We start from the raw sequence: 52,070 nt of genomic DNA on the forward strand, positions 1-52,070 counted from the left end.
GTGCGGTGAAGATTCGACACCTCCACCACACACGGGGGCCTTCGCCATGATCAAGCCCGGCCAGTGTTAACAACGCTCGTGATCAATACACCTAGGCGCGAATCGCTTCGGCGCGGACCGAACTGCAGCCGACCGGAGGCCGCCTCGGCGCCCCACCCCTCTCAGGCCGAGAGCGGCGCCACCTCCACCCCCGAACCGTCCAGCAGCACCCGCGCCCCGTCCCCGTCGCTCCAGCGGACCTCGACCGACCCTGTCCCGTCCACGCGCACGGAGACCAGCTCCGCCAGCGGGACCGGGTCCGGCTCCCCCGTCAGCCGTGCCAGGGCGACGAACAGCGTGGCGCCCTCGCCGGTGGCGCCGGTGAGGGCTTCGTCGAGGCCGGCCGCGGGCAGGAGTTCGGCCCGCAGGCCCTCTGCCGCCGGCCAGCCGGTCACCCGCACCGGCGTTCCCGGTTCCGCCCCGGACACCAGATGCGCCCGCACCTCCGCCGCCCCGTGCGCCAGCACCACGCTCGTCACCCGGGCTCCGCCGCCCGCCGTGTGCCGCGAGGCCGCCCAGCCCTCGCCGACGCCCAGCGGTTCGATGCCGGTGCGGCTCGGGTCGTCGCCGAGGAGCACGCTGTTGTCGTAGGAGGGGGACGGGGCCGTCACGGTCGAGTAGGCCAGGCGCGTGTAGTACGGGTCGTAGCGGACGTCCTCGCTGCCGTGGTTGTGGAGGCGTACCACGCCGTCGGAACGGGTGGACTGGAGCAGCCAGTTGGGAGGGCCGAGGGGGGTGACGGAGTCCGCGCGCTCGGCCGGGGCGGGTTCCTCCGTCGCCGTCCACACCTCGTGGTCGGGCGGCAGGAGCAGGCCGAGGAAGCCCTTGCTCGCCCAGTACGGGGAGGCCGGGCCCGAGTAGCCCTGGAGGACCGACTCGTCGGGGCCGTGCCAGCCCAGGGACAGCAGGCCCCGGTCGTCGACCGCGCCCCGGTCCAGGAAGTAGCGCAGTGCTCCCGAGGCCAGGCGCCGGGTCTGCCCCGGCGGCAAAGGCGTACGGCCGGTCAGGGCGCCCAGCCACAGCGGTGCCGTCGTCGCGAAGCGGTAGGTGAGGGAACGGCCCTGGTGCATGGGGGCACCGTCGCCGCCGAACAGGCGGGCGTAGTCGGAGAGGTGGCGTTCGAGACGCGCCCCGTACAGGTCCAGGAGGCGCTCGTCGCGCTCCAGCCAGGCGTGCAGCACCGGGTAGAGGTGCATGGCCCAGCCGTTGTAGTAGTCGAATTTGCGGCCATCGCCGTCGGTGTACCAGCCATCGCCCACGTACCACTGCTCGATGCGCTCCAGGCCGCGGTCGATCGCCGCGCGGGACGCGTCCGGCTCGTGGCCGATCTCGGCCAGGAAGCCGCCCACCGTGACCGGGAACAGCTCCCAGTTGCAGGGCCAGGCCTCGGCGGTGAGCGCGTCGCCGAGCCAGGCCGCCGCCCGTTGCCGTACGCCGTCGTCCAGCCGGTCCCACAAGAGGTCCCGCGTCAGCCGCAGGGCGAGTGCGATCGACGCCGCCTCCACCAGGGGCTGGCTGCGGTCCTCGATGCGGGGCCAGACGCCCGAGACTCCGGCGGCCAGGCCGTCGGCGTAGCGCTCCAGGGCCTTCTCGTCGCGGCGGAAGGCGGCCAGCAGCAATGTGCGGGCGTAGCCCTCCAAGCCGTCGGAGAGGCGGCCCGACCAGCTGGTCCGGTCGCCGGGCAGGTGATACAGCGCGTGGTCCTCGGTCGCGTACGGCTCGACGGCGGTGAGCAGGGTGTCGGCCGCCGCCTCCCAGTGGGCGCGGGTGTAGCCGGTGTACGCGGAGGTGGTGCGGTCGGCGGGAGGCAGCTGCATCGCGTCTCTTTCGTGCTGGGACAGGTCGGAAACGGTGGACCTGGAGCGCCCCGGTTCCGGTCGGGGCGCCCCAGGGGTTCATCCCACCCGCACCTTGCCCTTCGGCACCAGATGCCGGGTGACGAGTTCGTCGCGGACCAGGCCCGCGTAAGCCATGGCACCGCGCACGGAGGTGTGCGTGTTGTCCCGCGCCTCGTTGGTGAGGTACAGGGCCTTGGAACCCTCCACGCCCAGGGACTCGACGAGCGCCTTCGTCTTCGCGGTGAGGTCGATCAGCGGGACGTCCTGCGCCGCCGCGACGGAGCGTGTGACCGCCGGGTGGTCGACGCCCAGGCCGTTGACCAGGAGCGCGGTTGAGTTGTTCAGCGTGCCGTCGGGGTTGAACCAGCGCCGCACGATGGGAGTGACAAGGACCGGCTGTCCGCCCCGCTCCCGGACTCCCGCCACCAGGGTCTCCAGGTTGGCCCGGTAGGTGGCCTCGTCCGTGGTCTTGTCGTTGTGGGCGAGCTGGACGAGGACCAGGTCGCCGGGGCGGATCAGGGGCCGTACGGTGGCCCACAACCGCGGGTTCCCCAGAAACGTGACCGTACTCTCGCCGGAATCGGCGTAGTTGGCGACGGACACGCCCTCGCGGAGGTACTGGGGCAACTGCTGGCCCCAGCCGGAGTACGGGTCGCCGGGCTGGTCGCAGACGGTGGAGTCGCCGACCAGGAAGATCTGGCGGGTGTGCCGGGCGGGGGTGACCTTGATGCCGGCCAGGGCGGGGGCGGAACCGCCGATCCGCAGGTCGAGGCCGGGGGTTCCGTCGGGGCCGGTGGGTTCGCCCTCGGGGGTGCGGACGTTCACGGTGAAGCTGCGGGTGACGCGCTCGCCCGCCGGCGCGGCCGTCTCCGGCAGCAGGGACCGGCGGGTCTCGCCGCTGATGCTCGTGGCGGACGCGGTCTTCCCGCCGAGGACGACCCGCACGTCGTACGTGCCGGGCGGGACGTCGAAGTGGCAGGCGCCGGCGGTGCAGTGGGCGAGGCCCGGACTTCCGCCTGCCTCGCCCGCATGGGCGGGTACGGCGGACAGGGCGGTGCTCAGCGTCACGGCCGCCAGCACGGCCATGTTGAAACGTCTCACTCGCAGCTCCTCCGTCACGGCGACAAGCCCTGGCGGCTGAACGTATCGCTTGCGGCAAGCGCTTTCTAGACTTCGGCTCGATTTCCCGAAGATGCACCACCAAGCGCGTGAAAGCCCTTTCGCCAAATCGATTCAACTGTCGCTGTCGCTCACACCCAAGACAGCGGGATCCTGGTGTGCTTCCGGCTGACGGCGGCCCAGGCGGCGGCCGCGCGCACCCTGCGGATGCCTGGACGTCCGCCATCCCCTCCCCGCCCACCCAGCCGAACACCCGGTCGCTGACCAACGGTTCGTACCGTGGCAACAACCACACGCTCACGTACAGCGTCCCGCGTCCGCCTGGAAGACGGACCCGAGTCAGTGCAACGTGCTCAGGATCGACGTGGTGAGCGGGTCGGGGGCGACCGGCTTCCTCAGTGCGGGGCCGGCGATCGACGCGATCGATTTGCCGGCCCAGGGACAGCCGGGGTCGTCATGTCCCGCGCGTCCACTGCTGGTTGGTTCCGCCGTTGCACGTGTACGTGATGAGCGCGGCGCCGTTGGCGGTGGACGCGCCGTTCACGTCGAGGCACTCGCCGGTCGCACGCGACTTGACGTTCACGTACGAGCCGGTGGTGGTCAGCGACCACTGCTGGCTCGCCGCGGAGGCGTTGCAGTTCTCCTGCGTGAGCGTGCTCGTGTTCTCCTGCACGCACAGGGAGCTGTTCCTGACCATCAGCTGGTAGGAGCCGCTGCCGACGGACTTGAACCAGTACTTCTGGTTGGTGCCGCCGTTGCAGTCGTACTGCTTGAGCTGGGCGCCCGCCCACAGCGACTGGCTGGTCACGTCCGCGCACTTGGACGAGTGGCGGGCGACGAGGGTGTGGTACGTGGCGCTCGCGCCGGAGACGGTCCCGGCGGCCGTGTCGATGGTGACCTCCGGCGACCAGGACATGGACATCGTGGTCGAGTTGGAGAAGGTCAGCGGCAGCCAGACGTACCGCGAGTCGTTGACGGTCCCGCCGAAGGAGTTGCCCCAGCGGTCACCCATGTAGAGGTACGAGGTGCCCGAACCGCCCTGCACCGGAAGGACGTAGGCGGTCTGTGAACCGTACGTCGTCGAGTCGCCGATGTTCTTCATGGCCGACCAGGGTCCGGCGATGTTCGTGGCCGTGGCGTACTGCTGCTGGTTGGGGTTCCAGCCCGTGGCGCCCGAGGTCAGCATGAAGTACACGCCGTTGCGCTTGAACAGCGCCGGAGCCTCGCGGTGGCCGCCCGGCCAGGGGTTGGCGACCAGGCTCGCGATGCCGGTGTAGTCGGCGGTGAGGCGGTAGATCTGCAGGTCGTAGTTCTCGCGGGCGGCGGAGATCATGTACCCGGCGCCGTCGGTGTCGACGAACACCGTGATGTCGCGGGACATGTGCTGGCCGAGCGGGCGGAAGCTGCCCTTCCAGGTGTAGTTGCCGTCGACGGTGTCGGAGACGGCGACGGCGGCGCGGGCCTCGCTGTAGTCGGTGCCGTTCTCCTTGTGCATCCACATCACGAACTTGCCGGTGGACGCGTTGTACATGACCTTCGGCCGCTCGATGTTGGCCGTCGCAAGCTCCGGGTCGCTGGCCTCGGTCAGGACGTGGTTGCGGAACTCCCAGTTCTTCAGGTCGGTCGAGCGGTAGGCGTCGACGTACCGGAAGGTGTTGTCGGCGTTGCGGTGCTCGCCGAACCAGTAGTAGTAGGAGCCGACCTTGATGACCCCGCCGCCGTGCGCGTGGACGGGGTTGCCCGAGGTGTCCTTGAACTGGGTGCCGTTGGTGATGGTCTGGGGCGCGGCCTGTGCGGTCCCGGCGGTGGCGAGGGCGCCGGCCAGTGCCAGGCACAGGGCGAGGAGGACCGCGTACGCGCGCCTCATCTCAGTCCCCCGCCTTGACGGTGTCGGCGACCGGGATGCCGAAGTCCGGGGTGCCGTCCGGCTTCCAGCCGAGCTTCTGGATGCGGGTGTGGCGGTTGGGGTCGTTCAGCGGGTCGCCGTTGATCTCCTTGTACTGGCGGGCGTGGTAGACGAGGACATCGGTGCGGCCGTCCTCGGCGACGGTGAAGCAGTTGTGGCCGGGGCCGTACTGCTTGGTGGTGTCGTTGCTGGTGAAGACCGGCGTCGGCGACTTGGTCCAGCTCATGGGGTCCAGGAGGTGGCTGTCGGCGTCCGCGGTCAGCAGGCCCATGCAGTAGTTGAAGTCGGTGGCGCTGGCCGAGTACGTCATGAAGAGGCGGCCGTTGCGCTTGATGACGTACGGGCCCTCGTTGACCTTGAAGCCGATGCGCTCCCAGTCGTACTCGGGGGTGGAGAGCCGGACCTGCGGGCCCTTCAGGGTCCACGGGTTCGCCATCTCGGACAGGAAGATGCCGGTGTTGTTGTCCATTCCGGGCTCGTGCTGCGCCCAGGCGAGGTAGCGCTTGCCCCGGTGGGTGAAGGTGGTGGCGTCGAGGGAGAACGTCTCCCAGGCCGTCTTCACCTGCCCCCTCTCCACCCAGGTGCCCTTGAAGGGGTTGGGGTTGGAGTTCTCCAGCACCCATATGCGGATCGCCCACACGTCCTCTGCGGGCGCCGAGGCGAAGTAGATGTACCACTTGCCGCCGATGCGGTGCAGTTCGGGCGCCCAGATGTGCGCGCCCATGTTCCCCGTGGGGTGGGCGCGCCAGATCACGGACTCGTCCGCCGTGCCCAGGCCGTTCAGGGTCCGGGAGCGGCGCAGGATGATGCGGTCGTACTCGGGGGCGGTGGCGGTGAAGTAGTAGAAGCCGTCCTTGTGCCGGTTGATGTGCGGGTCGGCCCGGTTGCGGACGAGCGGGTTCACGAAGGGGGCCGGTTTCGGGGGTCTGGCCGGGGTGGCGGCCTGGGCCATGCCCGGTACGGCGGGGACGGCGGCCAGGGCACCGGCGGCTGCGGCGCCCTTCAGCAGCAGTCTGCGGCTGGGGGGTTCGGGCAGAGCGTGGTCGCGGTCGCGGCTCATGCGGTGGGGCCTGCCTCTCACTGGGGGGACACACGGCGTCGTCTGATGCGTCCGTCTGGCATTTCGAACGCCATCTGTCATTACGAACGCCGAAAAGGTAAGGGTGCGTCACGTGGAGGTCAACGGGTCTGACGGGACGAAGGCGGCCGGGTCCTGGAAGGACCCCGCCGCACGCGCGGCAACCTTTCCCGCCCCGGCGACCACTGGTGAGGCGAAAGCGCGCATTCTCCTGAACCACGTAAGGACTTCATCCGTGGCATCCCATTCCCGCCGCCGTCCTCTCCGCAAGCGACGCACGGCCCTCGTCCTCGCCGTCGCCGTGGCAGCGGTGGGAGTTCTGCTGTCCCTGGTGATGGCGCTCCGCCTCGACAGCGAGCCGAACGCCGTGCGAGCCGCTGCCGAGCCCGCCGCCGGCAACCAGTCGAGTGCCCCGGCCGCGACACCGGAACAGAAGGCCAAACCGAGCCCGAAGCCGAAACCGAAACCGAAACCGAAACCGAAACCGTCCAAGGCATCCCCGACGCCGACCGCGACCACCCCGTCGGAGCGGCCCTCGCCCACCAGCGCCCCGCGGTCCTCACCGCGACCGGTGTCCGGCACGGCACCGCTGGCGGGACGTATCCGGCCCCAGGTCACCTACAAGGGAGTCGCCACCCACTACGACGCCGCGGACGGCGACGGCGCCTGCCTGTACGGCCCGAGCCCCGACCTCATGGTCGCCGCGATGAACCACACCGACTACGAGACGTCCAAGGCGTGCGGCGCGCACATCCTCGTCCGCGCGGCGAACGGCGCCTCCGTCACGGTCCGGATCACCAACGAATGCCCGCTGCCCTGCGCCCCCGGGCAACTCGACCTCAGCAAAGAGGCCTTCGCCAAGCTCGCGGGCCTGTCCGCCGGCCGGATCCCGATCACCTGGAGCCTGCTGAGCCCCAGCACGTCCGACACCGTCTCGATCCGCTACAAGACCGGCTCCAGCCGCCACTGGTGCGGCATCCAGGCGCTCGGCCACCGCAACCCGCTGGCCCGGCTGGAGGTCAGGACCGGCAGCGGATGGACCCGGCTGACCCGTACCGAGTACAACTACTTCCTCTCCCCCGACGGCACCGGCTGCGGCGGCCCCCTCAGGCTCACCGACATCTACGGCGAACAACTCACCGTCGACGGCATCGCGATCCGCCCGGACGCCGTACAGCCGACCCGTGTGCAGTTCGCCCGGCACTGAGTGACGATCAAGCTCAGCGGCTTACAGCGGTCTCCTGCGCCACACGTGACAGCTTCTCGGGGTTGCGGACATGGTAGGCCCCGGTGACGTAGCCGTTCTCGACCCGCACAGCCACCACGCCGTCGACCTCCCCGTCGACCCGGACGAGCAGCCCCGGGGCACCATTGATCTGAACCGGCTCGACCGACCGTTCGGCGTCGCGCTTCCACCAGCCACCCGCCAGCAGGCGGGCCACCGTGTCCGCGCCCACGATGGGCCGCAGCAGGGCATGCTTGATTCCGCCGCCGTCGCTCAGGGCGACGACGTCCGGCGCGAGGATGTCGAGCAGGCCCTGCAACTCGCCGGTTTCGACCGCTCGCTGGAAGGCGTGGAGCGCGGCTCGGGTCTGGGCCGGGGAGACGGTGCCGCGTGGTCGGCGCGCGGCGACGTGTGCCCGTGCCCGATAGGTCAGCTGGCGGACCGCGGCCGGGCTCTTGCCGACGGCTTGGGCGATCTCGTCGTACTCGAGATCGAACACCTCGCGCAGCACGAACACCGCCCGTTCGACCGGCGCGAGCGTCTCCAGCACCAGCAGCATCGCCATCGAGATGCTGTCGGCCAGTTCGACGTCCTCGGCCACGTCCGGCGCGGTCAGCAACGGCTCGGGCAGCCACGGCCCGACGTAGGACTCCTTGCGCCGGCCGAGCGCACGCATCCGGTCCAGTGCCTGCCGGGTGACGATCCGCACCAGGTAGGCACGATTCTCCCGCACGGTTGCCGGATCGACGCCCGCCCATCGCAGCCAGGTCTCCTGCAGGACGTCTTCGGCGTCGGCGGCCGAGCCGAGCATCTCGTAGGCAACGGTGAACAGCAGATTGCGGTGGGCGACGAACACCTCGGTGGCGGAGTCCACCGACTCCGTCCGGTCGGCACGATCAAGCGGCTCGGCTGTGCCCGTGGTTCGTTCGCTGCGCTCGCTCACACCCGGCTCCCGCCTGTTCGTTCCCGGTTCTGCTCCACGCACTAGACGCCGGTCCCCGGCGTTCTGTAACGCCCCCGATCGGTGGCCTGCGTCACACGACTGCGACTGTTACAGGCGCCGGGGCGCCGGCGTCTCGTGTACGTCAGGTCCGACCCGGCGAGAAGGGCATGGAACATGAGCACCAGTAAGTTCGCAGTGGCAGGAGCAACCGGGCGGCTGGGACGCCACGTCGTGGACGTCCTGGCGGAACAGGGGCACCAGGTCGTGCCGATGTCCCGCGCCACCGGCGTGGACATCATCACCGGTAAGGGCCTGGCCGAGGCGCTCACCGGAGTCGACGTCATCATCGACGTCGCGTCATGGCACGCCTCCGACCAGGAGGCCGCCACGGAGTTCTTCCGCACCGCCACCCGCAACCTGCACGAGGCCGGCCGGCATGCAGGAGTCGGCCTGGTCGTCGCCGTCTCCATCATCGGCACCGACAAGGCCACCGCCGGTTTCGTCGCCGCCCAGCAGGTGCATGAGGAGGCCCACCTGTCCGGCCCGCTGCCCGCTCGCATTCTGCGGGCTGCGCAGTTCCATGAATTCGTCGGTCAGCTCCTGGACTGGCAGCAGGGCGACGTCGCCTACGTCCCGGCCCTGCCCACCCAGCTCGTGGCCTGCCGCACCGTGGCCGAAACGCTGGTCGATCTGGCCACCGACCCCGACGCGCCCGCCCAGCCGGGTCCCGGAACACCGATCCCCGAGATCGCCGGGCCCCGCAGGGAGACCATGTCCGAGGCGGCCAAGCTCCTCGGCGCCCGCCGAGGCATCAAGGTCGTCGAGGTCGACGGCTCCGGCATGCCCGATGCCGAGACCGCGGCGGCCGGCGGGTTCCTGCCCAGCCCACACGCCAAGCTCGCCGGCCCCACCTTCCAGGAATGGCTCAACACCCAACTCTGACAAGGACGGGCGGACCCGGCCAACGCCACCCCGTCCCGTCCCGTCCAGCACGAGGCAGTAACCGTCGCATCGCCGGAACGGCAACCGCCGATTTTCTGTTATCGGCCGCCCGCCACCCGCGTCTCCCCTCCCGTGCGCAGTCTCACTCACCTCACAGCAGCGGCCGCCGGTGTCCTCGCGGCGGTCGCCTCCCTGCTCGCCGCTCCCCCGGCGGCGGCCGCCGGTCCCCGGGACGTCACCGCCGACGTGCTGGCCGACCGGGACGTGACGCTCACCGGCGACACGGTCGTCACCGTGCCGCCCGGGACGACGACGTATGACGGCGTGTTCCGTGGCGAGGGCACGCTCACCGTGCGCGGCGGCGGGACGCTGGTGCTGACCAAGGACAGCGACTTCACGCTGCCGAAGGCCCGGCAGCGGCAGAAAGTGAGCACGCGGGGCGGCAACCACCCCTACGTCACCGTTACCAGCCCGGACCCGCCCGCGATCACGGTCGAGCGCGGCGCGACCCTGCAGTACGGCAACGGCGGTACGACCGGGCTGATCGGCCACTTCCCCTACAACACCCCGGCGTTCCGCCTCAACCAGGACAACATCCGGGTCGACGGCACCCTGCGGCTGTCGCTGAGGAGCGCGTACAACCTGGGCACCATCAGCGGCTCCGGGCTCATCACCCAGCCGAGGTTCCTGTGGGGCACCTGGGACCTGTCGGGCACGCACCCCTTCTCCGGGGTGATCGACAACGGCACGCAGCTGAACGCCGGACGCCCGGAGTACGCGACCTCGCTCCCGAACGTCCGCAAGGTCCTCAACCAGGGCACCTGGACCGCCGACACGCCCCTGGACCGGACGGTCACGATGGGCATGGACTTCTACCAGCGCGAGTACGGCAGCGACATCAACGTCCAGTCGCGGCCCGGCGGCAAGGTCGTCCTGACCGGCCAGTACAGCTGGTCGGACCAGGGCGGCGACACAGACCCGTCGCTCAGCGACCCGGCCCTCAACTGGACGCCCGCCCGCAAGAACGTCAACAAGCGCGGCACCAACATCAAGGGCGCGAACGTCCAGTGGGGCGACGGCACCACGAACAGGATCTTCATGCCGGGCACCGCCGAGACGGTCTACATCAACCTCCTGGCCGCCCGCTCCCGTTCCCGCCTCACCTTCGACTACAACGGCCCGGTGACGCTCGGCGCCCCCATCGGCGGCGGCATATTCCACGACACCCTCTCGTCCCCCGGCGCGGGCGACATCGTCATCGCCGGAACCCCCGGCAACGACGTGACCTTCGCGGCCGTCCAGTACTACGACGGCTCGACGACGGTGGAGAAGGGGGCGGTGCTGCGCCTGGGCAGCGGGAAGCGCGGCGGGGACGGCGGGCTGTACACGGCAGGCGCCCACTACAAGGTCGTCAACGACGGCTCACTCGTCCTGCGCAACACGAACCGGCCTCTCACCCTCTCCCGCATCGGCGGCAGCGGCTCGCTCACCCAGTCGGGAGCCGCCACGACGACACTGACGGGTCCCGCCGTCACGTACACCGGGACGACCACCGTCTCCAAGGGCACGCTGGCCCTGCGAAAAGGCGCCACCCTCACTCGCAGCAAGGCGATACGGCTTACGGCGGCCGGGGCACGGCTGGACGCCGGCCCGGCGGGCCTGCGCGTGGCGACCACGCTCACCGGCCAGGGCACGGTCGCGGGAGCGGTGACGAACGAAGGTGCCGTGACGACCGGCCTCACCGTGACCGGCGGCTACACGCAGAGCTCCAAGGGCACCCTGGTCCTGCGCGGCAAGCCGCTGAAAGTGACGGGGACGGTACGGCTGGCCGGGGACCTCGACGTCGCGGCCGTCGGAGGGCGGGGCCGGTCCGCTCGTGAGATCACCGTCCTCGACCACAAGGGCGACGGCAGGATCTCGGGAACGTTCAAGGGGCTGCGGCAAGGCGCCCGCGTGAAGCTCGGCGACACCACCTACCGCATCGACTACCGGGCGGGAGACGGGAACGACGTCGCCCTGACCGCCGAAACCACCCCGAGCGCCTCGCCCACGGCGCCCGAGGCGTCCGCGTCCGGTGCTGTGGCGCCCCGGAGCGCCGGCGCGTCGGAGGACATCGGCTTCGGCTGGTGGCCGTACGCACTCGGACTGGCGCTCGTCGTCAGCCTCGCCGTACCGATGGCGACGCGACGCGGCCGGGGCCGGCGTCGCGGCGGCCGGCATGGGGGCCGCGCGCGGCAGTGAGGCTCACAGCTCGGACTCGCCCCACGACGTGACGACCGCGTCGTCGCCGACGGACACGGTGCCGGGCCGCAGCACGGCGAACTTGGCACCGAAGGCGACGCCGCCCTCGGACGCCCGCCGGTAGCCGGCGAGGGTGCGCAGCGGTTCCGGGCCCGCCTTGGCCCCGGATTCCTGCTCGACCAGGGTGACGGCACAGCGGATGGCGAGCTTGGCATAGCCCAGTTCGGTGTCGCCGATGCGGATGCGGCGGGCGCGGTCCTCGGCGTGCGGTTCGGTCCAGCCGTCGCGTTCGTCCGAGCCGTCGAGTTCCTCCCAGCCGTCGAGCACGATGTTGGGGCGGAAGCGATTCATGGGCAGCGGGCCTGTGCCGCGTTCGCTCAGTTTCCGGTTGAGGAGGTCGAGGGTGGCGCGTGAGACGACGTGCAGGGCGCAGCTGTCGGCGTAGCCGGAGGTGCCGGGTGTCAGACCGTCGGTCACCCGGTCGTGTTCCGGCGGTACGCGCACGAGCCGGCTCCGGGCGCGCAGCACCTCCGAGAGCCAGTCGGCTGCCGTGTCGCCCTGGTCGATGCCCTGGTAGGCGGTCCCGAACAGGTCCACCTTCTGCCGGGTGCCGGAGGTGTCCACGCGCAGGTGCAGGGCTTCGGTCCGTGGCGCGCTGAGCGTGAGGTGTTCGCCGTCGGCGGTGATGGCCGGCCGGATGACGGCCAGCCGGGGATCCCGGCGCTGGGTCCGGTACACGCCCTCCTCGCTGACGACCATGAAGCTGCGGTCGTGCGCCAGTCCGGCGGGTGTCAGCAGCGCCTCGGTCGCCGATGTCCCGGCGCATCCCTTGACCGGGTAGTACGACAACTCGACGACGCGGGCCATGCTCTTCCCTTCTCCCGGCAGTGAGCTTCGAGCGTCCGGTGTCATCGGCCGCTCGGCGCCTCGGGGAAGCCGAGCTGGGGAGCAAGCAGCCGGGCCTCGGCCGCCCAGTCGGCGAGGAAGGCGAGGGTCAGGCCGCGTTCTCGGTAGCGGAGTCCGGCGGGGACGGCGCCCTGGCCGCCGTAGGCCGGCTGCTCGTCGTCCGCCCGGGCGAGCATCAGTGCGGTGAGCCAGTCGTACTTCACGGCGGAGGCGCACACGCCGAGCCGTACGAGGCGTTCGTCGCCGCGCCAGCCGCTCTCGCGCAGGCCGTGCAGGTAGGCGTCGTACGCCGCCTTGGCCAGGCCGGGGAGGTCGGCGGCGGGGACGAACAGGTCGAAGACGGAGTCGGGGAGGTAGTTGCCGAGGTCCTCGCCGAGCGCGCCGTCCCCGGCGAACGCCCAGTCGAACACGACACTGTCGCGGCCGTCGGAGCGGACGTTGGCCGGCCACTGGTCGAGGTGGCAGAGGGCTCGCGGCAGGGACTCCATGACCGTGAGGAACCACTCGCGGTCGTGGTGGAGGCGGACCATGTCCTCGCGCAGGCCGACCGGGAAGTGCTCCCGAACCAAGGGGTGTTGCCAGGCCTCGTCGTCATCGATCAGGTCCTGGCCCGTCGTCTTGGAGGCCGTGTAGTCGCGCAGGAAGCGCTGCGACAGCCACGGCCGGTCCTCCCCGGTGCCCACCGCGCCCTGCGCGGCCCCGAGCCGGTGTGCGTGCTCGACGTGCCGGGCGAGCGGCCAGGCCGTCGCCGGTTCGCCCGGCACGTCCTCCAGCCACAACGCCAGGTCACCGTCGGGGCGTTCGACGCAGGCCAGCAGCCGGGGCGCGCGGATGCCGTGCCGCTGCCAGACCTGGGCGAGCCCCGACTGGTAGACGTACGCCTCCCGGCGCCAGAAGTTCCAGTGCCGGGGGTCGTTGGAGGCGGCCCACGTGACGCTGGTCTCCTTGGTCCGCGTCAGCACCTTCAGTACGGCCGACCGGCCGCCGCCCGTGACGCGCCACACGCCCGCGGTGACGCCGTTCAACGGGTTGTGCGTGAGAGGTACGAGGGTCGTACTTCCGGGGGCTGCGAAATCGTAAATCTCGCGAAACTCGGCTTCCGCCACGGCGACTTCAGGCATCCCGTCAGCCTACGGTGAGGTCCTTCCGAGACCACCAGGAGGACACATGGAGCCCGCTCCGCTCGGCGAGTCGTGGCAGCGCGTGGAGCGCTGGCTTGAGGAACGCGGGCGTGCCCGGGAACTGGCTCCCCCAGCCACCCCGGCGGACATCGCCCGCACCGAGGACCAGCTCGGCACGGGCCTCCACCCCGACCACGCCCTCCTGTTGCACCTGGACGCCTCCCGGCCGCAGGAGCGCATCCACGAGCACGACAAGCTGGGCGCCTCCCACCTGTCCTCCCACCCCATGTGGGCCTCCCTGCCCGCACTGCTGCACCACACAGCCGACGCGCTGGAAACCGGTCGCTCCGTGGACGGTTACCGGCGCCCCGGCGACGACAGCTCGTTCCTGTTATGGGAGTACTAGGCGGACGCCTCCCGCCGCCCCCGCAGCCACACGTACACCGGAATCCCGGCGAACAGGAACAGCACGCCCTGGTAGACGGCCGCGTATCCGGCGCCCGCGATCAGCCAGAACGAGAAGCCGAAGGAGAGGACGGCGACGGTCAGGTCGCGGGCCAGGCCCGCGGGGCGGACGCGGGCGCGGGTGCCGCGGGCCAGCCAGTAGAGCTGGGCCGCCGCCGACAGGAGGTAGGGCACGCAGCCGGTGAACGTGGTGATCAGGACGAGGACGCGGAACGTGGTGTCCGGGCCCGCCGTGTAGTTGAGGGCGATGAGGAGCGTGCCGAGGATCGCGCAGGCCCAGACGCCGAAGCCGGGGACGCCGCCCTTGCCGACCCGGGCGAAGGGCGCGGGGAAGAGACCGTCGCGGGCGGCGGCGTACGGCATCTGCGCGGCCATGAGGATCCAGCCGTTGAGGCAGCCGGTGATCGAGACGACGGCGACCAGGGCGATGGCGGTGCCGCCCCAGGAGCTGCCGGTGAGGGCGTTCACCGCGTCGGCGAACGGGGCGCCGGAGTCGACGAGTTCGGCGTGCGGGACGAGGCCGAAGACGGCGACCGTGCCGAGGATGTAGACCAGGGCCGAGGCAAGGGTGCCGAGCACGCTCGCCCGGGCGACCGTACGCCCGGGGTCGCGGACCTCGCCCGCGCTGACCGCGGCCGACTCCACCCCGAGGAAGCTGTACAGCAGCAGCGCGGCGGAGGCGGCCAGCGCGCCGGAGACGCTCTGGCCGGAGGCGTTGAACGGGCCGAAGTTGTCCACGTCGACGAAGAACAGGCCGATGGTGGCCAGCAGGAGCAGCGGTACGAACTTCAAGACCGTGGAGACGACCTGCACCGTGCCGACCCAGCGGGTGCCCGCGAAGTTGGCGGCGGCGGGCAGCCAGAGGGCGGCCATGGCGACGGCGGCCTGGAGGGCGTGGTTGCCGTGCAGGGGTATCAGGACGTCGACGTAGCCGACGACCGCGACGGCCAGGGCGGCGATGCTGACCCAGCACATCGTCCAGTACGACCAGGCCGACAGGAACCCGGCGAACTCGCCGAAGGCGTCCCGCGGGTAGACGTACAGCCCGCCGGTGACCGGGCTGCGCCGCGCCAGCCTGCCGAAGAGCAGGGCGAGGGCGACCGCGCCGACCGAGAGCACGACGAAGGCGAGCAGGCTGATCGTGCCGTAGGGGGCGACGGTGGCGGGCAGGGCGAAGATGCCACCGCCGATGATGTTGCCCATGACCAGGGCCGTGGCGGCGGCGAGGCCGAAGGTGCGGCGGGGCGCGGGTGCCGGGGCCGGCTCGACGGGTTCGGCGGCCTCGGCGGGGCTGGGGACGGTCATGGGCGTTCCTGACGAGCGGAGGGGGGAGAACCGTGATCGTAACCCGTCGTCCCACATGTTGGGCGACCTGTTCATGCACTGGACACAATCGGCTGGGGCCCACGGCCGGGTCTGGACTACGGTCGTTCGTATGACCAGCACCCTCACCCTCGCCGAAGCTCTCGCCGCCGGGACGGTCGTCCTCGACGGCGGCATGTCCAACCAGCTCGAGTCGGCCGGGCACGACCTGAGCGACGAGCTGTGGTCGGCGCGGCTGCTCGCGCAGCAGCCGGAGGCGATCACCGAGGCGCACCTCGCCTACTTCCGGGCGGGCGCGGACGTGGCGATCACGGCCAGCTACCAGGCCACGTTCGAGGGCTTCGCCAAGCGCGGGATCGACCACGACCGGGCGGCCGAACTCATGGCGCTCAGCGTCGAGTCGGCACGGGACGCGGCCCGGCTCGCACGCGTCTCGCGCCCGCTGTGGGTGGCGGCCTCGGCCGGCCCCTACGGGGCGATGCTCGCGGACGGCTCCGAGTACCGGGGGCGCTACGGCCTCACGGTCGACGAACTGGAGCGCTTCCACCGCCCCCGCCTGGAGGTGCTGGCCGCCGCCCGCCCCGACGTCCTCGCCCTGGAGACGGTCCCCGACGCCGACGAGGCCACCGCGCTGCTGCGGGCGGTGCGCGGGCTCGGGATGCCAGTCTGGCTGACGTACTCCGTCGCCGGTGGCCGCACGCGCGCCGGGCAGCCCCTGGAGGAGGCCTTCGCCCTGGCCGCCGACGCGGACGAGGTGATCGCGGTCGGCGTGAACTGCTGCGCACCCGAGGACGCGGACACCGCCGCCGCGACCGCGGCCCGGGTCACCGGCAAGCCGGTCGTCGTCTACCCCAACAGCGGCGAGACCTGGGACGCCGACGCCCGCGCCTGGACCGGCCGCGCCACCTTCACCGCCGACCAGGTGAAGGGCTGGCAGCAGTCCGGCGCCCGCCTGATCGGCGGCTGCTGCCGGGTGGGCCCGGAGGCCATCTCGGGCATCGCGGGGACGCTGGGGGCGGCATAGCAGCGGCACAGCAGCGTACGTGCTCACCACCGGCTCACCAGTCCGCCTCATCACCGGTTCATCAGTGCGCGCACAACCCTCCTCCCCTCCCCTCCCCACTGCTAGCCTCCGTCCTGGGAACCGGTTGCCATGGCGTTGCCGCAGTTCCCGAGGGGCGGGTGCGGACCGGCGCCCGGGAGAGACGAGGCAGTCATGACGAGGAAGAGCGGGGACGCGAGCCGCAGCACCATCCGGGACGTGGCGGCCCGCGCGGGGGTCTCGGCGTCGACGGTGTCACGGGTGCTCGGCGGCGTGTACCCGGTGAGCGCGGCGACGCGCGGGCGCGTCATGCGGGCGGTCCGCGAGCTGGACTACGTCGCGGACGCGCGGGCGAAGGCCATCGCGGGCGTCGGCACGCCCACGCTGGCGTTCCTGCTGGAGGACATCACCGGCCCGTCGTTCGCGCACATGGCCCACGGCGTCGAACGGGAGGCGACCCGCCTCGGCCACCTCTGCCTGGTGTGCAGCACGGAGGGCGACGTCCGGCACGAGATGGAGTTCATCGAGATGATGCGCGCCCAGCGCGCCGCCGCCGTGATCCTGGTCGGCGGCACCGCCGACACCCCCGAGTACCGCGAACGCACCCACCGCATGGCCGACTCCCTCGCCTCGGCCGGCTCCCGCCTGGTCCTGTGCGGCAGACCACCACTGGATCCCGGCGCCCCGGTGACGGTCATCGAGTACGACAACGAGGGCGGCGCCTACACCCTGGTCGCCCACGTCCTCGCCCAGGGCCACCGCCGGGTGCTGTTCCTCGGCGGCCGGACGGACCACACCACGGCCCTGGGACGCGAACGCGGCTACCTCGCGGCCCACCGGGCCCGGGGCCTGACCCCCGACCCGGCCCTCCTCCTGCACGGCGACTTCACCCGGGACGCGGGCCACCGCCTCATGCGGCAAGCACTCAAGGACGACCTCGACTTCACGGCCGTCGTGGCCGCCACCGACATGGTCGCGGCGGGCGCCCTCACCGCCCTGCACGAGGCGGGCCTGAGCGTCCCCGGCGACATCTCCCTCGCCGGCTACGACGACATCCCCTTCGCCCGCGACCTGCACCCCGCCCTGACGACGGTCCACGTCCCCTACGAGGAACTCGGCCGCCTCGCCGTCCGCACGGCCCTCGAACACACGCCGGGCGCCCCGGACGAACACCTGCTGCTGGGCACGCACGTCGTCGTACGCGACTCGGTGGGGCCGCCACCGCCCCACTGAAGTCGGTAGCGTCACAGGCCGGAAGGGGCCGGTGGCTCGGCATCCTCAGGGACGGCGCTCCGCAGCCAGTGCCCCGTCTCGCGGCAGGGACCGCCATCGGCTGCTTCGGCCTCACCGAGCCCGACTCCGGCTCCGACCCGGGCAGCATGCGCACCGCGGCCCGCCGCGACGGTGGGGGCACCTCCCGCTCGAGCGGAGCCGAGAGTGGGGGAGACTGGGTCCTCGACGGGCGCAAGATGTGGATCACCAACGGCTCGGTGGCCGATGTGGCCGTCGTCTGGGCCCGTACGGACGACGGCTGCGAGGCTTCGTCGTCCCGACCGACACCCCGGGCTTCTCGGCCCCCGCGATCAAGCACAAGATGTCCCTGAGGGCCTCGGTGACCAGCGAACTCGTGCTGGATTCGGTACGGCTTCCCGGAACGGCCGTGCTGCCGGAGGTGCGGGGTCTTCGCGGGCCGCTGTCCTGCCTCAACGAGGCGCGGTACGGCATCGCGTGGGGCGCGATGGGAGCCGCACGGTCGTCTTTCCGGGCGACTACTCCGAGGCTGACGTGGGAGCGGGCGTCCAGGTCTTCGGCGCCCGGGACTGACGGAAGCCGTTCCGGCTCCGTCGGTCCGGGGGCCTCCAGGTCGGCCGGGGGCTGTCCCGGCCGACCTGGAGGTGTTGTTCCTTCCCCGTGTGCCGGCGGGGGTGCCGTCAGCGCACGTAGACGTTGGGCTGCGGCGGGCGGTTCATGCCGGCGCCGAGGAAGTAGCTGGGGTGAGGCGGCTGGTTGTAGGCGGTGTTCTGCCAGGCCAGGGCGGTGCGGTACTGGGCGTCGTGGGCCAGGGTGTGCAGTTTGGTGGTCGTGGGGGTGGACGTGGCGTAGATCCGCAGGGCGTTGTTGCCCGAGTGGCGCCAGATGACTTCCTCGCGCCAGTCGCCGAAGAGGTCGCCCGAGAGCACCGGGGTGGACTTGGTGCCGTTGCTGGAGGACACGCCGCTGCCGGTGAGCAGCCGGGTGTCGCCGCCGGTGCCGTACTTGTCGATCTGGGTGCCGTTCAGCAGTTCGCGCACCGGATCGGCGTCCCACCAGGCGAGGAAGTTCGCCGAGGACGGGTTGCGGCCCACGTTGCCGCCGGAGGCGTTGCGCAGGTTGCTCATGTTCGGTCCGGAGCCCCAGAACTCGGCGCCTGCGTTCCCGGCATGGATGTCACCCGCCACGCCGCGGCCCGGTCCCTCGGTGCCACTGGTGGGCGTGCGGTGGATGACCTGTCCGGTGCGGGCGTCGTGGAGATCGGAGCCGGGCTGGTTGCTCGACTCGTGGATGGAGAAGACCTCCAGGCCGGTGCGGCCCGGCACGAAGTCGCCGACGTGCAGGGCGTCGCCGTGGCCGAAGCGCGTGGCATACATCAGGCGGCCGTTGTCGTCGATGGTCGCGGAGCCGTAGACGATTTCCTGGCGGCCGTCGGCGTCGACGTCGGCGACGGACAGCTGGTGGTTGCCCTGGCCGTACGCGGCGCCGTTGCCCGAGGCGTTGGAGTCGAACGTCCAGCGCTTGACGAGCTGCCCGTTGCGGAAGTCCCAGGCGGCGATGACCGCGCGGGTGTAGTAGCCGCGGGCCATGATCAGGGACGGGCGCTGTCCGTCCAGGTACGCGGTGCCGGCCAGGAAACGGTCCGCGCGGTTGCCGTAGTTGTCGCCCCAGGAGGAGAGGTTGCCGCGCGGCGGGTCGTAGGCGACGGTGGACATCGCGGCGCCGGTCAGACCGTTGAACATGGTCAGGTACTCGGGCCCGGCCAGGATGTAGCCGCTGGAGTTGCGGTGGTCGGCGTTCGCGTTGCCGATGACCGTGCCCTGGCCGTCGCGCGTGGCGTCCGCCGTCTTCATGGCCACCTCGGCCCGGCCGTCGCCGTCGTAGTCGTACACCTGGAACTGTGTGTAGTGCGCCCCGGCCCGGATGTTGCGGCCGAGATCGATGCGCCACAGCCGCTGGCCGCCCAGCCGGTAGGCGTCGATGTAGACGTTGCCGGTCACGCCTGACTGCGAGTTGTCCTTCGCGTTGCTCGGGTCCCACTTGACGATCAGCTCGTACTGCCCGTCGCCGTCCACGTCACCCGGGCTCGCCTCCACCGGCGTGTACCCGGAACCGGGCGAAGACAGCGGCACGTCAAGGTAGTTGCCGCCGGTGAAACGCAGCGAGGACTCCGAAGCCGGCTGCTCCGTGCCGTTCACCACCGCGCGCACGGTGTACGAGGCATCCGAAGGGGGGCCGTTGTCCAGGTAGTTGGTGGAGTCGGTGACCGGCGAGCCGTTCACCTTCGTGCCGTTGCGGTACACGTTGAACGCCGTGTCGTAGCTCTCGGTGCCCAGCAGCCGCCAGGACACCAGATTGTTCGAGCCCGAACGCACCGATACCAGGCCCCGGTTCAGATCCTCCATCTGCCGGGCGTCACCGACCGGCGGATCGGGATCCGGGCTGGTGCCGCCGTCGACCTTGACCAGCCGCCACTGCTGATTGAAGCCGTCGACGTCGTTGTACTGCGAGATCCGGGCACCTTCGTCCGTCGACTGCTCCCAGACCTCCAGAGCCTTGCCGCTGTTGCGGTTGATCAGCTGCACATACTGGCTGTCGATGTCGACCACGCTGAACTGCTGATTGACGGCGTTGTTGTCCGCCCACTGCAGCACGTTCGCGCCGTTGGCCGTGGACCACCCCTCGACGTCGAGCACCTTGCCACTGTGCCGGGCCTTGATCCGGTAGTACCCGTTGCCCGAATCGACGAACTGGAACTGCTGGCTGGCGGCGGTTGCCGGGGTCCGCTGGACGACCCCGGCGCCGTCGGCGGTGGAGCCTCCTGAGATGTCGGTGGCCTTGCCGCTGTGGCGTGAGACCAGTTGGTAGTAGGCGGACGTGTCGATCACGGCCGCGCTCGCGCTGGACACGGGCAGGGCGACCAGCGAGACGGCGGCCAGCAACACCGCCAGCAATAACGTGACCGGCCCGCGGGTTCTTCGCAGACTCCGGACGGACATGTGCGGCTCCTTCAAGTGGGTGGGCAGGGCTTGTTCCGTGGTCCCGGCACCATGAATGAAACGATTCACTTGCGCCGTGCACGCGGGAAGGATCTTGCTTTGGATCACTGGGAGCGCTCCCAGTGAGGCTAGAAGGGGCTTCCAGGAGCGGCAAGACCTATGCACGGACTGAATGTGACAATCTGTTTGATCAAGTCGGCTCCCCGACGCAGGGTCCCGGCCGGCCGTCCCTGCATGCGACCGATTCACGCCAGCGCGTCGACTGATCTCAACCTGGTTGTAGCGGGCGGTCGTTACCTGATCAGCGCCGATTCCCGCCCTGCGGTGAGACTCGGGAACCTGTCGGGCTGACGCCTTGCCGCACACCGGGGGCCTTAGTACCGTCCTCATTTGTCAACAGAACCCAAAGAACCTCAACGACCTCTCCGGTGTCGCGACAGAACCCGTCATGCCCGGCCCGGACGACGTGCCGGTCTCGCAACTCGCCGAATCCACCCCCGTGATGGCGTGCTTCTCGAGTCCCACACAGGGGGCGCATTTGTCATGGACGCGCCCCTCCAGGGCTCATCCGCTTGTCCCGGCGGGCTGCGGACACGCCCCACACGAGGAGGAACAAAGTGCGATCGCGAACCACCGGGAGCGCACCGTCCGGGAGCACCGGGCACACCCCGCGGAAGTCCCCACGGACACCAGCCTGGGCACATGGGGTCCGGTCGCGGTCGTGCCCGGCTACACAGCCACCTGGAACGCCGAAGGCGCTTGGATGGGCCACTGGATGGCGTCCTTCGGCTTCGTCGTCATCGGCATCGACACCAACAGCCCCACCGGCTGGGACACCGCCCTCCGTATCCAGGTGCCGACGACGGTCATGGGCGCCCGGGACGAGGGCACCGTCACCCCGTCCTTGCTCGACACCCTCCACGCCACCCTGCCCGGCGGGTCGACGCCCCCGCCGACGGACGAGGGCCCGATCGTCGGCGCCCAGTCCGGCCGTTGCGTGGACGTGCTGAACAACTCGCAGACCAACGGGACGCAGGTGCAGCTGCGGGACTGCTCGAGCCGGCCCGGCCCGGGCCCTGTCCACAAGACCCAGAAGGCTCGCTGGAACACAGTCGTGCTCCTGTTCGGGGGTACAGAGATGAGGAGTAGGCAATGATGCGAAGACACCCTGTCCGCACGGCACTCAGCATCACGACCGCGGTCCTTCTGGCGTGCGGCGCAGCAGCATTCGGGCCGGTTGCCCCGGCCTCCGCACACTTCGGCGAGGCCGAGATCTCGCCGATCGAGAGCGACATCAGCGCGAAATCCTGGGCGAGCGTCGACGTCAGCAGCGGGGCGTCCACCGCTGACCTGGCGATCGACCAGGACGACCGGACCGCGTGGAGGGTGGATGACACGTCCGCGAACCAGTGGCTGACTCTCGATCTGGGCGGCGCCTACGACAACGTCAGGAAGGTCGGGGTCGTCTTCCCGGACACCGGAGCCGCCTACCAGTACGTGGTCGAGTCGTCCGCGGACGGCGACAGTTGGAACGTCATCGCCGACCACTCGGCCAACCACCAGCCCGCTCGCGGATCGGTCGACCTCTTCACCCGGCCAGGGACGAGATTCGTGCGGGTGACGTTCACGGGAGCCTCGCCCGGCGCCACCTTGGGAATCAGTGAACTCAGCGTCCACAACTATCTGCGCGACGACCTGATCCTCGGCGCCGATGCCTCCTGGGTGGACAACGACATCGCCGAAGGACGCAAGTACTGGGTGAGTCCGACCGAGGAGGACCAAGGCGCGGGCCCCCACCTGCTCGACGTGCTCCAGGACCGTGGCGCCGAGTACGTCCGGCTGCGGGTCTTCAACGAGCCTCGCAGCGAGTCCTCAGGCGACGCACTGGCCGTCCCGTACCAAGGCCCCGAGCGGTCACTCGAGGTCTCCAAGTGGATCAAGGCCGAACGGGACATGGGCCTGGGGATCGACTTGCACTACGCGGACTCGTGGGCCGACCCGGCCAAGCAGCCGAAGCCGCGGGCGTGGGCCCGGCTGGAGTTCGACGACCTGACCCAGGCGGTGTACGACTACACCTACGACTACGTCGAGCAGTTGATCGAGCAGGGCACGACGCCGGACAAGGTCGCGATCGGCAACGAGATCGTCAATGGCTTCATGTACGGCAGTGAGGCGGCGTTGATCGGCACCACCGACCCGGCGTACTTCCGTAACCAGCCGGAGATCTACAAGTCGCAGCCCGGCGGCGGCCTGCTCTGGAACTACTGGGGCTCCGACGACCCGAAGGAGCAGCGGCTCTACGAGGAGGCGTGGGACCGGTTCACGACGCTGTCCGCGGCGGGGATCCGCGCGGTCCGCGACGTGTCGGCCGACCAGGGCGAGGACATCGACGTCGAGACGCACATCATCATCGGCAAGGACCGGCGCGCCAAGACACTCGAGTTCTGGGATCAGTACCTGACCCGGGTGAAGGCCAAAGGCGCCGACCCGGACGTTCTCGCCCATTCGTACTACCCGCAGTACCACGGGTCGCCGGACCACTACGAGGCCAACATCAACGCGGTGGCGGCGGCGCACCCGGGGTACAAGATCGAGATCGCCGAGACCTCGTACCCGGCGTCGGGTGGCGGCGGGGCCCCGATGCCCAACTCGACGTACCCGCGGACCGTCCAGGGGCAGGCGGATGCCCTCCAGCGCGTGTTCCAGATCGCCAACGACATCCCGAACAACCAGGGCTTGGGCGTGCTGGCGTGGGAGCCGGCGAGATGGCAGTCCTTGTTCACCGCCGTGCCGGGCATGACGCGCACCTGGGAGCCGAACGCGTCGATCGACATCTTCACCAAGAGTCGCGCGTCCCACGTAGTGGAGGACACCGTGTACGCGTCCGCACTGGTCGGCGACGAGGTGGTGCTGCCGGATTCGGTGCGGGTGCTGACCATGGCCGATGGTTCGACCGAGCCGGTCCCGGTGAAATGGGACCCGGTACCGGACGGCGCCACGGACAAGGCCGGCCGGATCACGGTCCGCGGCTCGACCGGGTACGGTCCGGTGACGGCGCTGCTCGACGTGGTCGAAACGTATGCCGGCCTCGACTGCGACCGGGTGATCACCGGCCGGCATGCCGGGCCGTTGACGGTGACCGAGGGCGTGACCTGCCTGGACGGAGCGACGGTGTCGGTGCGGGCCGGTGCCTCGCTCCAGGTGGACGGTGCGGCGATCGCCGGCCCGGTGCGGGCCGACGGCGCGGCGGGGATGGTGATCTGCGACAGCCGGATCTCCGGCCCGGTGACGTTGTCCGGGACCTCGTCGGTGACGATCGGCAACCCGGTTCTGGGATGTGCTCCGAATACGATCAGCGGCCCGGTGACGGTGACGCGGACGCAGTGGTGGAACGTGATCGCCGGGAACACGATCAACGGCCCGCTGACGTGCGGGGGAAACGCTCAGCCGCCGGTGAACAACGGATCGACCAACACGGTGAGTGGTCCGAAGTCGGCGCAATGCCGCGACCTGTAGCGATCTGACGTCCGGCTGTTTCGAGGCGCTGCCGGGCCGGGAGGCCCGGTCCGGCAGCGCGCTCACGGAACCCGACACCGCCGGCTGTGCGCCGGGCGGCCCACGGTCGGATCGCGAGCTCATGCCGCTGACTCGTCGTCCCGATATTCTGCGCGTCGTGATCAACGCGAGCCTTGACGATGCTGATGTCGCGATAGCTGCGGCGCGCGCCGGCGCAAAGGCCGTGCACGCCAGGTACGGGAAGCGGCTTACCCGCATGGACAAGGGGTTCGGAGACTTCGCCACTGATGCCGATGTGGAGTCTGAGGAGGCGATCCTCGGCGTCATCCGTGCCGCGCGGCCTGAGGATGCGGTGCTCGGCGAGGAGGGCGGGCAGCAGGGTGCGGCTGACGCGGTGCGCCAGTGGTTGGTGGACCCCTTGTGCGGCACGCTCAACTATGCCGTCGGCAACATGCTGGTTGCCGTCAACGTGGCGCTGCGCGGCGGTCCGGCCGCGGTGGCCGATCCGTTCAGCGGCGAGGTCTTCTTCACCGACGGTGCGACCGCTGGGGTTCGGCGCGACGGGAGCGACACGCAGTTGGCGCCGACGGCTGCCACCCAGTTGGTGGATGTGAACCTGGACCCGCCCTTTCCGAGCGCGCCTGGATTCCGGGCTGTGGACCTGCTCGCTCATCCTGGATTCATCGAACGGTTCCGGCCGCGGGTTGTGTCCACGACGCTGGCGCTGGCATGGGTCGCGGCCGGCAAGCGCGCCGCATACGTCACCGACGGCGGTGACCTGGCCGAGAGTGTGCACTTCGCCGCCGGCATCGCTTTGTGCCAGGCCGCTGGGTGTGTCGTCACCGCCGTCGACGGCGCTCCGATCGGAAAGGCAGGTCGTGGGCTCATAGCGGCCGCGGACGCCGAGACTCACGGGCTGCTGTCGTCGATGATTCGCGGTCGAGGCTAGTGCCGTGACCTCGTAGATCTCGGCAAGTTTGATCAGGCTCCGGCTCGGAGTGGTCGTCCGCCCCAGCAGATGCCCTTCGCAACCAGTACCCCAGTTGTCTCCGAGGTCTTGCCGTCGCCGGCACCGCTGCCACGGCCTTCGAACTCGCACCACACGATCTTGCCGGGACACCTCGCCCCCACACCCCACTTGTCCGCCAGCTCCGACACCAGCAACAGGCCCCGCCCGCCCTCACAGGGCTCCTGGACGTCCTGCCGCGGCAGCACCGGCACGCCGTCGCCACTGTCGTGCACCTCGACCCGTACGCCGCCGTCCTCGCCGTACGGCACCAGCCTCAGCAGGAATCCACGGCCGGGCGGCACGCCGTGCACCAGCGCGTTCGTCGCCAGTTCGCTCACACAGAGCAGCACGTCCTGTACGCGCCCGTGCCCGCCCCAGTCCATGAGCGTGTCGTACGCGAACGCCCGTGCGGCCGGAACGGATTGGCGCTCCCGGCGGTAGAACCGCCGGCGTGGAGACGGAGGTTGGAACAGGAGTGGAGTTTCGTCATTCACGGGACGACAGTCACACTCCGTGGCCATCATGGAACAGAGCGCGCACCCGTACAGCCATGTTGTACGTGCGCGCAACAGTGCAAGTACGCGCGCGGGTGGGGAGTTCGCCGCCATGAGCACCACGACACGGTCACGACGGTCACGCAGGAACGCCTCGGCGATGAGGATGGTGGGCGCGCTGCTCGCCCTCTTCCGGGAGGCGGCCGGGTACACGCAGAAGTCCCTCGGGGAGATCTTCGTCGTCGGCGAGCAGCAGATCGCGTCCATCGAGCAGGGCAGACGACCGCTGAAGATGGATCTCGCGGAGCAGTTGGACCAACTCCTCGATACCAAGGGGGCGTTGGTGGCTGCGTTGTCGGAGATGCCGGAGGTGGATCTCGTACCACTCTGGGCGGAGGAGTATCTGGATCGGGAGCGGGAGGCAATCGCGATTTCCGTGTACGACAGCTTGGCGGTGCCCGGGCAGCTTCAGACCGAGGGCTACGCACGGGCGGTCTTCCGCAGCCGTGTGCCGGTCTACGACGAGGACCACATCGAGCAGCTCGTCGCGGCGCGCATGGAGCGCCAACAAATCCTGCACCGCAAGGTGCCGCCCACGACGAGCTTCGTCATCTGGGAGGCAGTACTCCGGGATCGCCTGGGCGGCCGGGAGGTCTACGTCGAGCAGTTGCAGAAGCTGCGCGAGTACGTGGACATGCCTGGGATCATCCTCCAAGTACTGCCACTCGGCCGGACCTCACACGCTGGCCTCGACGGCCCCTTCGTTCTCCTGGAAACCCCCGAGCACCAGCGGCTCGCGTACATGGAGACCCAGCGTGGAAGCCAGCTGATCGCCGACCCCGACGGGGTGGGGATCCTTACCCAGAAGTATGCGATGCTGCGGACGCAGGCCCTGAACACCGAAGACACGAGGGACCTGTTGGACCGTCTCCTGGGAGAAGCATGAGCGGCACCGCACTTGAGTGGTTCAAGTCGAGTTACAGCGGCAGCGAGGGCGGCCAGTGCCTCGAAGTCGCCTATCACTGGCGCAAGTCGAGCCACAGCGGCAGCGAGGGCGGGGAATGCCTCGAAGTAGCCGCCCACCCCACCGCCATCCACATCCGCGACAGCAAGACCCCCTCCACCCCCCACCTCACCATCGCCCCCGCCACCTGGACGGCCTTCCTGTCCGCACTCGGCGGAACATCCACCCCACCGGCGTGAGCCTCGTCAGCGCCGGCGGAGTGCGCCGGTGCGACGGAGCCGCCGTACGGCAGGGGTGGATTCCTCAGGCGTGACAGCGGCGGCGTCGGCGGCATCGGTCGCCCACAGGGCGAGTTCGCGGTCCCGGGGGCCGTACGCCGTGTAGGCCAGGCCGTTCTCGGCGTCCGGTGCGCGGTCCCCGAAGACGCGCACCGGGTGGGCGGCGTCCCAGCGTTCCCAGCCCGGGTCGCCGTCCGTCGCGAACCGCACCCACGCCGTGTGCATCGCGTCGGCCAGCTCCTGCGGCGCACCCTCCCCCGCCAGTTTCCGGGACTCCGGGACCTCCCCCGTATCGAAGACGAAGCCGAGCTCCAGGGCGTGGCAGGAGCCCAGGTCGGGGAGGTTCGAGGGCCAGGCGAACTCGTAGACGTACGAGGGTTCCGTACGGGCATCGGCCAGGTGGTGCAGGGGGATGCGGAGGAGGCGGTCGGTGACCAGCTGGCCGACGAGATCCGCCGTACTCGCCTCGGGGTGCAGGGCGCGGTAGCCGCGCGGGACCTCGCTGCCGCAGTGGCAGCGGGCCATGGCAGCCGCGAAGGCGACGGCTCCGAGGCGGTCGACGCGGTCCATGAGGCCGCCCGGGACCAGCCACAGCCGGTACTCGTCGCGGGTCCAGCCCGTCATCAGCTCGACGCCCGGGGCGGCGCCGCCCTCCGTGAGGGCCTGAAGGGGGTCGCGCGGGACGGTGTCGCCGTCGATGACGATGCCGAAGGCGGGGCCGCCGAGCACCGGGCTGCTGAGCTTGCCCACCTCGGACTGGGTGTGCAGCAGCAGGTCGCGGTCGACGGCGGCGAAGGCCTCGGCGGTGGCGGGGATCTTCAGCCGGGAGGCCATCCGGCGCACCATCCGCCGGACCTTGGCCCGCTCGGATGCCTCGGGCGGCCCGCTCTGGAGGACCGCCCGACGGACCAGGCCCTGGGTCTGCGGGGCGGCGATGAGGGCGCCGATGCTGATGGCCCCGGCGGACTGGCCGCACAGGGTGATGCGGCCGGGGTCGCCGCCGAAGGCCTCGATGGCCTCGTGTACCCAGGTCAGGGCGGCGATCTGGTCGCGCAGGCCGGGGTTCGGGGGCGTGTCCGGGAACAGTCCGTAGCCTTCGACGCCCAGTCGGTAGTTGATCGAGACGCAGACGACGCCGTCGCGGGCGAAGGCATGGCCGTCGTAGACGGGGACGGCGGACGATCCCCTGGTCAGGGCGCCGCCGTGGACCCAGACGAGGACGGGGAGGCGGGCGCCGGGGGCCGGTTGCGGGGTCCAGATGTTGAGGTTGAGGCAGTCGTCGCCGGGGACGACCGGGTCGGACAGGTAGTGCGCGAAGGCCTCCGAGTACGGGGGTTTCGGCGAGGTGGGGCCGAAGGCGCCGGCGTCGAGGACGCCGTCCCAGGGCGGGAGGGGTACGGGCGGGCGGAAGCGGCGGGGGCCGAAGGGGGGCGCGGCGTACGGGATGCCGCGGAAGACCGCGACTCCCCGCTCGTACCGGCCGCGTACGGCCCCGTACGGGCTCCTGACCACGGGATCCGTCCGGCCTGCCGTCATACGCCCACCAGCCCTTCGCCGCGCTCGTGCACCGGTGCTACCAGAGCACCTCATGGTCCACCGGTATTCCGGTGCACGAGCCGGCTTGACCGCTATTTGGCGTACATCAGCGTGCCGAACCCGAGCTGGTCGAAGCCGCCGCTGGTGGTGCCGTAGTCACCACCTCCGCCCTCGGCGGGGGCGGAGAAGCACATCTGGGCGATGTACTTGTCGTCGAGGAGCAGGCGGCGGCCGTAGTGGTAGTGGAGCATGGCCCACACCGGGCGGGGCTGGCCGCGGGAGATGGAGCTGATCGCGGTGTGCGACTGCTGGGAGCAGTTCTGGCCGCTGCCCCAGGTGTAGGTGGTGAAGGGCACGTTCATGTTCAGGTTGTACTTGGCGACGTACTGGGCGGCCTTCATGAAGCGGCGGCCGTCGTACGAGTAGAGGTCCTCTCCCTGGTTCCAGGCCATCTCGCAGATCGCGCCCATCTGGCCCATGCCCATGATGGTGTGGCCCTGGTCGCGGCCGGACTCCTGCCACTGGCCGAGGTCGTAGCCCTCGACGCCCGGGTGCAGGAACGGCACCGCGCGCCGGATCTGGCCGTTGCCGCCGCCGTTCTTGAAGTAGTTGACGGCCTGGTCGTACTTGGCGCCGTCGTCGCACAGGATCCCGATGGCCATGATCGAGGCCATGTTGCACAGGTCCCAGTTGGCCCAGTAGTTGGTGATGCAGGCGTCGTTGTGGTTGGTCAGGAAGCTGTTGTTCTGCGGGTAGAACACGTTCAGCATCATCTGCTTGAACCTGTTCAGGTCGAACCCGGCGTAGCCGCGCATGAGTTCGGCGGCGTTGGCGAACTGCCAGCCGTAGATGCCCGCGGCGAGGTACCGGTCGGCGGTGCCCTGGATGGACGTGAGCGTGTTCGCCCAGGCGTTGAGGATGCGCACGGCGCAGTCGCCGTTCGCGGCGGTGCCGGCGATCTGCCAGCGCAGGGCGTTCTGGTAGGCGGCGGCGATGTCGTTGTAGAGGAGCGAGTAGTTCTCGGGGGTGCCCGATCCCCGGTAGACGACGGACTGCGGCCTGGCGGTCCAGGTGGACTGTGAGTGGGAATTCTCCCTCAGTTTGTTCCAGCCGGACAGCCAGGGGTTGTCGCCCGCGGCGACCCGGACCTTGGCCCGGTTGATGTCGCCCCAGTTGTGCAGCATGCCGGGGTGGGTGAAGGTCGCCGGGGCCGCGGTCGCCGTGGTGGCGGTCGCGGTGGCGCCGAGGGCAACGGCTGCGGTGAGGCCGCCGGCGGTCTTGAGCAGACCGCGGCGGCTCACTGCGCCGCTCCCGTGGTGCGTGTGGGGGGAAGTGCGGCTCATGCGGTGCATCTCCAATCCGTGAGGATTACATGGGGGTGATGCTCACCTCGTCGAACTCGGTGGTGCTGCGGGTCAGGGGGCTGCGGGAACAGACCACGAGGCCCACGTAGTAGGGGGCGTCACCGAAGCCGGGGATGTCTCCCTCGGCGAGGGGGGTCCAGGTGGCGCCGTCGTCGGACGAGACGGATGCGGTGAAGTGCGTCCCGGTGCGCTTCAGCCGCAGCAGGCAGGGAGCGGTGACCGCCCCGTTGCCCGTGAACGTGGACCGGCCGGCGACGGCCGTGCGCAGCATCAGCTGGGCGCTGGAGCCGCCGGTGACGATCGCCCCGGCCGCCTGGTCGAACGGCGACAGGGACTTGGCCATGAGCAGGCCGACCCGGTCGCCGGTGGCTCCGGCGCGGGAGATCAGACGGGCGGTGACCTGGCAGTCACCGGTGACGGGCCGTCGTACGAACTGGCCCGTCATGCCCTGGTTGTTGACGGTGAGGTCGGTCCCGGCGCCCCGCACCACGAAGGTCCCGTCCTGGTGGGAGGTGCTGCCGGGGGTGCGGACGACGGCCACGCCGAAGGTGGCGAAGGCGCGGTCGTCATGGACCACGTCGCCGAGGTCGCCGTAGGTCCAGGGCTCGGGCGGCGGGGTGCCGACGGTGAGGGTGAGGGCGCCGGTGGCGGCTCCGGCGGCGTTGCCCGCGGTGGTGGTGACCTTGAACTCGCCCGTCTGCGTGGGTGTTCCGGAGATCAGGCCGGTGTGCGGGTCGACGCGCAGGCCGTCGGGCAGGCCCATGGCGGTGAAGCGGACGGGCTCGTGCGTGGCTCGCAGCACGTGCCGGAACTCGTCTCCCTTGTTCGCGAAGGCCGTGGCGGCGGAGGTGAGTTCGGGGACGGAGGGCGTGGGCATGGTGGCCGAGGCGGGTGCCGAGCGCGGGCTCTTGCCGCCCGCGTTCGTCTTGGCGACGGCGTAGTGGTACGTCGCGCCGGGTGTGCCGGTGGCGTCGGTGTACCGGATGCGGGTGCCGAAACCGACCGGGCCGACCTCCGTGGCGAGGGGGCGGTAAGGGCCGTCCGCGCTCTCGGCGCGCAGCACGGTGTAGCGGGCGGCCGGGTCCGGGTCGGTCCAGGCCAGTTCGACGGCGTCGGCTCCGGTGGCCGCGCTCAGCCCGGCGGCGGTGTGGGCGGGGCGGGGCACCGACCAGACCTCGCCGGTCGTGGAGGTGACGGTGACGTTGTCGAAGGCGCCGATGCCGGTCTCGGCGTACTCCTCGTCCACACCGAGGCAGGAGGTGAGGACGAGTCCCGCGTATGCGGTGTTCGGCAGGCCGTCGACCTCGGTGCGGCCGACTTCCGTCCACCGTATGCCGTCGGGTGAGATCTCCCCGGTGCACCACCGCCCCTTTCGGGTCAGCCGCACCCAGTACGGTTCGCGCAGCCGGTAGCCGTCGCCCGCGCCCTCGACGTACGGCGCCTGAAGCGGGGTGGCCGACTCGGGCAGGGCGCCGAGGTCGGAGATCGGGAAGGACGCCTTGGCGGTGATCATCTGCTGCTGGGACGGCGGCACCGGAGTGCTGCCGGTGGCGGAGATCCGCGCCCCGGCCGTCGGGCGTACGGTCCACACACCGCTCCACGTGTGCAGCGGCAGCCCCTGGATCAGCATGGCCGCGTGTGCCGCGTCCGCGTCCAGGCCCGCCCGCACGGTGACGCCGATCTTGGAGTACTGGGAGCTGAGCGGGAACACGATCCGCGCGGTGACCGTGCCGTCGCCGCGCAGCGGCAGATACGCCATGCGGTAGGTGTCGGCGGTGCCGGAGGCCTCCAGTACGAACCGCTCGCCGTCGAACACGGCCGAACCGGGGATCTTCACCCCTCCGATGTCCCGGGTCGACCAGGGCTCGGGGAGCCCGGCGGACGCCGCCGCCCAGGCCGAGCGGGAGCTCTTGCCACGGGAGTTGGCGGCGCTGACGGTGTAGTAGTAGGTACGGCCCGCGCGGACGCCGCGGTCGGTGTACGTGGGCTTCGAGACGCCGGAGGCGACGGTCTCGTACGGCCCGTCGGGGCTGGTGGCCCGGCGTACGGTGTAGCCGCTCGCCCAGGCGGACGGCAGCCAGGACACGGTGACCGCCCGGTCCGCGCCGATCGCCGTGACGCCCGAGGGCGCCGTCGGCGCGCTCGGCGCGGCGGCCTTCGTACCGGCGTAGGTGAGGGTGCCCCAGCCGGGGTGGTCCTCGTGATAGAGCTCGGTCACGCGGGTGCCGTCCGGACCGCGGAAGACGGCCTTCTGGGTGTACGGCGCGGACATGCCGAGACGGCCCGCGTAGTGCGCGTACCCCATCTCCCACACCGGCCGGAACACCCCGCGCTGCCGGTCGGAGACGGCCGTCTTGACGTACTTGCCGGTGCGGTCGAGGTCGGGCGTGAACGGAACCGAGTTGTCGCCGAGGTTGTAGCGGGCGAAGTACTCGAAGTTGGCGAGGATCCGGCTCTCGGCGAAGCCGTACAGGTCCACGCCCTGCTGCCAGGCGACCTCGGCCGCGTCGGCGAGCAGGCCGATGGCGAGCTGCTCGTGGGCCTGGTCGCGCCCGGACTCCTGGCCCTGGCCGGTGGCGCTGACGACGCGGTGCAGCACCGAGCCGTTGCCGGCACCGGCGGCCGCGAACCGCAGGGCGTCCTCGAACATCACGGGGTGGTCGCAGAAGACGGCGATGGCGAGGATGGTGCGCAGCGCGGCGAGGTCCCAGTTGCCGTTGGCGTAGAGGCAGTAGCCGGACAGGGCCGGGTACCAGACGTCGGTGAAGGAGCGCTCGCAGCGGCTGATGGATTCCGCGGGCCAGCCGTCGTAGCCGGAGTGCCGCAGGATCTCGGCGGCGTTGACGAACTTGAAGCCCTGGATCCCGGCCCCGAGCTGGCCGTCGGCACCGGTGATGCCGGTGAGGGAGGCGGCCCAGACGTCGAGGATGTCGCGGGCCTTGTCGGCGTGGCGCACGTCGCCGGTGATCGCCCACATCAGGGCGTTCTGGTAGGCGGCGGCCGCGTCGGCGACGGCCTGGCCGGTGTTGTCGGTGGGGCCGCGGCCCCAGGAGGTGATCTGGCCGGTGTTCTGGACGGTGTACGTCGACTTCGAGCGCGCGTGGGCGGCGAGGGCGAGGTAGCCGTCGTAGACCGGCGATTCCTCCGCGGCGACCGCGGCCTTCATGCGGGCGAGGTCGTCGGCGCTGTGCAGCAGCCCGGGGTGCGTGAAGGCGCGGAGCCCGCTGGTGCCGTCCTGGACGGCGGCCCGGGCGGTGCCGGACGCGAGCAGGCCGCTCGCGCCCGACACCAGCAGCAGGGCGGCCGCGCCGCCGAGGAAGTTCCGGCGGCTCGGTGCGGGGGTGCTCATGGGAGTGCTCACAGGGGTGCTTCTCACGGGGACGGTGCTCATGACGCGGCGGCCGCCTCGGCCTCGGCGGTGGTGAGGAACTTGAGGTTCGTCACGTGCTCGTTGACGAACATGGGCACGCCGTCCGAGGCCAGGTACCACCGCGGCTTGCCCGTGCTGTCCGCGATCACCCTGCCGTTGACGCGAAGGTTCTCGAAGGTGACGTCCTTGACAACGTGCTCCTTGTCGAGGCCGACGATCATCGAGAGGTCGGCGTTCTTGCCGTTGTAGCTGAGGTCCTTGATGTAGACGTTCTCGATGCTGCGGCCGGCCGAGGTGTTGTACTTCGGGTTGTACTCGACCCGCATGTGGATGAGCTGACCCCAGCGGAAGTCCTCCACCCGGATGTTGTCGAACTTCACGTCCCGGACGAGGTTGCTGTCGCCGACCATGAACGCGATGGCGCCCTGGTAGGTCACCTGCGGCTCGCGGTGGTCGAGGATGTCGATGTTCTCGAAGTTCAGGTTCTCCAGCATCTCCGGGTTCTCGGAGTTGCCGTGCACACCGATGTTGATGCCGTGGGCGACGTCGGCCCAGAGGGAGCAGTTCTTGACGGTGATGTTGCGGGTGTCGCCGTAGAAGTCCCAGCGGTGGGTGTAGAGGGCGATGCTGTCGTCGGAGGTGCGCAGGAAGCAGCCGTCGATCGTGATGTTCTCGGAGCAGTAGAGCTGGATGCCGTCGCCCCAGCCCTGGTGGCTGAAGGCCCGCAGGTTCTTGATGGTGAGGTTCTGGGACTCGGCGACCCTGACGTTCTCGTACCGGGGGTTGAGGATCGTGATGCCGTCGATCGTGACGTTCTCGCACTTGCGGATGAACATCGCGCCCGACTTGGAGTTGTAGAGCACTCCGCGGCCGATGATCCGGGAGTTCTCCACCCCCTCGATGTTCACGTGCGCCTGGACGACCGCCCCGGGGGCCAGGTAGACGGTGGTGTTGCTGGGCACCTTCAGCACCCCGTCGGTGGGGGTGTGGAAACCGGGCCCGAAGTACATGACCTTCTTGTCGTCCTCGGCGGGCACGTCCTGCTCGAGCGGGTTCGCGAACAGGTGCAGGCAGTCGAAGATCTTGTCGTCGACCTGGACGACGACGTTGCGGGGCCGGTCCAGGGTGAAGCGCGCGGTGCTGCCGAGCACCTCGGGCTTGATGCCGTACGAATCAGGGCGAATACGGAACTTCTCCGCGCTGCCCGGGTTGTAGGTGACCTCGACCTCGACGGTGCCCGAGAAGTCGAACATGGCCACGGAGGAGTTCTGGGCCCTGTTGCTGCCGGTGACGGGGTCGATCAGGGCGAGCTTGGCCAGGTAGACGTCGAGTCTCTGCCAGCTGCCACCGGTCGGCCGGACCTTGACGGTGAAGGAGTTGTTGACAGGCACCTTCGGAAGCGTCGGGTGGATGACCACGCTGTCGCCGGTGGTGCCGGTTTCATCCGCCGCGGCGGCCTGCGCGGTGCCCGCGATGCTGCCGGCCAAGCCGGCGGCAGCGATGACACCGGCGGCCTGGAGGGTGGTTCGGCGTGACAGGGGCGTATTCATGCGTAACTCCTTGCAAAAGGTTCGGTAAGAGGGGCTACTTCAGTCCTGTCGTGGACATCCCGGCCACGAAACCGCGCTGGGCGATCAGGAAGATCAGCAGGATCGGCACGACGTACATCACGGATGCCGCGGCCTGGAGGTTGGCGACGGGTGTTCCGGCCGACGTGACGTAGGTGGTCATGACGGCGACGGCCAGTGTCGACTTGTCGGTCGACAGCAGCAGTTGCGGGGCGATGTAGTCGCCCCAGGACCAGGTGAAGGCGATCACGAAGCTCGCGGAGAGCACCGGCCAGGACTGCGGCAGGAAGATCCGCCAGAAAATCATGCCGTAGCCGCAGCCGTCGACGATCGCGGCCTCCTCAAGCTCACGAGGCAGCCCGGCGAAGAACTGCCGGAAGAGGAAGACCAGATAGGGGGCGGCGGCCAGTCCCCAGAACACCCACGGCCAGTACGTGTCGACCATGCCGAGCTTGGCGAAGATCAGGTACGTCGGCAGCAGCGTGATCATCTGGGGCAGCATCATCGAACCGATGAGGATGCCGAACAGGGTCTTCTTGCCTGGGGCTTCCAGGCGGGCGAAGCCGAAGCCGACCCAGGCCGAGCTCAGCGTGACGAGCACGGCGTAGATCAGGGCGATGATCAGGGAGTTGCGGGCGTAGCCGAGGAAGTCGATCAGGTTGAAGGCGTCGGCGAAGTTCTGCCACTGGAAGGTGGCGGGCAGCCAGTGCACGGGCGAGGCGGCCAGTTCCGCCGAGGTCTTCAGGCCGTTGAGGATCAGCCATCCGAAGGGGCCGATGAACAGTCCGGTGAGGGAGACGAGCACCGTGTAGAGGACGAGGCGGTTGACGCGCACCCGCACCCTGGGCGCGGAGTTCGGGGGCAGGCTGGTGGCGGTCACTTCTTCGCCTCCGGGTCGACGTTGTAGAACACCACGCCGGACGTGAACTTGAAGATGAGCCCGGTCACGATGAGGATCAGAACGAAGAGCAGCCACAGCAGTGCGGAGGCGTAGCCGTACCGGCCGAGCGCGAAGTACTGCGAGAAGACGTGCATCATGTACAGGTAGTTGGACTGTGGCAGGGCGGTGACGCCGGCCGTGGTGCCGTCCGGTGACAGCAGCAGCGGCATGATGGTCTGCACGGAGGCGATCACGCCGGTCACGGTCTGGAAGAGCAGCACCGGCGACAGCAGCGGCACGGTGATGCTGCGGAAGGTCCGCCAGGCACCCGCCCCGTCGATCCGGGCGGCCTCGTGGAGTTCCCTGGGCACGTCCTGGAGCCCCGCCAGCGAGATGATCATGACGTTTCCGGCCGCCCACAGCACGCTCATCAGCAGCACGTAGCGGGCGTAGGGGTCGGCGAGCCAGCCCAGCGCGTCGAAGCCGAACAGGGTGATGACGCCGTTGGCGGCACCGGAGTTCTGGTCGAAGAGCGCCTTGAAGGTGAGGCCCACACCGACCGGGGGCACCACGGCCGGCAGATAGAGCAGGGTGCGGAACAGCCCGCGCGCCTTGATCGGCCGGTTGACCAGGACGGCGAGTCCGAGCCCGGCGATGATCGACAGAGGCACCGAGGTCACCGCGAACAGACCGGTGCGGCCCAGGGAGTTCCAGGTCTGCGGATCGGAGAACAGCTCGCTGTAGTTGCCGAGGCCGACGTACCGCCAGTGCGGCGAGATGCCGTCGTACGTGGTGAAGCTCAGCCACAGCGCGTACGCCATCGGGGCGATCGTCAGCAGTGCGAAGCCGATGATCCAGGGCGAGGTGAACATGTAGAACGCCCGGTGCCTGCGCGCGGTCATGGAGACCCGGGGCCGCTCGGTCACCCTCGGCCCGTCGGCTCCGGCGGGCGGGCGGGGCCGCTCCGCGACGGAGGTGATCTGATCGACCGTCATCCCACTTGCTCCTTACCGCGCTTCAGCTGCTCGTTCATGACCGAGTTCAGGCGGCCCGCCAGGGCGTCGACGGACATCCGGCCGTTCATCGCGGCCGGGGCCTCCTGGTTGAAGAGGGCGTAGAGCGAGTCCGCCGTGGCGTAGGGGGTGTAGGCGATGACCGAGAAGTGCTTCAGCTCGGCGTTCTGCACCTTCAGCACGCGCTTCTGGTAGTCCTCCTGGGCCGGCATCAGCGGGCGCAGGGACTTCAGCGTGGGGATGCCCCAGCCGCTGGAAGCGCGGGCCTTGGCCGGTCCCTCGCCGAAGAACCACTCGAAGACCCGCCAGGCGGCGTCCTTGTTCTTCGCCTTCTTCGGCATCCACAGCCCGGTGCCGGCCTGGCAGGGGCTGACCCGCTGACCTCCCTCGAACAGGGGAGCCGGGGCGAGGCGGGCGAGCGGCGCAAGCTTCTTGTCGGCGTTGATCAGGCCGCCGAGCCAGTAGCCGGAGTTGGACATGGCCATGCGGTTCGCCTGGAACGTGGGCCCGTCCCAGGCGTTGGGATCCGGCTGGATGATGCTGGGGCCGACCTTGACCCGGCCGTACTCGATGTACCAGTTCAACGCCTTGCGGGCCTCGGGGGTGGTGAAGTCCACCCGGGAGAAGTCGTCGCTGAACAGGCTCCCGCCCGCCGCCGCCGTCAGGCTCGCCAGCAGGTTGGGCGTGGACACGCCGTTGTAGCTGCCGCCGAAGACGATCGTCTGGCCGTTCTTGCGCCGGGTGAGCCGCTTGGCGTTCTCCAGCCACTCCTCGAAGGTGACCGGCTCGGTCTCGGGCGGGTGGTCGACGCCCGCCTTGTCGAAGAGGGCGGTGTTGTACCAGTACATGGAGTCCTGGGAGAAGTCCTTCGCCATGCCGTAGCGGGGGCCCTTGCCCTGGGTGCGGCCGTCGTAGCGCCACAGGTCGTTGACCGGGTCGAGGTCGTCGAGCCGCAGGACACTGCTCCTGGCGAAGTAGGGGTCCAGGTCCTCCATCACGTCGCGCGCCGCGAAGTAGGGCGCGTCCGTGGCACCGACGCCGCGCACCAGGTCGGGCGGGTTGCCGTTCGTCATCATCCCGATCAGCTTGGTGATGTCGTACCGCACCGTGACGATCTTGACGCCGACGTCCTTCTGGGCCTGCTTGATCAGCTCCGGGGAGATGTCGTCGGGCTTGACCATCAGCGTGACGGTCTCGCCGCTGCCGCTGACCCCGCTGGACACCTGCATCGCGCAGCCGTTCAGCGCCGCCGCACCGGTCGCGGAGCCTGCTGCCGAAAGGGCGAGAAACCGGCGGCGGCTCAGGGACGCACCAGCACGTGGGTGCATGGACGCACCACCTCCTGCTCTTGCTGTTCGATAGGCCGGCCACGAGTCGGATCGCCGATCGGAGATAACTGCTTCGGCAACCGGTTGTCGTCCGTGGGGCAGAGCTTCTTCTGGTCGGGATGGCGCGTCAAGAGCCTCGACGAACTTTCGAAAAGACTTTGTAACCTCGACGTCATCACCTACGAGGCCGGTTAGTCCTGATGCCGGAGGTCGCGATCAAGGCACCGAAGGGTGACCGGACCGCCGCGACCTGGGATGTCAGGGACCACAACGCGGCGGCAACATTTGGGAACCGGTTGCCATACGGACTTCCCGGAGCGAGGGTGGCGGTCGCTGACGAGTGCTGCCGTGGCTCTCTCGGCGATCCCGGCCCCGCCCGCTGAAACCCCGGTAATCGATTTCCATGCCCAGCCGGACCGAGGGACCGCGAAGCCGCCCCGGCCCGCACCCCTCCACACCCCCACACTCCCCGCCGCCACCACTCCACTCCCGCTCCGGTACGCCACGAGGGGGGGCGTACCGGGACTGTTACGCCGAACCGGCACGCCCGGCACTCATCCCGGTCCAGCCGATTGACCGCCCCTTCCCGCCGGATCTACGGTAGAAGACGCTTTCTGAAAATGTTTCCATCCTCAGCTCCAGGAGAGTCATGCCCAGCCCCCAGCTGCCGCGGGCCGTGTTCGCGATGGACCCGGTGCACCTCCCGCTGCTCTTCCCCCAGCCGCTCATCACGCGGCTGAGGCGCACGGCCGAGATCGACCCCGGGCTCGTCGTGCGGGACTTCACCGATCCCGCCACGGCCGACGCCCTCGCATCCGCCGAGGTCCTGATCACCGGCTGGGGCTGCCCGCACCTGGACGCCGACGCCCTCACGGCGGCCCCCAAGCTGAGCGCCGTCCTGCACGCGGCCGGCTCCGTGCGCTCCCTGGTCGGCGACGCCCTGTGGGAACGCGGTGTCACCGTCTCCAGTGCCGTGACCGGCAACGCGCTCCCGGTCGCCGAGTACACGCTCGCGATGATCCTGCTGGCGGGCAAGGACACCTTCGACCACCGCGAGCGCTTCCGTCGCAGTCACGCCTATCCGACCCCCGCCGAGACCGCGGCCACGGGCAACCTCGGCCGCCGGGTCGGCGTCATCGGCGCCTCACGCGTGGGCCGCCGGCTGCTGGAGCTGCTGCGGCCGTTCGACCTCACCGTCCTGCTGCACGACCCGTACGTCAGCCCCGCCGAGGCCGCCGCCCTGGGCGCCGAGCTGCTGTCGCTCGAGGACCTGCTGCGGCACAGCGACATCGTCAGCCTGCACGCGCCCGACATCCCCGAGACCCACCACATGCTCGACCGCACCAGGCTCGCCCTCGTCCGGGACGGCGGCGTGCTGATCAACACCGCGCGCGGCGCGCTGGTCGACCACGAGGCGCTCACCGAGGAGCTGGTCTCCGGCCGGCTCAGAGCGGTGCTCGACGTCACCGACCCCGAGCCGCTGCCCGCCGGTTCCCCGCTGTACCAGCTGCCCAACGTGTTCCTCACCCCGCACATCGCGGGCTCGCTCGGCAACGAGCTGGAGCGCCTGGGCCACATCGTCGTGGAGGAGCTGGAGCGTCTGGCCGGCGGGCTGCCCCCGGTCCACGAGGTGCGGCACGCGGATCTCACCCGGGTCGCCTGACGTCCCGGCGGGCGAGCCGCCAGGACGGCCGTCCACAAGCCCTCCAGCCTGGAGTAACGATGGGATACGGTTTCCGCACCGGTGCGGGGCGGGGCCTCGGCCGCCGGTGCGACCGGGCCACGACGGACGGGGGCCTGACATCGACGGACGGCCCCGCTCAGACAGCCCCGCGACGGACGGACCCGGCAGCAGGAAACCAGGCCACTACGGTGAAGGAGCCGCAACGGTGAGTCAGCGCAAGGCGCCCGCGGAAGCCGGGCGGGCGACCATCCGCGACGTCGCGGAACGCGCGGGCGTGTCCGTCGCGAGCGTCTCCCGGGTGCTGTCCGGCAACTATCCGGTGTCCGAGGAGCTGCGCCGCCGGGTGATGAAGGTCGTCCGGGACCTGGACTACGTCACCAACGCCCACGCCCGTTCGCTGGCCGGGGGTGGCACACCGACGGTGGCGATCCTCATCAACAACATCACCGGCGCCGCGTTCGCCCACGTCGCCAAGGGCGTCGAGGGCGCCGCCACGCTGCGCGGCTGGCTCTCCCTGGTCGGCACCACCGGCGACGACCCCGAGCGGGAGCTCGCGCTGGTCAACCTCATGCGCCAGCAGGGCGTCGCCGCGGTGATACTGCTCGGCGGCGCCTACGACTACGACGAGTACCAGCTGCGCATGGCCCGCTTCGCCCGCTCCCTGGACGCGGCCGGCTCCCATCTCGTCCTGGTGGGCAGGCCACCGCTGGAGGGCGACGTCCCGGCGACCACGGTCGACTACGACAACGAGGGCGGCGCCTACGCGATGGCCAGCCACCTGCTGTCGGCCGGCCACCGCAAGGTGCTGGTGCTGCCGGGCCACGCCGAGCTCACCACCGCGCAGGGCCGGCTGCGGGGCGCCCGGCGCGCCTTCGAGGCGTACGGGGTGCCCTTCGAACCGAGCCTGGTGCGACACGGTCCGTACGACTACGAGCACAGTTACGAGGCCGTGGAGGACAGCCTGCGCGAGGGCCTGGACTTCACCGCGGTGCTCGCCGGGACGGACGTGGTCGCCGCGGGCGCCATGCAGGCCCTGCGCGCGAAGGGCCTGCGGGTGCCCGAGGACGTCTCGATCGTCGGCTACGACGACATCCCGCTCGCCTCGCAGCTCACTCCCCAGCTGACCACCGTGCACGTACCGTACGAGGAGATGGGCCGCGTCGCGCTGCGCGCGGTCGCCGACCGGCGTGAGGGCGGCGGAGGCCGCCGCAAGGGCGGCGACGGCGAGCACCTGGTGCTGGGCACTCATGTCGTCGTACGCCACTCCGTGCAGCCGCCCGCTCCGCGCGAGTAACGCACGACCGTCGTTACGTAAACGGTTACCCGAGGATTACCACCACCCCACGGAACCCTCGGGGCCGCCTGACGAACCCAGGTCAGGCCTGCCTTCTACTGCGCTGACCTGCTCGTATCCGGTTCTCGTCGCGCACACGGCGACGCGCGCCCGCAGAGGGCTCCACCGACAATCCGCCGTAACAAATTCACCCGCGCCTCTTGATATAGCGCGAACACCTCGCCTACCGTCCCAGCAACCGGTTACTACAGCTTGCGCTTGGCCGAGCCCCCGCAACCGCGAGCCGACGGTTTCCCCGGCCGCCGTTCCTGGCCAGCACAACCGAGCCGCCACCGTCCTCTCGTTCTGAGACGCCCTATTTCGAAGGATCACGGTCAGATGAACATCACCAGCCCCCGGAGAAGGTTCGCCTCCGCCGCTGTCGCGGGTATCGCGCTGACAGGTCTCCTCTCCGCCTGCGGCGGATCCGACTCGGGCGACGACGCCGCGTCGAAGTCCGGGCCGGTCACCCTCCCCTTCTGGGGCTGGGCCAACGGCCAGGAGGCGGTCGTCAAGGCGTTCAACGCCTCGCACAAGGACGTCCAGCTGAAGTACACCAAGGTCACCGACCAGCTGACCATGCAGAAGCAGCTGACCAACGCGGTCAAGGCCGGCAACGCGCCCTGCCTGCTGCAGAACACCGGCGAGTACGTGACGAGCTGGGTCTCGCAGGGCGCGCTCGCCGACATCACCCAGTACGTCGAGTCCAGCAAGGACAAGTTCAACCCCGGCGCCTGGGCGGTCGGCCAGGTCCAGGGCAAGATCTACGGCGTCCCCACCGCCTCGGCGCCCGCCTTCACCATCTACCGCACCGACCTCTTCAAGAAGTACGGCCTGAAGGCGCCCAAGACCTGGGACGAGTTCATCGCCGCGGGCAAGGTGCTGAAGAAGCACGACATCAAGATCACCAACTACGCCGGTGAGGACCCAAGCACCCTGGAGGTGCTCGCCATGCAGGCCGGGGCGAACTGGTACAGCGTCGACGGCGACTCCTGGAAGGTGGACTTCCAGGACGAGGGCACCCTGAAGGCCGCGAAGGTGATCCAGCAGATCATCGACAACGATCTGAACTCCAAGCTCTCCTTCGCCGACTACGCGGCCGTACAGCGCAACTACGACAACGGCGGCACCGCGACCCGGCAGATCTCCACCTGGCAGATGTCCGGCATGGTGCAGAACTTCACCAAGTCCTTCGGCGACTGGGCGCTCGCCCCGTGGCCCACCTTCAAGGGCGAGGCCGCCCAGACGCCGGCCGGCACCAACCAGAGCGGCAACCTGACGCTGGTCAGCGAGCAGTGCAAGAACAAGAAGCAGGCCGCCGAGGCGGCGCTGTGGATGTCCACCGACACCGGTGCGGTCAAGACCATGGCGAGCCCGGAGACCGGCAGCGGTGTGATGCCGGCGCTGGCCGACAGCGAGTCGTACGTCTCCGACGCGATCTCCGAGAAGCTGCTCGGCAAGAACTACGAGCCGGCCAAGGCGATCGTGACGGACAGCCTGGGCACCGTCCGGACCGGCTGGAACTTCGGCCCGAACTGGACCGCGATGTTCACGGAGATGCAGGACGAGTGGGCCAAGGTCGTCAGCAAGGAGCAGAAGGTCACCGACCTCCTCGCACACATGCAGCAGTGGACGGTCAACGACCTGAAGCAGCGCGGCATCAGCGTCAAGGGCTGAGGCATACCCGATGATTCGCTCCCAGCGCTGGAAGGGTGCCGCGTTCACGGTGCCCTTCCAGCTCGGCTTCGTCTTCCTCTATCTGCTGCCGATCGGCTACGCCGTCTACCAGTCGCTGTTCCTGGAGAAGCAGTCCGGGCTGGGGCTCGGCGGCGCGACCACGGAGTTCGTCGGGCTGGAGAACTACGGCAAGGGCCTGAGCGACTCGGCGTTCATGACCTCCATCCTGCGGGTGGTGCTGTTCGCCTGTGTCCAGATCCCGTTCATGCTGCTCATCAGCCTGGTGCTGGCGCTCTTCCTGGACGCGGTCACCTCGAAGGTGGCCGGCCGGTTCCGGATCCTGCTGCTGGTCCCGTACATGATCCCGGGCGTGGTCGCGGCCATCGTGTGGATCAACCTGTACAGCCCGGACGTGGGCCCCCTGACCCCCATCGGCGACCTGTTCGGGTTCGACTGGAACTTCTTCGCGCCCTCGATGGTGTGGCCGGCCATCGGCAACCTGCTGACCTGGCACGGCATCGGCTACAACATGGTGATCATCTACGCGGCGCTCCAGGGCGTGCCCCGCGAGCTGTTCGAGGCAGCGCGGCTGGACGGCGCGTCGGAGCTGAGAATCGCCCTGAGCATCAAGGTCCCGTTCGTGCGGGGCGCGCTCGTCCTGACCGCTCTGCTGTCGATCATCCAGATGCTCCAGATCTTCAACGAGCCCGCGCTGTTCAGGAACGTCACCCCGCAGACGGTCAGCGACAGCTTCACCCCGATCATGATCATCTACAACCAGGCGTTCAACGCCGCCAACTACCACTACGCCGCCGCCCTGTCGGTGCTGCTCGCGCTGATCCTCGGCGTCGCGTCCTTCCTCTTCTACCGGCTGACCTCGAGGGCGGCGGACTGATGGCGCTGACAGAAAACCGCAAGGAAAACGGCACGGAAACGGCTGCCGTGCCACCCCGCGGGGGTGCCGTGCGACGGATCACCCGCCCGGACCCGGTCGCTCGTTCCCGGGGCGGCCAGCGCTTTCTCCTGGTCGGCCTGGTCCTGGCCAGCGCCTACAGCCTGTTCCCCGTGTACTGGCTGCTGGTCGCCGCGACCAAGGACCGGGTGGGGCTGTACCAGAGCAACGGCCTGTGGTTCTCCGACTTCCACCTGTGGGAGAACCTGCACCAGGTGTTCACGTACGAGGGCGGCATCTTCCTGCGCTGGACCGCCAACTCGTTCCTCTACGCGGGGGTCGGCTCCCTCGGCGGCACGCTCATCGCCCTCGCCACGGGCTACGGGCTGGCCCGCTTCGAGTTCCCCGGGCGGGGCGTGGTCTTCGCGGCGGTGGTCGGCTCGTTCCTGATCCCGATCGCCCTGCTCACCCTGCCGCTGTATCTGCTGTTCTCGGCGATCGGTCTGGTGGACACGCCGTGGGCGATGCTGATCCCCTGCCTGATCAACCCGTTCAGCGTGTACCTGGCAAAGGTGTACACCGAGGCCACGGTCCCGTTCGAACTCCTCGAGGCGGCCCGTATCGACGGCGCCGGTGAACTGCGCATCTTCTTCAGCATCGTGCTGCGGATGATGACCACGGGCGGCGCGACGGTCTTCCTGCTCGCCTTCGTCAACACCTGGAACGCCTTCTTCCTCCCCCTGACCATGCTGCGCGGCGAGGAGAACTGGACGCTCAACCTGGGCCTGTACAACTGGACCGGCAAGCGCCTGGAGTCGGGCATCGACGTGACCAGCCTCGTCCTGACGGGCGCGCTGCTGTCCATCATCCCGATGGCGATCATGATGGTCGCGATGCGCCGCTACTGGCGGACGGGCGTGACGCTCGGCGCCCTCAAGTGATCGCCCTCGCCTCTCCCTGACTCCTGGGGGCCGCGGGTGACCCTGACTCCCTGCGGCCCCCGGGTGCCCATCCCTCCTACCGGAGCCCTCACGTGACCGTCCTGCACAACCCCGTCCTGCGCGGCTTCGCCCCCGACCCCTCCCTGATCCGGGTCGGCGACTGGTACTACGTGGCGACCAGCTCCTTCGAGTGGTTCCCCACGATCCCGGTCCACCGCTCCCGCGACCTGGCCCACTGGGAGTACGCGGGGCACGTCCGGGGCGCGGCGCCCGGCGGCTCGCTGGCCGGAGTGCCCGACTCCGGGGGCATCTGGGCACCGTCGCTGAGCTGGGACGGGGAACGGTTCTGGGTGACGTACACCGTCGTGCGCTCGGTCGGCACGCCGTACTTCGACCTGGACACCTACGTCTCGACGGCCACCGAGGTGAGCGGCGAATGGAGCGCGCCGCGCCGGGTCGCGAGCCACGGCTTCGACCCGGCCCTGTTCCACGAGGACGGCAGGCTGTGGCTGCTGAACCTGCAGAACGACCACCGGCCGGGAGGGCAGCGGTTCGCCGGGATCGTCGTCACGGAGCTGGACCGTGACACGCTCGCCCCCGTCGGGCGGACGCGTCTGCTGCTCCAGCACGACCGGCTGATCGAGGGGCCGAAGCTGCTGCGGCGCGACGGCTGGTACTACCTCGTCCTCGCGGAGGGCGGCACGGGCTGGGAACACGGGGTGCGGGTGGCCCGCAGCCGGGAACTGACCGGGCCGTACGAACTCGACGAACGGCCCTTGCTGACCACCCGCGACGAACCGGACGTGCCGTTGCAGAAGGCCGGGCACGGCGAGCTGGTCGAGACGCCGGACGGGCACTGGCTGATCGGCCATCTGACGGCCCGTCCGCTGCACACGCCGCAGGGCCGCCGCTGCCCGCTCGGCCGCGAGACCGCGATCCAGGCGGTGACCTGGGACGCGGAGGGCTGGCCCCGGCTGCGGCAGGGCGGCTGGCACCCGGCGGTGGACGTCGACGTACCGACGCGGCCGCACCCGCTGCCTCCCGCCGCCCCGACCGAGGTCTTGTCCTGGCCGTGGAGCTCCCTGCGCGAGCCGCCGGACCCGTCGTGGGCCGACACGACGTCCCGGCCAGGCTGGATCCGGCTGCGCGGCCGGCACGGGCCGGAGTCCCGCTGGGCGAGCAGCCTGCTGGCCCAGCGCATCACCGAGCACCGCGCCGAGGCCGAGGTCACCGTCGAGGCGCGGCCGGTCACCTTCACCCAGGCCGCCGGGCTGGTGCTCTGGTACAACCCCGAGGCGTATCTCGGCCTGGACCTGACCTGGGCGGAGCCCGAGGGCGAGCCGCAGCGCGGACAGCAGTGGCGGGACACGCCCGGAGCGGGTGGCCGTACGGTGCTCAGCCTCGTGGAGCGCGACGAGGAGGGCACCCGGCAGGTCGCCGTCGTGGAGGTACCGGGGGAGGCGGCCGTGACGCTGGGGGTGACGATCGAGGGAGCCGCGGCACGCTTCTGGCACGTGCGGAACGGGGCGCGAACGGCGATCGGCCCGGCCCTGGACTTCGGCCGGCTGTCCGACGACCACGGTTCCCGGCTGCGGTTCACCGGTGCGATGGCGGGCGTCCACGCCCGGGACCTCGTCGACGCGGCCTTCACTGCGGACTTCACGGGGTTCCGGCTGACCTGTTCCGGCTGAGCGCGTTGTTCGGGGTTTCGAAAGTTTTGACCGGCGAGAACCCGTGAATTCACTTGTCTTCCCGCCGTCCTGCGCCGCACCTACAGTAGGAAGCGCTTTCTTCCCGGTCGGACTCCGGCCCGCGGCGAGCAGCGCTGGTCGAAACTTTCCACGGCCCTCGGGCGGGCCGGAGAGGTAGGTTCCCGATGGTCCGTACGGCGAGTGCGAGCGTGGCGGCAGGTCCGACGCTGGCGGTCGTGGCGCGCGAGGCGGGGGTGTCGGTGCCGACCGCGTCGAAGGTGGTCAACGGCCGGGAGGACGTGGCGCCCGAGACCCGCCGCCGCGTCACCGAGGCGCTCGACCGGCTCGGCTATGTGCGCAGACCCCGGTTCGACGCGACGAAGGCGCCCCGGCTGGTCGACCTGGTCGTGCACTCACTGGAGAGCTCCTGGTCGGGCGCCGTGCTGCACGGGGTGGAGGAGGCGGCGCACGACGCGGGCCTCGAGGTCGTGGTGTCTGCGGCCCTGACCCGCACCCGGGCCGGGCGCCCGGAGCGCGGCTGGCTGGACAAGCTGGTCGCCCGGGGCTCCTCCGGGGTCCTGTTCAACCTGGCCGAGCTGAGCGATTCCCAGTACGCCTGGCTGGAGCAGCACCGCATCCCGTTCGTGATGATCGACCCGGTCCAGGAACCGCCGGAGGGCGTGGCGTCGGTGGGCGCGGCGAACTGGCAGGGCGGTCTGACGGCCACGGAGCATCTGCTGTCCCTGGGACACGAGCGCATCGCCGTCATCGCCGGTCACCGGCGCACGATGTGCAGCAGCGCCCGGGTCGCCGGTTACCGCTCGGCGCTCGCGTCGGCCGGGCTCCGGCACCGCGCCGAGTACGTCCGGCACGCCGGCTTCGACGAGAGCCAGGCCCGCCGCCGCATGTGGGAACTGCTCGACCTGCCCGAGCCGCCGACGGCCGTCTTCGTCTGCTCGGACCGGATGGCGCTGGGGGTGTACGAGGCCTTGGCCGAGCGGGGGTTGAGGGTCCCGGACGACGTCAGTGTGGTGGGCTTCGACGACCTGCCCGAGGCACGCTGGGCCTCCCCCGCGCTGACCACGGTCCGCCAGCCGCTGTCGGAGATGGCCGCGACGGCGCTGCGCTCGCTGCTGCGCCTGATGGACGGCCACCACCCGGAGAGCACGCGAACGGAGTTGTCGACACGACTGGTGGAACGGTCGAGCACGGCGGCGCCGCGGGTGTAGCGGCGGGGGCGAGGTGGGGCGGGACCGGGAGCGGGGCGGGACCGGCCGTGAGGCCGGAGCGGTCACGGAGCAGGAGCCCCCCGGGCGGGAACGGCCGCGAGGGCGGGAGCGGAGGTGCGGCCGGACAGGGACGCAGGGGTGCGGGCGCGGGCAGGTGTTCGCACTCGCGGGTGCGGACAGTCGATCGCGGGTTCGGGTTGTACGGAAATGGTCGCATTGACCTGTGCCCGGTGGGGCCGTTGCATGGGTGCGGGCCCCTTGCCGCTGGGGCGGGGGGCGTTGCCGACCGGGGGGAATGATGCGTTCTGCGTTACGAGCGGCTGTCGTCGCCGCGATGGCATCGGTGTGCACGGCGGCGCCTGCCGGGCCCGCCGGGGCGTCCGAGCCGAGACCGGGCACGGAGTTCGTCGACGTCACGGCCGGCGGCGTCAAGGGGAACGGCGCTTCGGCGAACCCCGTGGTCAGCGCCGACGGCAGGCACGTGGCGTTCCTGTCCTGGGCCACGAACCTGGCGCCCGGCGACACCGACAGCGCCGCCGACGTCTATGTGAAGGATCTGCGTACCGGAGACCTGCGCTGGGTCAGCGACGTTCCGGGTGATCAGGCGTTCGGGGTGCCGTCCATCAGCGCGGACGGCACCCGCGTCACCTTCGCCGCGCTAGCGCCGAACACCTGGCCGCCGCCCCGCGAGGTGAGGCTTCCGGCCTACCTCCACGACACCCGGACAGGCCGCACCGCCCAGGTCGACGAGGGCACCGACCCCGCCTTCGGCCGGGCGGCGACGCCGGTCGTCAGCGGCAACGGGCGGTACGTGGCGTTCACGGCCCGGCCGACGGACAGCTTCGACGACCGGTCACGGCTCTACGTGCGTGACCTGAGGCGCGGCACCACCACGGAGATCGACCACCCGCTGCCCAGCGGCGAACAGCGCCTGGTCTCCCCCACGCTGAGCCACGACGGCAGCCGCGTCGCCTATCACCTGTGGGACGCGGGGACCGATCCCGGCGAGGACGAGGAAGGCGTCCACGTCCTCGACCGGCGGACGGGAGAGCGCACCCGCGCGGACGCCGAGTGCGCGGGAGACCCAGCGGAGAGCGGGGTCGGTTCCCCGGTGATCAGCGCCGACGGCCGCCATGTCGCGTTCAGCTGGAAGTGCCTCACGCTGCCGTCCGGAGGCACCAACGACACCGCGGGCGTCGTCGTACGGGATCTGCGGCGTGGAACGCTGCGGCACGTCCTGGGCCCGCAGCCGCAGTACGCCGCGCACAGCGGCCGGCCGAGCGCCGACGCCCGCCGGATCGCCTTCGCCGTGTCCGAATCGGGGCCTGGTCAGCGCCCCCGCCAGGTCGTCTACTGGCGTGACCTGCGCACCGGCCAGGTGGCCATGATCAGCGCTCGCCCCGACGGCACGGCGAACCAGCGGCCCGCGGCCCACCCGACCATCGACGCCCGCGGCCGGGTCGTGGCCTTCGACGGTGAGCGGCTCGACCTCCAGGGCGAGGACGGCTTCAGCGAGCGACAGGCGTTCGTCACGCGCGTGCGCTGAAGGCGTGCTCGTGTCGTCGCGCACCCCTTACGCGTGCCGCGCGCCCCGTCGCCGCAGGGAACTGGCCGGGGCGGCGGCGGGCAGTTGGGGGACGACCATGACACGCCGGCGGCCGCTTCCGGACGCACTGCCGAGGGAGGCACGGCACCTGGTCAGGCAACCGCGGGCCCTGAAGGACCGCACGGGTCTGAGCCTGGCCGAGCCGGCGCGGCGGACGGCGTACAGCAAGTCGTCGTGGCAGCGGTATCTCAGCGGGGCCAAGCAGCCGCCGGGGGGAGCGGTGCAGGCGCTGTGCCGGGTGGCGGGGGCGGACCAGGCGCGGCTGCTGGCGCTGGCGGACCTTGCGGACCAGACGTGGCCGCACGGCGCGGCGGAGCCGGAGGGGCCGGCCGGGCAGGCGGTGGGCAGGGCGACGTCTCCTTCGCGGTTTTCGCGGTGCTGCTGGCCGGGCTGCTGTGGGTGCTGCCGACGGGGAGCGGGTGAGGTCGTAGGGCCACCCGCTCCCCGGGCGACGGCGTTCAGCCGAGGGTGCGGTAGTGGGCGTTCTTCCCGCCGGAAGGTGGGACGACCGGGACCCGCGTGGGCCGGGAACCACCGTCTTGCGTTCCCAACAACAGCCTTTGTTGGCTCGTTCGGCCTGATTCGGCTCCCCGCCCGCTACGACAATGCGTGCATGAACGATGACTGGCAGCAACAGATCGACGCTCTCCAGGAGGAGTTGGTCCGCCGTGACGACCCCGCCGCCTGGGTGCGGGAGGCCGACGCGATGGACGCCTCGCGGCGCTATCCCGCTCTGTCGTTGCGCGGACCGGTCTTCGGGGTCGCCGTGCACGATCCGGCGGTGGGGCCGGAATGGCGGCTGCTGAAGCCGGTGACGGACGGCATGCCGCAAGTGGCCCGGGACGGGCTGCACTCACACCTGTGGTTCACGGCGAAGGACGACACCGACGACCCGGCCGTCCGGCGTGAACTGCTGGCGGCCGTCGCGGTGATGGAGCGCGAGCCGGTGAACGAGGTCGAGGCGTGCGGGGTCCGCTACCGCGTGGTGCGCGGCGACGAGTTCGCCCGCTGCAACGACGACGGACTGGAGCCGCCGCGCCCCACCGACCCGGAGCCGGCACGGCGGTCGTGGGACAGGCGGGCCAAGGACACCACGTCCCCGGACGTCGGCTTCGTGCTCGACCCGGCCCGCCCGGACGGCCTGGCGGCGGACGCGCTGCGACTGGGGCTGCGCGAGTTCACGTACACGGGCGCCCGATTCCCCTCCGACGTCCGCGCGGACTCCGAGAAGGCGGTGGCCACGCACCCGGATCCCGTGCTGCTGCCCACCGGTTTCGGCGTGGTCGAGCGCGGCCGCTACGGCTGGCAGCCCTGCGGCGCCCTCATGGCCACGCCGCACGACGCCCGGCGCCTGCTCTACAGCGGCATGTCCGAGATGTGGGCCATGCTGTACCAGTACGACGACACCAAGAAGGCCCGGTACGCGCGCGCCGCCGAGGAGTACAAGGCACTCGACCGCGCCGACGAGTTCCGCTTCGGCGACCGCGTGTTCCGCATCTGCCGCGTCGAACGCATGCTGCGCATGGGCCCCGACGGACCGGAGTGCCCGCGCCCGTCGGACGTCGACGAGTACGGGCCCATGAAGATGCACCCGACGATGGACGAGGACGGCACGATCCACTACGGGACGGCCTAGAGGTTGTCCGCAAAGTCCCGTCATCCGCCCGGAAGGCGGGCCCTGCGGGCGCCGAATCGCCCGCCGCCGAGCCCGAACCCGTGCAGTTCCGGCTGTCCAACCTGCCCGCCGACACCCCGCTGGCCACCTTGGTGCGCACCCCGAAGCTGCGCTGGCGCATCGAGCACGACTACCGCGAGATGAAGCAGGCCCTGGGCCTGGCCCACTTCGAGGGCCGCACCTGGCGGGGCCGGCACCACCACGTCTCCCTCGTCTCCGTCGCGCACGCCTTCTGCACCCTCCAGCGCATCATCCGGTCCCCAAAAGGGACGGCGTCGGCCTGAGCCTCTACCGGGTCGCCCGCGAACTGCAGTTACCGCTCGCGGTCTGGACCGGCGACTGCCCCACCTGTCACCGCAATATGCCAGAACCAATACCGACCTGACCAAGCCCTACTGGCACCGCTGTCTCGTCCGGCCACGTCCAAGGACACGTCGACGGCCACTTCGGGGTGGCCTACTCCGCCCGGTTCAAGTTCCGTTGGTGGACGCACGCAGGACAGGATGCAGACGCAGGATAGGCATCGTCTCTGGCCACGACGGTCCAAGAGAGCTTCAGGAAGGGCATACCGGGCTGGGTGGCTGGCCCACGAGGTACATTGCCCGTTCTTCCGTTGTGAAGTCCCGGCCGACAGCCTTACAGATCTTTCTGATCGCCTCAGATTGATTGGGCAGCTCTACATCCCACAGGCGCACCGTGTGGTCGCGGCTGGCGGTGGCGAGGGTGTGTCCGTCGGGGCTGAACGCCACAGGGTTCATGGTGCCTTCGGCGCCTGCGAGGGTGGTGCGGGTGCGGCCGGTGGCGGTGTCCCACAGTCGCACCGCGTCGTCGTAACTGCCGGTGGCCAGGGTGCGGCCGTCGGGACTGAACGCCACCGAGCGCACGTCGTCCTTGCGGATGGTGAGGGTGGAGCGGGCGCGGCCGGTGGCGGTGTCCCACAGTCGCACCGCGTCGTTGCTGGCGGTGGCGAGGGTGTGTCCGTCGGGGCTGAACGCCACCGAGGTCACAGGGTACTGGTGGTCGGCGAGGGTGGTGCGAGTACGGCCCGTGCGGGTGTCCCGCAGGTGCACCGTGTAGTCGCGGCTGACGGTGGCCAGGGTGCGGCCGTCGGGGCTGAACGCCACCAGGCCGTTGTCGCTGGCGAGGGTGGCGCGGGCGCGGCCGGTGGCGGTGTCCCACAGCCACACGGTGTTGCCGTCGCTGCCGGTGGCGAGGGTGCGGCCGCCGGGGCTGAATGCCACCGAGTCCACGGATCCTTTGCGGCCGGTGACGGTGAGGGTGGTGCGGGTGCGGCCGGTGGCGGTGTCCCACAGTCGCACCGTGTCGTCGTAGCCGGCGGTGGCGAGGGTGTGTCCGTCGGGGCTGAACGCCACCGAAGTCACAGAGCCTTTGTGACCGGTGAGGGTGGCACGGGTGCGGCCCGTTGCGGTGTCCCACAGTCGCACCGTGTCGTCGTAACTGCCGGTGGCCAGGGTGTCTCCGTCAGGACTGAACGCCGCAGAGGTCACGTCACCGTCGTGGCCGGTGAAGGCGGCGCGGGTGCGGCCGCTGGCACCGTCCCACAGTCGCACCGTGTTGTCGTAG

At 70.4% G+C, this 52,070-nt stretch carries 39 protein-coding genes and 4 pseudogenes; 25 read left to right on the forward strand and 18 right to left on the reverse strand.

Going from position 1 to position 52,070, the window contains the following annotated elements:
- Positions 1–161: 161 nt before the first annotated feature.
- Together ACIBNA_RS33450 and ACIBNA_RS33455 are read right to left on the reverse strand one after the other, a co-directional pair.
- A complete protein-coding gene (locus tag ACIBNA_RS33450) occupies positions 162–1,856 on the reverse strand; it encodes a DUF2264 domain-containing protein (RefSeq protein WP_399168934.1) in 1,695 nt (564 codons plus the stop codon).
- 78 nt (positions 1,857–1,934) lie between these two features.
- On the reverse strand, positions 1,935–2,978 hold the full coding sequence (locus ACIBNA_RS33455; RefSeq protein ID WP_399168935.1) for a rhamnogalacturonan acetylesterase: 1,044 nt from the start codon (positions 2,976–2,978) through the stop codon (positions 1,935–1,937).
- 159 nt (positions 2,979–3,137) lie between these two features.
- Here ACIBNA_RS33455 and ACIBNA_RS33460 point away from each other — a divergent pair.
- Positions 3,138–3,432: pseudogene (locus ACIBNA_RS33460) on the forward strand (polysaccharide lyase family protein); the annotation flags it as partial.
- 18 nt (positions 3,433–3,450) lie between these two features.
- Here the strand turns inward: ACIBNA_RS33460 and ACIBNA_RS33465 are convergent.
- Together ACIBNA_RS33465 and ACIBNA_RS33470 are read right to left on the reverse strand one after the other, a co-directional pair.
- The gene (locus ACIBNA_RS33465; protein ID WP_399168936.1) at positions 3,451–4,863 is read right to left on the reverse strand and encodes an RICIN domain-containing protein; all 1,413 of its coding nucleotides are present in this window, start codon (positions 4,861–4,863) and stop codon (positions 3,451–3,453) included.
- 1 nt (position 4,864) lies between these two features.
- Positions 4,865–5,962 (reverse strand): family 43 glycosylhydrolase, encoded by a 1,098-nt coding sequence (locus ACIBNA_RS33470; protein WP_399168937.1) that lies wholly within the window; start codon positions 5,960–5,962, stop codon positions 4,865–4,867.
- 253 nt (positions 5,963–6,215) lie between these two features.
- On the opposite strand from ACIBNA_RS33470, the gene ACIBNA_RS33475 reads away from it, so the two are divergent.
- A complete protein-coding gene (locus tag ACIBNA_RS33475; RefSeq protein ID WP_399168938.1) occupies positions 6,216–7,187 on the forward strand; it encodes an expansin EXLX1 family cellulose-binding protein in 972 nt (323 codons plus the stop codon).
- Positions 7,188–7,200: 13 nt separating this feature from the next.
- Here ACIBNA_RS33475 and ACIBNA_RS33480 read toward each other — a convergent pair whose 3' ends face one another.
- Entirely contained in the window at positions 7,201–8,148 is a 948-nt protein-coding gene (locus tag ACIBNA_RS33480; RefSeq protein WP_399168939.1) for an RNA polymerase sigma-70 factor, read from the reverse strand.
- 174 nt (positions 8,149–8,322) lie between these two features.
- On the opposite strand from ACIBNA_RS33480, the gene ACIBNA_RS33485 reads away from it, so the two are divergent.
- Positions 8,323–9,090 (forward strand): SDR family oxidoreductase, encoded by a 768-nt coding sequence (locus ACIBNA_RS33485; protein ID WP_399168940.1) that lies wholly within the window; start codon positions 8,323–8,325, stop codon positions 9,088–9,090.
- Positions 9,091–9,222: 132 nt separating this feature from the next.
- Positions 9,223–11,331: an autotransporter-associated beta strand repeat-containing protein gene (locus tag ACIBNA_RS33490; RefSeq protein ID WP_399168941.1), complete on the forward strand. Its 2,109-nt coding sequence runs from the start codon at positions 9,223–9,225 to the stop codon at positions 11,329–11,331.
- A 3-nt stretch (positions 11,332–11,334) separates the two neighbouring features.
- On the opposite strand, the gene ACIBNA_RS33495 is transcribed toward ACIBNA_RS33490, so the two are convergent.
- Together ACIBNA_RS33495 and ACIBNA_RS33500 are read right to left on the reverse strand one after the other, a co-directional pair.
- Positions 11,335–12,198, reverse strand: coding sequence for an MOSC domain-containing protein (locus ACIBNA_RS33495; RefSeq protein ID WP_399168942.1), 864 nt, complete (start codon positions 12,196–12,198; stop codon positions 11,335–11,337).
- A 41-nt stretch (positions 12,199–12,239) separates the two neighbouring features.
- The gene (locus ACIBNA_RS33500) at positions 12,240–13,262 is read right to left on the reverse strand and encodes an aminoglycoside phosphotransferase (protein WP_399168943.1); all 1,023 of its coding nucleotides are present in this window, start codon (positions 13,260–13,262) and stop codon (positions 12,240–12,242) included.
- A gap of 142 nt (positions 13,263–13,404) precedes the next feature.
- Between ACIBNA_RS33500 and ACIBNA_RS33505 the strand changes: the two genes are divergently transcribed.
- Positions 13,405–13,764 (forward strand): hypothetical protein, encoded by a 360-nt coding sequence (locus ACIBNA_RS33505; RefSeq protein ID WP_399168944.1) that lies wholly within the window; start codon positions 13,405–13,407, stop codon positions 13,762–13,764.
- Here the strand turns inward: ACIBNA_RS33505 and ACIBNA_RS33510 are convergent.
- On the reverse strand, positions 13,761–15,128 hold the full coding sequence (locus ACIBNA_RS33510) for an amino acid permease (protein WP_399168945.1): 1,368 nt from the start codon (positions 15,126–15,128) through the stop codon (positions 13,761–13,763). The genes ACIBNA_RS33505 and ACIBNA_RS33510 overlap by 4 nt on opposite strands.
- Before the next feature lie 130 nt (positions 15,129–15,258).
- Here ACIBNA_RS33510 and mmuM point away from each other — a divergent pair, with 130 nt between their 5' ends.
- The 3 genes and pseudogenes from mmuM to ACIBNA_RS33525 all read left to right on the forward strand — a co-directional run.
- Complete coding sequence (gene mmuM / locus ACIBNA_RS33515) at positions 15,259–16,170, forward strand: homocysteine S-methyltransferase (RefSeq protein WP_399168946.1); 912 nt, start codon at positions 15,259–15,261, stop codon at positions 16,168–16,170.
- Between the two features lie 192 nt (positions 16,171–16,362).
- On the forward strand, positions 16,363–17,421 hold the full coding sequence (locus ACIBNA_RS33520; RefSeq protein ID WP_399168948.1) for a LacI family DNA-binding transcriptional regulator: 1,059 nt from the start codon (positions 16,363–16,365) through the stop codon (positions 17,419–17,421).
- A pseudogene (locus tag ACIBNA_RS33525) lies at positions 17,403–17,956 on the forward strand (acyl-CoA dehydrogenase family protein); the annotation flags it as partial. The gene ACIBNA_RS33520 and the pseudogene ACIBNA_RS33525, both read left to right, overlap by 19 nt.
- 163 nt (positions 17,957–18,119) lie before the next feature.
- Here ACIBNA_RS33525 and ACIBNA_RS33530 read toward each other — a convergent pair.
- A complete protein-coding gene (locus tag ACIBNA_RS33530) occupies positions 18,120–20,438 on the reverse strand; it encodes an RICIN domain-containing protein (RefSeq protein WP_399168949.1) in 2,319 nt (772 codons plus the stop codon).
- A gap of 721 nt (positions 20,439–21,159) precedes the next feature.
- Here ACIBNA_RS33530 and ACIBNA_RS33535 point away from each other — a divergent pair.
- The 3 genes from ACIBNA_RS33535 to ACIBNA_RS33545 all read left to right on the forward strand — a co-directional run bounded on the left by ACIBNA_RS33535 (position 21,160) and on the right by ACIBNA_RS33545 (position 24,903).
- Entirely contained in the window at positions 21,160–21,594 is a 435-nt protein-coding gene (locus ACIBNA_RS33535; protein WP_399168950.1) for a hypothetical protein, read from the forward strand.
- The gene (locus ACIBNA_RS33540; RefSeq protein ID WP_399168951.1) at positions 21,591–23,954 is read left to right on the forward strand and encodes a glycosyl hydrolase 53 family protein; all 2,364 of its coding nucleotides are present in this window, start codon (positions 21,591–21,593) and stop codon (positions 23,952–23,954) included. The genes ACIBNA_RS33535 and ACIBNA_RS33540 overlap by 4 nt, the downstream gene beginning before the upstream one ends.
- Positions 23,955–24,075: 121 nt before the next feature.
- A complete protein-coding gene (locus ACIBNA_RS33545) occupies positions 24,076–24,903 on the forward strand; it encodes an inositol monophosphatase family protein (RefSeq protein ID WP_399168952.1) in 828 nt (275 codons plus the stop codon).
- Positions 24,904–25,037: 134 nt separating this feature from the next.
- On the opposite strand, the pseudogene ACIBNA_RS33550 reads toward ACIBNA_RS33545, so the two are convergent.
- A pseudogene (locus ACIBNA_RS33550) lies at positions 25,038–25,484 on the reverse strand (ATP-binding protein); the annotation flags it as partial.
- Positions 25,485–25,569: 85 nt separating this feature from the next.
- Here ACIBNA_RS33550 and ACIBNA_RS33555 point away from each other — a divergent pair.
- Together ACIBNA_RS33555 and ACIBNA_RS33560 are read left to right on the forward strand one after the other, a co-directional pair.
- A complete protein-coding gene (locus tag ACIBNA_RS33555; protein ID WP_399168953.1) occupies positions 25,570–26,403 on the forward strand; it encodes a Scr1 family TA system antitoxin-like transcriptional regulator in 834 nt (277 codons plus the stop codon).
- Positions 26,400–26,660, forward strand: a complete 261-nt coding sequence (locus ACIBNA_RS33560) for a DUF397 domain-containing protein (protein ID WP_399168954.1) — start codon at positions 26,400–26,402, stop codon at positions 26,658–26,660. Before ACIBNA_RS33555 ends, ACIBNA_RS33560 begins: the two co-directional genes overlap by 4 nt.
- 6 nt (positions 26,661–26,666) lie before the next feature.
- On the opposite strand, the gene ACIBNA_RS33565 is transcribed toward ACIBNA_RS33560, so the two are convergent.
- The 7 genes from ACIBNA_RS33565 to ACIBNA_RS33595 all read right to left on the reverse strand — a co-directional run bounded on the left by ACIBNA_RS33565 (position 26,667) and on the right by ACIBNA_RS33595 (position 37,758).
- Positions 26,667–28,235 carry a carboxylesterase/lipase family protein gene (locus ACIBNA_RS33565; protein ID WP_399168955.1) on the reverse strand — a complete coding sequence of 523 codons (1,569 nt, stop codon included), beginning with the start codon at positions 28,233–28,235 and terminating at the stop codon, positions 26,667–26,669.
- Positions 28,236–28,327: 92 nt separating this feature from the next.
- On the reverse strand, positions 28,328–29,578 hold the full coding sequence (locus ACIBNA_RS33570) for an alginate lyase family protein (protein WP_399168956.1): 1,251 nt from the start codon (positions 29,576–29,578) through the stop codon (positions 28,328–28,330).
- Between the two features lie 25 nt (positions 29,579–29,603).
- On the reverse strand, positions 29,604–32,948 hold the full coding sequence (locus ACIBNA_RS33575; RefSeq protein WP_399168957.1) for an alginate lyase family protein: 3,345 nt from the start codon (positions 32,946–32,948) through the stop codon (positions 29,604–29,606).
- Positions 32,949–32,986: 38 nt separating this feature from the next.
- Entirely contained in the window at positions 32,987–34,519 is a 1,533-nt protein-coding gene (locus ACIBNA_RS33580; RefSeq protein ID WP_399168958.1) for a glycosyl hydrolase family 28 protein, read from the reverse strand.
- Positions 34,520–34,553: 34 nt separating this feature from the next.
- Entirely contained in the window at positions 34,554–35,417 is an 864-nt protein-coding gene (locus ACIBNA_RS33585; RefSeq protein WP_059416745.1) for a carbohydrate ABC transporter permease, read from the reverse strand.
- Complete coding sequence (locus tag ACIBNA_RS33590) at positions 35,414–36,412, reverse strand: carbohydrate ABC transporter permease (RefSeq protein WP_399168959.1); 999 nt, start codon at positions 36,410–36,412, stop codon at positions 35,414–35,416. Before ACIBNA_RS33590 ends, ACIBNA_RS33585 begins: the two co-directional genes overlap by 4 nt.
- A complete protein-coding gene (locus ACIBNA_RS33595; protein ID WP_399168960.1) occupies positions 36,409–37,758 on the reverse strand; it encodes an extracellular solute-binding protein in 1,350 nt (449 codons plus the stop codon). Before ACIBNA_RS33595 ends, ACIBNA_RS33590 begins: the two co-directional genes overlap by 4 nt.
- 649 nt (positions 37,759–38,407) lie before the next feature.
- On the opposite strand from ACIBNA_RS33595, the gene ACIBNA_RS33600 reads away from it, so the two are divergent.
- From ACIBNA_RS33600 to ACIBNA_RS33655, 12 genes and pseudogenes are all read left to right on the forward strand, one after another.
- Positions 38,408–39,421 (forward strand): hydroxyacid dehydrogenase, encoded by a 1,014-nt coding sequence (locus ACIBNA_RS33600; protein ID WP_399168961.1) that lies wholly within the window; start codon positions 38,408–38,410, stop codon positions 39,419–39,421.
- Positions 39,422–39,647: 226 nt separating this feature from the next.
- Entirely contained in the window at positions 39,648–40,736 is a 1,089-nt protein-coding gene (locus tag ACIBNA_RS33605; protein ID WP_399168962.1) for a LacI family DNA-binding transcriptional regulator, read from the forward strand.
- Between the two features lie 378 nt (positions 40,737–41,114).
- On the forward strand, positions 41,115–42,452 hold the full coding sequence (locus tag ACIBNA_RS33610; RefSeq protein WP_399168963.1) for an ABC transporter substrate-binding protein: 1,338 nt from the start codon (positions 41,115–41,117) through the stop codon (positions 42,450–42,452).
- A gap of 10 nt (positions 42,453–42,462) precedes the next feature.
- Positions 42,463–43,347 (forward strand): carbohydrate ABC transporter permease, encoded by an 885-nt coding sequence (locus ACIBNA_RS33615; protein WP_274820583.1) that lies wholly within the window; start codon positions 42,463–42,465, stop codon positions 43,345–43,347.
- Complete coding sequence (locus tag ACIBNA_RS33620; protein WP_399168965.1) at positions 43,347–44,285, forward strand: carbohydrate ABC transporter permease; 939 nt, start codon at positions 43,347–43,349, stop codon at positions 44,283–44,285. Before ACIBNA_RS33615 ends, ACIBNA_RS33620 begins: the two co-directional genes overlap by 1 nt.
- A gap of 92 nt (positions 44,286–44,377) precedes the next feature.
- Positions 44,378–45,976, forward strand: coding sequence for a glycoside hydrolase family 43 protein (locus ACIBNA_RS33625; protein WP_399168966.1), 1,599 nt, complete (start codon positions 44,378–44,380; stop codon positions 45,974–45,976).
- A 185-nt stretch (positions 45,977–46,161) separates the two neighbouring features.
- Complete coding sequence (locus ACIBNA_RS33630) at positions 46,162–47,205, forward strand: LacI family DNA-binding transcriptional regulator (protein WP_399168967.1); 1,044 nt, start codon at positions 46,162–46,164, stop codon at positions 47,203–47,205.
- Between the two features lie 334 nt (positions 47,206–47,539).
- Positions 47,540–48,751 (forward strand): TolB family protein, encoded by a 1,212-nt coding sequence (locus ACIBNA_RS33635; RefSeq protein ID WP_399168968.1) that lies wholly within the window; start codon positions 47,540–47,542, stop codon positions 48,749–48,751.
- Between the two features lie 97 nt (positions 48,752–48,848).
- Positions 48,849–49,019, forward strand: a pseudogene (locus tag ACIBNA_RS33640) (helix-turn-helix domain-containing protein); the annotation flags it as partial.
- An 86-nt stretch (positions 49,020–49,105) separates the two neighbouring features.
- Positions 49,106–49,234 (forward strand): hypothetical protein, encoded by a 129-nt coding sequence (locus ACIBNA_RS33645; protein WP_399169024.1) that lies wholly within the window; start codon positions 49,106–49,108, stop codon positions 49,232–49,234.
- A 190-nt stretch (positions 49,235–49,424) separates the two neighbouring features.
- Positions 49,425–50,447, forward strand: coding sequence for a DUF5954 family protein (locus ACIBNA_RS33650; protein ID WP_399169021.1), 1,023 nt, complete (start codon positions 49,425–49,427; stop codon positions 50,445–50,447).
- Positions 50,354–50,770, forward strand: a complete 417-nt coding sequence (locus ACIBNA_RS33655; protein ID WP_399168969.1) for a transposase — start codon at positions 50,354–50,356, stop codon at positions 50,768–50,770. The genes ACIBNA_RS33650 and ACIBNA_RS33655 overlap by 94 nt, the downstream gene beginning before the upstream one ends.
- A 270-nt stretch (positions 50,771–51,040) precedes the next feature.
- Here ACIBNA_RS33655 and ACIBNA_RS33660 read toward each other — a convergent pair.
- The coding region (locus ACIBNA_RS33660) for a WD40 repeat domain-containing protein (RefSeq protein WP_399168970.1) at positions 51,041–52,070 on the reverse strand (1,030 nt) is incomplete at its 5' end.

This window comes from Streptomyces sp. NPDC050164 (assembly GCF_044459945.1).
GTDB lineage: Bacteria > Actinomycetota > Actinomycetes > Streptomycetales > Streptomycetaceae > Streptomyces > Streptomyces coeruleorubidus_A.

Bases quoted from the DNA above. Each gene is read 5' to 3' on its own strand.
- ACIBNA_RS33545 (WP_399168952.1), top strand. From the start codon at position 24,076: ATGCCGCTGACTCGTCGTCCCGATATTCTGCGCGTCGTGATCAACGCG.
- ACIBNA_RS33580 (WP_399168958.1), bottom strand. From the start codon at position 34,519: ATGAATACGCCCCTGTCACGCCGAACCACCCTCCAGGCCGCCGGTGTC.
- ACIBNA_RS33610 (WP_399168963.1), top strand. From the start codon at position 41,115: ATGAACATCACCAGCCCCCGGAGAAGGTTCGCCTCCGCCGCTGTCGCG.
- ACIBNA_RS33560 (WP_399168954.1), top strand. From the start codon at position 26,400: ATGAGCGGCACCGCACTTGAGTGGTTCAAGTCGAGTTACAGCGGCAGC.
- ACIBNA_RS33520 (WP_399168948.1), top strand. From the start codon at position 16,363: ATGACGAGGAAGAGCGGGGACGCGAGCCGCAGCACCATCCGGGACGTG.
- ACIBNA_RS33465 (WP_399168936.1), bottom strand. From the start codon at position 4,863: ATGAGGCGCGCGTACGCGGTCCTCCTCGCCCTGTGCCTGGCACTGGCC.
- ACIBNA_RS33505 (WP_399168944.1), top strand. From the start codon at position 13,405: ATGGAGCCCGCTCCGCTCGGCGAGTCGTGGCAGCGCGTGGAGCGCTGG.
- ACIBNA_RS33540 (WP_399168951.1), top strand. From the start codon at position 21,591: ATGATGCGAAGACACCCTGTCCGCACGGCACTCAGCATCACGACCGCG.
- ACIBNA_RS33650 (WP_399169021.1), top strand. From the start codon at position 49,425: ATGAACGATGACTGGCAGCAACAGATCGACGCTCTCCAGGAGGAGTTG.
- ACIBNA_RS33590 (WP_399168959.1), bottom strand. From the start codon at position 36,412: ATGACGGTCGATCAGATCACCTCCGTCGCGGAGCGGCCCCGCCCGCCC.
- ACIBNA_RS33555 (WP_399168953.1), top strand. From the start codon at position 25,570: ATGAGCACCACGACACGGTCACGACGGTCACGCAGGAACGCCTCGGCG.
- ACIBNA_RS33570 (WP_399168956.1), bottom strand. From the start codon at position 29,578: ATGAGCCGCACTTCCCCCCACACGCACCACGGGAGCGGCGCAGTGAGC.
- ACIBNA_RS33530 (WP_399168949.1), bottom strand. From the start codon at position 20,438: ATGTCCGTCCGGAGTCTGCGAAGAACCCGCGGGCCGGTCACGTTATTG.
- ACIBNA_RS33495 (WP_399168942.1), bottom strand. From the start codon at position 12,198: ATGGCCCGCGTCGTCGAGTTGTCGTACTACCCGGTCAAGGGATGCGCC.
- ACIBNA_RS33615 (WP_274820583.1), top strand. From the start codon at position 42,463: ATGATTCGCTCCCAGCGCTGGAAGGGTGCCGCGTTCACGGTGCCCTTC.
- ACIBNA_RS33630 (WP_399168967.1), top strand. From the start codon at position 46,162: ATGGTCCGTACGGCGAGTGCGAGCGTGGCGGCAGGTCCGACGCTGGCG.
- ACIBNA_RS33600 (WP_399168961.1), top strand. From the start codon at position 38,408: ATGCCCAGCCCCCAGCTGCCGCGGGCCGTGTTCGCGATGGACCCGGTG.
- ACIBNA_RS33450 (WP_399168934.1), bottom strand. From the start codon at position 1,856: ATGCAGCTGCCTCCCGCCGACCGCACCACCTCCGCGTACACCGGCTAC.
- ACIBNA_RS33565 (WP_399168955.1), bottom strand. From the start codon at position 28,235: ATGACGGCAGGCCGGACGGATCCCGTGGTCAGGAGCCCGTACGGGGCC.
- ACIBNA_RS33635 (WP_399168968.1), top strand. From the start codon at position 47,540: ATGGCATCGGTGTGCACGGCGGCGCCTGCCGGGCCCGCCGGGGCGTCC.
- ACIBNA_RS33510 (WP_399168945.1), bottom strand. From the start codon at position 15,128: ATGACCGTCCCCAGCCCCGCCGAGGCCGCCGAACCCGTCGAGCCGGCC.
- ACIBNA_RS33620 (WP_399168965.1), top strand. From the start codon at position 43,347: ATGGCGCTGACAGAAAACCGCAAGGAAAACGGCACGGAAACGGCTGCC.
- ACIBNA_RS33470 (WP_399168937.1), bottom strand. From the start codon at position 5,962: ATGAGCCGCGACCGCGACCACGCTCTGCCCGAACCCCCCAGCCGCAGA.
- ACIBNA_RS33485 (WP_399168940.1), top strand. From the start codon at position 8,323: ATGAGCACCAGTAAGTTCGCAGTGGCAGGAGCAACCGGGCGGCTGGGA.
- ACIBNA_RS33595 (WP_399168960.1), bottom strand. From the start codon at position 37,758: ATGCACCCACGTGCTGGTGCGTCCCTGAGCCGCCGCCGGTTTCTCGCC.
- ACIBNA_RS33575 (WP_399168957.1), bottom strand. From the start codon at position 32,948: ATGAGCACCCCCGCACCGAGCCGCCGGAACTTCCTCGGCGGCGCGGCC.
- mmuM (WP_399168946.1), top strand. From the start codon at position 15,259: ATGACCAGCACCCTCACCCTCGCCGAAGCTCTCGCCGCCGGGACGGTC.